Origin of the sequence: Burkholderia sp. B10 (assembly GCF_004368385.1) — a bacterium.
GTDB lineage: Bacteria > Pseudomonadota > Gammaproteobacteria > Burkholderiales > Burkholderiaceae > Burkholderia > Burkholderia vietnamiensis.
Genome location: NZ_PQMX01000015.1, coordinates 55,807 through 105,370, shown reverse-complemented (window position 1 = coordinate 105,370; position 49,564 = coordinate 55,807). Strand labels below are relative to the sequence as shown.

Genomic DNA, 49,564 nt, shown 5'->3' with positions numbered 1-49,564 from the left:
ACTACCTTGCGCCGTCAGAGTTTGCGGCGAAACATCGGGCAACCGCGGATACTCCTGCCGCTTTCCAGGAGTTGGTTTAAAGGGACTTTGCTAGAAGCCCATTGGCCCTATTGATGGGGGCAGGTCAATACATCCGCCTGATCTTGGCCAATATGCCCACCGTGATCACCTCTGTATCCCCTGCTCAAAGATTGAGCAGGGCATTCAATCACGTGGGTCAAAATTCGATGAAAATTACTGCCTTAGGTGGGTCAGTTCTGCGTGGACATCAACAAGGCTGCTTCATTTCCACCACCCGCGACTACGAGACCGCTCGATTTTTTGCCACCAGGGACAACACGTGTGCCGGGGTGATTTATCACATCGACGAGAGCTTGTTCAGCCAGTACCAGGTAGTAGCCAAGGAGTTCCCAGACCCCTTGTACCCAGATGAATGGGAGGTTTCTGTTCGCTCCGCGGACTGCGGGCCGCTTCCCTCGGAAATCATCGTTCGAATCGAGGAGGTGTTCCCAATCTCTCGCGTCTGAGTACGCTCCTTTCGCTCGCCCCCGCACTCACCTCGTAGCCTACCGTTACTGCGGTATCTGGAAAATCGCCACGGTGAATGACGAACCGGGGGTCTTGCTGTTGCAGTGGGGCATCCTTGAGACGGATGATGGAATCACTGCGTCATGCCACCCATGCAGAACGGACGACGTAAATGGTCATGCCGTCTTTGGAGAAATGATAGCTCGCCACCCGGCTGCATACAGGTGTGTCTGGGTCCTTGAGCTTTTCCAGCGCGCGAACGAGACTGGCCCTGAAATTACTTCTGCTGGACGCATATCCGGAGAGTTGATGCAACAAGTCAATTGACAGCGGTTTAGGGTGAGCGTGCCCCGCATAAAAATTTGCGAGCCATCCTCTCAGCCCGTCATATCTCGCAGCTTCATTATTGACAGCTGTCCACGCTCCAGGCCCGAACAGCTCCGCCACGGATGTGGTGACTCGAAGCAACAGTACGTCGCTGCCTTTGGGATTCCCTGCGGATTCACCGTCCCCGAACTCCACCGACAGCAACTTCGGCACCTCGATGTTCATGCGCTCGAGGCGGACGCATACCTGTGCGAAGCTCAAGCGAAGCAGACTCGCCCGAATGGCCCTGTGTGCCTTTACGCTATATTTGTTTCCCATGCGACGCGCGAACTCGTAAAACGTGGTTCGCTCATACCGAGAACTCTCTTCAGGACAAAGAGGTACCTTGCGGTAGTAGTCGAGGCAGGTCGAGTAGACCAGCCTGTCGAACTGACAAAGGCAATACCCACTGAACGTCAGATTCATGTTCTGGAACGTGCCAATTCTCTCATCAGCCACCAGACAGGTCGAGCCGCCCGCGAGCAGGTTTGTGTTGTCGGCCTGAACACTTCGGGCCGCAGCAAACAGAGCTGAACGGAGAAACGCGTTCGGCAGTGCCCGCGCAGCCGCGGACCAGCCCGGCAGATGCACGTCCTCGCCCACGCGAGTAGCCTGTCGCCGCCGCGAATGGTGAATCTCGTCCGCTGTGGCATTCGCTGGAAGTTCGGCGACCGCGAGTTGCTCGAGCGATTTCTTTTTCCGACGTTCGAGTCCGTCTGCGATGTCCTGGAGCTGCTTCGCCGCATCGAGTACAGTCATCTGCCGGTCGGGAGCAGCAGTAAGTGCCGCGTCGGCCGTGAGGTTCGCGAGAGCGCGCAGTTCAGCGACTTTGCCCCCAAGATGCTTTGTCACCTGCAACCTAATCATGCTGCCACTCCGGGGAACCGGACGATGCCTTTCTTCGTTGCCCGGCACGGGGGCAGCAGCGACGCGGGGTTCGTGTAACCCGGAATGCGCACCCGGCGAAACGCTCAGGTGATTCGGACAGCAAGCCGGGGGATGCTGGCCGCGTGAATCTGGTCTGGTCATGGTGAACACATGCAGGTTGGTGATACCTGTGTATATGCGCGCAGGACGGCCAATAAATCACGAAAATGAGTCTCGCATCACACTTTCCGATATACCCTGGAAAAACAGCGTAGATATTCACATCAGGCACAGATTGCGCGACTTGTACTCGGCATCGCTGTGGCTTGCACCGTACATCGCCGGCACTTGTACTCCGCATCGCCTCAGCTTGTACGCTGCATTGCGTTCCGCGTAGCCGATGCGAAGAACAAGCAGGAAGCTCACGGAATTATCGCGGGCCGGCAGCATTGCCTAATATCTATAGACTTGGTAATCGAGATAGCTAGGCAAACGCGGCTCAAGGCTGGCGAACATCTCCGTCAGCTAGCTTCTGGTGCCCCGGGATGGCGTAGAGACCTCCGACCGAGTCGGCCCTGCATTGTTGTGCGCGACAACACTCGATGTCGCCGAAACCGGCCACGCGGCGTATTTTCTGGAGAAAGCAGCTTGAAATCGCCGGCCCTGGTCAGCCAGGCGCGCCTCACACGAATCTACTCTCGTCCTCTCGGGTGACTGCAATCGGGCAGCCAGCGCAAACGCAATTCGCTATCGGCACCGGGATTGAATCCGCAGTCGACATCTGGCTGACCAGGGTCGGCGGTGCTGCGCCGGACGTGCTGAGTCCAGCCGCGTCGGCCAGCCAGTCCCTGGCCCGCCGTTGCGTCTCAATGTGAATCGTCGGCTCGAACCCACGATGTCAATGAGCTGGCTGATGCTTTGGTCAGCGCGCCAGCTCCCGCCGATACTATTCGAGTCGGAGAACCATGTACGCTAGACCGTCCAGCGAGGAGCTGCTCGTCGGTGCCCCTCTTCAGCCATTCAACGTTTCTTTGCCCAGGGTCTCCTGATTCCCGACCGGCACAGATACCGACGGCGGCGACGTTGAACGGCTATGGCCCGAAACGACTTGCGGGCAACTTCAGAATAGTTTGGCCAGCAGCTTGATGAAGTTGCGCTTCGCACGATACGCCGCCCGAATCTCCTCCAGTTCGCGGATGAACTCCGCATGTTCATCCAGCCTCGCCCGCAACATGCCGACGGCCCGAGCAATTTCAAACGCCTCGTCATATCGAGCGTTGCGCGTGCCGCCCTCGACAGCGACCGGCAGCAGCCTGTGATAGACGGCGCTGGCATCGTGCGGATGGGTCTTGGCACGGACAGCCGCAATTTCAGGCCATAGCGGGGTTGCGACCGGACCACCGGTAAACGTTTCCCATGCAGTGTCGTTCTCTTTTCCGGCAAGAAAAATCCTGACCAGTTCGGTCCGCGTCGACCGCTGCCAGACACTGCGCTTCGATTTTGCGGCTGCCTCCTCTTCCCTGACTAGCACTCAGAGGTGCGTAAGCGCGCGCTCCCGTGTCTCGTCATGCCTGCCGGTAGCCGTAGCAATCTTCATCAAGGCGGGAAACGCCTCGGCTGTCGGGTGCATTTCGAAGCGGCGCCACGCGAACGCATCGGCCTTGTCGAATTCACTGCGACGTAGATACACGTCGACGCAGAAGTCGAGCAGGCGCTGGTCGAAGTTCTTGCCGGACTCTTTGATGCCGCGCTCGGCCCACGTGAGACCTTCGTCCTGGCGACCGTGCTTCACACGAAGCTCCGCCACCAGCAGAAGGCGGTACGGACTCGAGAGGTCCTTCGAGCGAATGCGAATCAACGCATCAACGGCTCCGTCGAGTTCGGCCAGCGCCCCATCGCGTGCTCGAGCTGCATGCGCGGCGAGTCGTATGACCGTCGATATTCTTTACCCGGCGCGAGCGGGGGCAGCCTATCGTCCTAACAATGCGCTGGGTCCACAACACTCTCCGTGTCAATCATGCACACATGGCCATCATTCTCTCGAAATGATGCTGGTCAGACCACTTCAGCATATCCAACACATCGCGCAAAACAGATGGTGCTTCCGAAAGCAAAGACTCGCTCTCGTGGTCCCCAGCAACGCCTGGAGCATGAGAATAAGTATCCAGGAAGCGGGAAATTCGCGTCGTTTTCGGCCCATCGTATTTGAGTTCATCCAGGCGCTGAAACATAGATTCACGTCCGGGGACTTTGAATGCCAGAAATGACTCAACTAATCGCCTAGCGAGATTCGGCAGTTCATAATAATCCTGCATTGGCACATTATCCGGTAGAGAACTAGCATCGACTACGCGCCGGAAGAGATAGTGGTATTCCGATTCAAAATTCTTCAGGAGCGGGTCCATCTCGTAAATCGACGAGCTACGCACCCCGTCTCGAATGGTGGCGCGTAGCATGTAAAATCTTGGCGAATCCTTCTTGGGTACGTGCTGCAGCCAGTTCTTGACGAGCCGGAGAAACGTGAAGTTGTGCGTCAGTACGAAGAGCTGACCGACACCGACAAGCTTCCGCTTCATAAACCCGAAGGCGTTGTATATTGCATTGGAATCGAGGCTTGAGATTGGGTCGTCTACAACGACGATACCGTTTGAGAGGTCAAATGACCGGTCATCAAGTGACTTCAGAAAATAGAGGAATGCAATAGCGGTACGTTCCCCTTCGCTCAAGTGCATAGCCGCGTTTCCGTGTCGCACTATGCGGTATCCGGTTTCCTCCACAGAGACCTGTATTTCATCGTGTCCAAGATATGTCACAAGGTCACGGTTGAGTTCCTCTGCCGGCAACCGATGTTCCAAGATGGCGGATTCCAGCCGTTGAACTGCCTCATCTGTCTTCCTCTTCTCGCCGCTGGCCTCTGTAGTTTTCGATTTGGCATTTTCCAACTCGGACTGCTTTTGCTGCCAATCGGCAAAAGCTCCACCGAGTTCATTTTCGAGCAATCGTTCGCGAGCGTTGATAACCTCGTCGGCAAATGAATATGTCTTCTCGTTATGTTTGTCGATAATTCCTTTCAGAGTCTTAAGTGCTGACTTTCCAACGAACTCACCGATAAATGCGGGACCACCCGTGGAAAGTGCATCGAAGAATCGTCGCATTATTGACTTGTTCGTTTCCGGCACGCCATCACCACCAAGAACCACATCCTGAAGGTCAATTTTTTCGAAAACGTGCTCTTGTTTGAAGCGAAGTGCCGAGGCAAGGGCGGTGAGCGTCGTCCCAACGTTACCTAGGTGCAAGTCGAGTTGGCCTAACGCTTGCGCATACTCCGCCTGAAGGTCCGGATACAACTCCGTCGCTTTGGGCAACCCCGACACTGTCAACGATTGAGCCGCACTCTCAACCCGTACCGTCAATGCCTTCAGTAATTCTGTGAAACGATGGAACTCATCGTTGAAATGAGCTTCGAGCTGGCGCAAACGGTTCGGAGCCAATGATTGCTCGCAAAATCGGCAGATGGTCGAATCACCATCATGAGTATGGAGAGCCAGGCCTGCCCGAATCCAGGTCGCCAAGGGTGGATTTGACGCAAGGCTGTCGATGACCTGCGAGGCCACGGTCTGTTGAAGTGCATTCTGTACGTTCGCGTAGAGATTCGTGACATCAGGGAAACTGATGTCTTGAATTCGCACGTTGGGCAGCGGCTTGGCTCCCTTGAGTTCCATGTCCCTTGCGTATTCCGCATCCGAAAGTCGCGGTTTAGGAGCTAGGCCATATGCACCAATGTCTCGACGAAAATCGGCGGAGTTGTAATTGTTGAACTTTCCCCCCGGGGCGACAAGGAGATTCTTAATCGTTCGAGCTGTGGCTGCGGCGAAATCTTCGAGAGACTTTGAAGCGCGTCGTTCTTGCTCGCCTGACTCTTGTACTCGTTCGGCGAGCTCCGGCAATTTAGCCTTCAGCGCGTCGAGTTGCCCCTGTTTTTCCGCGCTGTCCTCGCCGAATACGTAAACGGGCGCCAACTGGGAATTGTCGCCACCAGAACTTTCAAAGACACTGCTGGCGACGGTCGCATGATTAAACACGCGAACCTGAGGCAACGCATTTGATGTGGACAATGCACTTCCGGAAACTCGATTTCCCCCGAAGACGAAGTCTATTTGCCCATCTCGTATATCTGAATGAGCTTGAAACGCCTTGAACAAATTGGACAGCGTGGTCTTACCGCTTCCATTCCAACCGTAAAGGAGGTTGTAGCGCCCAAACCCTTCTAGGTCACGAGGCCACGAAAAGTCTTTAAATATTCTGTAGCCCCGAATCTTGTCAAACCGCTCAAGCCGCATCTCTGTCCCCTTGGCCGCCTCGTGGGTATCGTTACAATCCTGCTCTACGCACACCAGCATGTCGCTCGCGCAGCGCCTCGTATAGCTGCGCCGTTCCGAGCAACACATCCTTGATGCCATCCTGAGCTCGCTGCGACTCAAGTGCATGAGCGCTCATCTGGACGGTCACATTGCAGAACATTTCATACAAAGCGTTCTGGATTTTTGGTTCCATGAACCTACGCTAGCTCATTTCCGCAAACGCACTGAACCGTCCTCCATGGCCACTGTCGCTTGGACTCGTCCATGGGTCAGCGCCCGAGAAATCCGTACGCCGGCCTCGGCAGTTGTCCTAGCCACACCGAGTAGTCGACACACCGCTTTTGCTAGTCCATCTTGCGACGTGCCACCTTGTTGCATCAGGATGTGCACGGCCGCATTACCCAGCTCTTCGAGGCTAATCTCGTCGATACCGCGGCGCGTTTCGGGGTCGCTTCTTGGCACCCGGATACCCTCCCAAGTGCTCGGATTGGCATGCTCAGGCCAATAGAAAGTGACCTCGTTGTCCGTCGTCCGAACCACCTGCCAAGGCACCAATGCACTCAAATGAGCCTCAATGCGGCTACCGACCCGGGACAGTCCCCAGGCCCGCGTTACGCGCTTGAATACCACTGCCTGCGATACTGGCCCTTCCGTCTCAATTACCTGGAGTAGCTGGCTGACCAAAATCGACATCGAGCCGCCCTCGTAGAAAAGGTCTGGATTGCCTTTATCCAGGCTGGTCAGTTCGTATTCGGGAAGCCGCGCGACAGGAGCAACCGGCTCCACGACCGATTGGGCTCCGGCGTACAAGGTATGCGACTCTTCCTCGTGCGCAGCTTCTTCTGGCTGTTCAACCGCCGGTTCGTCCTCGGTGGGCACCGTCGCTACCAACTCTTCCAGTCTGGCCACAAGCTTTCGCATCGGCTCTTCCGGATTCAGCCACCAGTCGGTAGACCAGATGCGGTACAGTTCCCAGCCCAACCCCTCCAGGACATGTTGTCGGAGGCGGTCACGGTCGCGCGCCGTAGCGCCGGAGTGATACATGGCACCATCGCATTCGACACCCAGCAGATAGCGACCCGGCGCACGTGGGTCGACCACGCCAATATCAATCCGGTATCCGGACACGCCGACCTGCGGGTGGACCGTCCAACCTTTCTCACGAAGGGCGGAAATCACTTGCCGCTCGAACGGGCTATCGGGCTCCCGTCCAGTCGGCATACTTTGCTCAACCAAGGCGCGTGGGCCTCGAATGGCGAACTCCAGATAGTTCTTCAGGTCTCGTACGCCGGCGGCTCGGACGCGCGACAGGTCAATCTGCTCGGGAAGCAGCGTGCTGAAAATCATGACGCCGACGCGGGCACGCGATACGGCCACGTTAAGACGCCGATGGCCACCCTCCAGGTTCAACGGCCCAAAGTTGAGACTGACCTTGCCCGATGCATCTGGGCCATAGGTAATGGAGAAGAAGATGATGTCGCGCTCATCACCTTGGACGTTTTCCAAGTTCTTGATGAACAGCGGCTCCTGCGCCGCCTGCGCAATAGCTTGGTCCAGTTGCTGAGATGCCCGGCGGCGCTCATCCAGCATCCGCTCAATCAGGCTTTGCTGCGCTTGGTTGAAGGTCACTACGCCAAGCGTCAGATGCCGCTTCGCCGAGTCCAGATAGTGCCGCTCAATCGCCTTGACGATGGCATCGGCTTCCGCCCGATTGGTGCGTGAGCCGCCGCGGTCGTAGACACCCTGTACGCGCTCAAAGCACACGCTCTGGTCGTTTGTCACTGGCGACGGGAACGTGACCAGTTCGTTGTCGTAGTACGTGACATTGCTGAAGGTAATCAGCCCTTCATGCTTGCTTCGGTAGTGCCAATTCAACCGAAGCTCAGGCAGGCCGATACTGAGACACTCGTCCAAGATGCTCTCCAAGTCCTGGACATCGTCGCTATCCGCTCCATCCTCCGAGTCATCCGACCGGGAGAAGAAACTGGTCGGCGGCAGTTGCTTCGGGTCGCCGACGCAGACCAACTGCTTACCACGAGCAATTGCGCCAACGGCATCCCACACCGGAATCTGCGACGCCTCGTCGAAGATGACCACATCGAACTGGGCGTGCGATGCATCCAGATACTGAGCGACCGACAAGGGTGACATTAACAGGCATGGCTTTAGCCGAGTCATCAAGCTCGGCAGGTTTTGCACCAGTTGCCGAATCGGCATGTGCTTGCGCTGCTTCTGCAGTTCGCGTCGCAATTTCCCCAACTCAGAATCTGCGCCGGGCGCAACCTCTACGCCCGCCGGAATCTGTCCCGCCAGTTTGGCCGCAATATATTGTTGGGTCAGTTTCTGGAAACGCTCGTCGGCCTCCTTGAACTCGGCAATCTTACGGTCATGCTCGGCACTCGCGAAGTTACAGAGTACGGGCTCCCGGTCAATCGCTTTTCGCAGCCACCAGCTCTGGTAGCTGTATTCGAAGAACACCGCCACGCTAGACAACGGTGCCTCGCCAGCCTCCAGTGCGTCCACAATTCCCTGCAATCCGCTGCTAATTGCATTGGCGCGGGACTTCCGCCACAGGCACCACGGCTGCAATTGTCGCGAGGCAGATTGCCATCCCTGAAGCAGGCTCAACAGTCGAGGAGTCACGCCGGCTGCAGTCGGGTCCAAATCAAGTTCGGCCTGGCAGTGTCCGAGCTCAACAACACGGCGGAGCTGAGCCGCGAAATCTCGATAGCAATCGCGGTATGACAATAGACTTGAGCCAAGAGACATGTCTGCCTTCAGCATGCTCCGGTTGTCGGAAACAAATGGCTGCAGCTTCGTGCGAAGCGTTTGAGCCAGTTCGATGTCATTGCCGGCAATCGCCGTTACCGCGTCCGCAAAGGATGTTGCCCACCGCTCGGCGGATTCAACGGCAGTCCAGTCCGTCTTCGACGCGGCGAACGTTTCATGCAGCAGCTGCATCGCGTCGTTCGACATGGCCTCGATGACCTTGTCTTCGGCGTTGACGGCTGTCAGTGCCGTGATGACAGCAGGCACATCTCCACCTTGCGGGCGACGCTGGTCTTGCCGATACAGACGCAGTTTTCCGGTAACCGCGCGCTGGGCAAACAGGCTCTTCGGCCACCAGGTATTGGTTGCTGCCGCCCATTGCAGCTTCAGTTCGGACGCGTTCAGGGTGGCAACGTCATCCACGTAGTGTTTGCTCAGCGGTTCCCACGCTTGATTGCGCGCCACGCCATGCTGCCGCAAGTTGGTCAATCGGTTGCGAGCGGACTCGTCATGCGCCGACCGGGCAACATCGACCGGCACAGTGGGTGCGGCGGAAAGCACGTCGGCCAGTACATCGAACTTGCTCAATCCATGCAGGGAGAACGCAATCCCGGGAAGGCCCAGCTGACTTAGCAGGTTTGACGCGGCCTCGTCCAGCTTCCTGATTTGGGCTTCGCACACCGAAACCGCATCGAGAAACTCCTGTTGCCACGTCGGAGTCCACTCAGTCCTGTGAATGACCGCCAGAGGGTGGTTCTGCAAGCTGGTCAACTGGCTAGCCAATGCTCCCATCTGGCGGCAGGTCTCGCGCAGTGTCTCGAGTTGAGTACGGTCATGTACATCTGCATCGGCCCATGGCATCGCGCCTGGTCGACATTCCGCATACTGCAGGCTGGTTCCGATGGCATCGTAAATGGTCAGGTCGTTCGGATGGATGTGATGCAGCGCACGCGCGACTCCGTTGAGGTCTGCTCGAAGCGTCAGTAGCCGTTCTGACTCTCGCTCCCAGTCCTTCACTGTGCGTGTGCCGGCTGCATCGAGCGCGACGCCGAGCTGTTTCAGAACATCTGCTTTCTTTGCCTTGGACGAATGCAACTCGAGACAAAACGGTCCCAGACCGAGGCTGCTGAGCCGGCGATGCACCACCTCCAGCGCGGCCATTTTCTCCGAGACAAACAGCACGGTCTTCCCGGTAGCCAACAGGTGCGCAATCAGGTTCGAGATGGTCTGACTCTTGCCCGTACCCGGCGGACCTTCAATGACTAGATTCTTGCCTTCGGCGGCGACGCAAACGGCACGCAACTGCGACGAGTCCGACAGCAACGGGGTGAACAGGTCCTGAGGCCGGAATTTCTCATCCAGGGTGCCAGGTTCGAAGCCCGTTGCGCTGTCAGCAAATGCCTTGCCGGGGTTGTTAATCAGATGGGCAACAACGCTGTTTTCCTGGAGCTGCTTCTGACGGTCCTGGAGGTCCTTCCACATCAGGTACTTCGTGAACGAGAAGATACCCAGATGGACCTGTTCCTTGACCTCCCATCCCTTCAACTCAGCTACATGCAGGCGGAAGGTCTGCAGAATTCCGTTGACGTCGATACCATGGTCATCGGCAGGCAAGACGTCAAACGACGGCAGCTTCAGGCTGAAGTCCTGCTGCAGCTTTTGCAGCAACGTCGGGTTCACGAGCGCGTCGTCATCGTGACGGGCTAATCGGAAACCACTTCGGACAGACTGGCGGGTCAGCGTGACGGGGATTAGCAGAATCGGAGCCAGGTGGCTGGATTCGGCATCCTTGCTCTCCTGCCATTCCAGCATCCCGAAAGCCAGAAACAGCGTATTGGCACCGCCTTCCTCCATGCCTGTGCTGGCAGTCCGGAATATTTCGAGAAGCCGGCCTTCCAGCGCCTCTTCCTCGACATCCGTGACGATTTCGTTCCGGCCGAGTGCGTCAGTTGCGAGGTCATCCATTGCGGCCGTGCCGTTCCGACCGGCATACACATTGGCGTCGCGACCGTCCGAACCGGACATCAGCTTCGGCTTCGCACGAACGCGGAATTCATTTCCGTCCGCAAGCCGGTCTTCCAGGGCACTCGGGTCGGGGCAGATGACCCGCAGCGAAGATTTCGTCGGCTTGAAATTCAGAAGCTTGTTGCGGAGCGTCAGGTCGAGCAGCTTGCTCTTCCATTTCGCCAGGCGGCCTTCTGGAGTTTCCGGCATGACATCATCGCGGAGGGGGATGACGACGGGGTCCAGTCGTGGCAATGGCGGTACGTCCTCGATGATGGGCGTGTCGACCTTGGCAATCGGGACATTCTGCACATCTACCTGCGATGACCGGGATGGGAGCGGACGAATCTGAACTTCGCGTGCGCGCCGGACATCGACGGCATACGCGAAGTCGGCTTCGTCATTCAGGTGTTCCTCACCACGGGTGCAGGCCCAGCGAAGGGACGGCTTCTGTCCACCTGCTACGCCAGTGGTTTCGAAGACCATGAGCTCGCCAGATTTCACCCGCTTGCGAACCGCCTGAACATCGTCAACCAATGCAGTCGGGAAACTAGTCTCAATCAGCCAAACACCCACCCAGGCATGGCCTTCCTTGAACAGCACAACAGGGTGCAGTCCAGCCTGCTCCAAGCAAGACGCGAACAGCATGGCAAGGTCCAGGCAGGTCGCAATCTTGCCATCCAGAATGCGTTCCGGCGTCCGGATTTTCTGGCCGTCGTTTCCGAACGATGCTGGCGGGTTGGAGTATTGAATGTCCTCTGCGACTATCGTGCTGTAGATAGCCGACACCTGCTTCCAAACCCTCTCGCGATTCTTGGACTGGTACCCGTCCATGGACAGGTCGGCCGATGTCTGGCGCAGCAACCCCGATGCTCGAGCGAGCAGCTTGTCTACGACCCGCGAGTTCGGCATGCAAAACGCGGCCAGCAGTTCGGGCAACGAGCGCGTACCAGCCCACTGGTCGTAGGCGAGTACATCGATGTTGTGCGTCGCCGTTACGAGCTCCTTTTCCTGAACACGCAACGATGCCGTGACGATGGCCCGCTCAGATTCGTCGAGCTGGCTGAAATACTGGTGGTGAGGACGCAGGTCGACGGGAGCAAGACGGCGGCTCTCGCCAGGCGCCAATGCTTCGAAGCGGAAACGTGCGCTCTCGGCAAAGGCCGGTACACATCTGACGAGCAGTTCGACATCAGAGAGCGTCGCCTCCCCATCGTTCGTGACCAGAATTTCACGAATGACCGGAACGTTATTCTGAATCGCCGCATATCCTATCGTCAGGTCGGCAATAACCTGAACGCTCGGTTGCGTCACATCGATGTCGGTCGTCAAATCCTCAGCGTCGTCTGCTTGTCCTTGCGTCATCACCCCGTTCCTCATTATTTGTACTGGGTTCAACCGAGTCGCCATTACTGTGGGCGACGCCACCCAGGTTGAACCACGATATTGATTGCGCTATTACCTGTGATGCTCCCGCAAGGAGTTTATTCTCTTCTTGCAAATGCGAATTGCGTGGAAACTTTTTTTGGTGCTTTCCCTAAGTTAAGTGGAAATATTACTCTTTTTTGACCGTCATCCCGGGAAACCGGCCAAACCTCTGCATAGCTACGCTGCTTAGCTTGCACCTCGAGCTTCTCAAGACATCCCCCGGCACGTAGGCAATGGTCGGGAGACTTTCACGCTGGATGGCACCTGTGGCTCCCAGGTTGTCTGGTGACATCACCTACGCGTGCGTTCCGTCAAGCAGCAACCGTTCATTGGCGACTTGGTCGGCGAACGACTGCTGCTCACATGTGAGGACGTGTCCGAAGCACATGGGCTGCGTTGTGACCGCGCCCGGAGACGTGGAGTATCCGTCTCGCCCGTGCATATCGCACCGGGTTGATGTCGCCGAGGACGATGTTCGAATCGCGACGGCATCTGTGAAGGTCATCGCCATCAACAGACGGATGTGTATATGTTCCACTCGACGCTCACCCAGCGCTCATCACCAGAAAATCCAGCCACGTCAATGAGTTAGCAAACTCATCAAAAACCTATCCACGGATTTGTCGACAATTTTTGGGGACAAGACGTGTTCGTAGCTGCGATGCGCGGTCATGGCGACGCGCCCGAGGCACATTGCGCGTCAATGAATCTTGAACGTGTCCACCAGATTTGCTAGGTTGAAAGTCGGCGCAACGCCGACCTGAGCATGTCGCACCTAATGTGCTATGGCCCTTTGGACCACGGCATCGTCCCCTTTTTATGAGAGGGTACGTAGTGAGGGTGCCATGCGACGGGCAAATCGGCTCAGGTGGTTAAATCCGCACGGATTCTGGGCAGACGCTCAGAGCGCTCACAGTCAGTCCCTAAATAATCCGAATGGACTTGACTTCCATCGCCGCCAGGCAGGCCAGCAGAAAAGCCGCCGAGAATCGCTTCCGGTTGACCTTCCGATTTATCTGGTTCGGCGATTCATCAATCCCGTACTGTTCCAGTCGCCTCGCCAGTTCCTTGTAGGTCAGGCGCTTCCGGGACATCTCTTCCACTATCAATTCCTTCGCCGTCTCCTCCCACGAGCCGTACGAGTCGGCTTGGGATGCGGTTCTCTTGAGCGGTACCTCATCCATCCTTGCACCTTTACCTTGAATTGGCCGCTAATTTTCGAGGAAGCGCGAATTCTCGCACAGTTTAATCGGTCGTATACGACTGGTCAGATACCCGGGGCACTACACGTCCTTTGTAAGCAATTTCTGTGAGGACGTAATGCTGAACAAGGCGCAACTGACCGACCTGTTAGACCATCTGGGCACGCCACCCGCGGGCCGCAAGCTGGTCCAGGAAGCTCGCATCCACGCGCCCGTGCGCGATGTGGCCTCCCGGGGAGGCAATGTCATTACCTACGTGGCAAGCCGGAAGATGGCGTGCGAAATCGCCACAGAGAGCTACGGCATCGAGTTCGCTGCCGCTATCGGTTTCGAATACGACAAACATGTGCTGGAGTTTTATCCGCAGCCGTGCAAGTTGCAGCTCACCCTGCTCGACGACGCCACTGGTGAAATCCGTGCGATTCATCACACCCCGGACTTTCTCGTCATTTGCCAGGACGGCATTACGCTCGAGGAATGGAAGTCCGAGGCAAAGCTGACCCGGCTGGCCGAGAAGTACCCCTATCGCTACCAGCGACATGCCGATGGGAACTGGTGTTCGCCGCAAATCGAGGAGCAGCTCGCCGAACGTGGTATTCGGTATCGGATTCGCAGCGATGCTGCCATTCCCCGGCGCCGTATCGAAAATCTGCAGCATCTTGCCGACTATTATCTCCCGGCGGCAGAACCGTGTCCTGAGGATGTCCTCGCTCGCCTCGATGCCGGCCTGAAGGAACATGGTGCGCTTCACTTTTATGAATTGCTGGAGCCGCCGTACGCGCTCAGTGCCGACCAGTTGAACAAGGCTATCGCTGACCAGCTCGTTGTGACAGACCTTGACCGCGAGTCGTTGCGCAATCCCCGGCGATTTCGAATCTACCGGGACACAACGCTACGCGAGTTCCTGTATGCGGAGTCGCATCGCGCAACGCCGCCCGGCTACGAGCGCTTCGCGCTTCATGTCGCCGTCGGCACCCGGTTCGAATTCGAAGGTCAGGAACTGACCATCACGCTGGTCGGCGAAAAGAGCGTGGTCTGCAACAGACAGGACCATACGACCATGGAGCTTCAGCGTGACTGGCTCCTTGCTGCTCATGACGAAAATCGCATCCGGGTCCTCGAGGCAGCACCGCCTGCCAACCTCGGTCTGAGCCGATATACGGAAGACGAGTACGCGGAAGCACTTCGGCGCCAGACGCTACTCCAGTCGGAATCGGCAACGGCGACGGTTTCCGCGCGCACATTGCGTCGCTGGAACACCTGTCAGGCCATCGCGCGAGCCAATGGTGACCATGAGATTCTCGCTCTGGTGCCGCACATAAGTGCGCGCGGAAATCACACCGCCCGTCTGAGTGATGAGCAGACTGACCTGATGGACCGCGTCATCGACGAGCACTGGCGGAACAGCAAGGCGATTAACTACAAGACCTGCCATCGACATCTGGTGGTGGTGTGCGCGCAGGAAAACGTGCAGGCGCCTTCGTACCCGACCTTGATTAAGCACATCAAGTCGCAAGCGACCAATCACGACATCCGGATTCGAGAAGGGAAACGCCTGGCATACCAGAAGGATGCGTTCGTGGACGCTCTTCACTATCACACACCGATAAATGGCAGCCGCCCCTTCCAGTTCGTACATATCGACCACACGGAGCTGGACATTGAGCTCCTCTCCAGCCGAACGGGCAAGAATCTCGGCAGGCCATGGTTGTCCCTTGCCGTGGACGCCTATACGCGGCGCATTGTGGGCATGTTCCTGACGTATGACCCGCCGTCTTACCACTCTGTGATGATGGTGATTCGCGACATGGTCCGGCGATTCAATCGACTGCCGGAACTGGTCCTCGTCGACAACGGCAGCGACTTCCGGTCCGACGCATTCAAGTCCTTTCTCAAGGCAATGGGTTGTCATCTACGCTTTCGCCCGTCCGGCAACCCCCGTCACGGCGCGGTACTCGAGCGTATGTTCGGCCGACTGAACGTCGACTACATCCACGGCCTCGCGGGCAACACGAAGGCCACAAAGCACGTCCGGATGGTTTCCGGTTCGCATCTGCCCAAGAATCTCGCCGAGTGGACGCTCGAACCACTCTATTACGGGGTCGAGTATTGGGCTACGGAATACTACGACCAGGAGCAGCATCCCGTTCTGGGCGAGTCCCCGCGCGAAGCATTTCTGCGCGGCTTGCGCGAGAGCGGTTCGCGGGAACACCTGCACATCCAGTTCAACCGCGACTTCCTGATTGCCACATGCCCTCCGGTTGACCGAGAAGGCTTGCGTCGAGTTCATCCGCAGCGCGGCGTAAAAGTGAACGAGAGGCTTTACCACAACCCTGCGTTCCAGTCGTTCCAAGTCGCTGGTCAACGGCTCCCGGTCCGGTACGACCCGTGGGATGCATCGTCCGTCTATGTACGCGTGAAGGACCAATGGGTTCAGGCTGTTTGCCCGAGCCTGAACGGCCTTGGTCAACTTACCGAAAATGAACGGAAAGCTCTGACGCAGGAATACGACCGACGCTACCGCACATCTGTCAGTGACGAGCAGGATGCGCAACGGCTCAAGCAATTCATGCGCACCTTCACGCCGGAGGGCGCGTTGGCCGTTGCCTTCGAGCGCCAGGTTGAAAACAAGTCGCTGTACAACAGTTTGCAGTTCGCGAGCATTGCTCCCGTCACGCCGCTACGCCGATTTAGCCTCACCGAGGAAACATCTAGCGCTGCCGAATCGCCGGCAGAGACAAGGTCATCGACACCAATCAATCCGGTCCAATCGCTGCCTGAGGCAGCAGCGTGGGACGACATTCCCGACCTTGACACGTTTTGAGGTGATTCATGAAACAACACTCCGCACCACTTTCGCCGATTCCGAATTCGGCGAGCATGCTGCTCGGCAAGCGCATCAGACACCCGCGCATCGCGCAAGTCATGTCTGAACTGGAAACCTTGATTTACCCCGGCAGCCAGGACAGCACGCTCCTCGTTTGCGGCCCGACTGGCGCCGGCAAGACCACGCTGGCCAGATACATGGTCGAGGCGGCAGTTGAGCGCGCCTCCGCGGCAATGGAAGCCGACGCCGGAACGATTCCGGCCATCTTCGTCGAGGCACCTGCCTCTGGTGAGAACGAGTTCTCGTGGAGACTTTTCTATCGGCAGATTCTCGCTCAGCTTGGCGACGACCTCGACTCGCCGAAAGCGGCCTATGGTATCGACCAGCAGTCTGGACGCATGGTCCGGCCGCGCGGTGCCAGTGGCAACAGCCTCGCGGCGCTGAGAACGGCCGTCGAACGTGGGCTGCGCGAGCGGCAAGTCCAGTTCCTCGTCATTGACGAAGCCGCTCACATCATTCACCAGACGCGCGGCAGTTCCAAGCTGGAGATTCAGCTTGATACGCTGAAGTCATTGGTGAACCAGTGCGGCACGCAGATGGTGTTGGTCGGCTCCTACGACCTGTACCGGCTCATGTCGTTGTCCGGCCAACTCGCCCGACGCTCGCATGTCCTGCATTTCGAACGCTATCGGCAGGACCGTCCCGAGGATGTTCGAGCGTTCTTCGCCTGCATCCAGGCATTCGAAAAGATGCTTCCTGAACTCTGGGGCGGCGAACTGACACGTTACGCAGGAGCGCTCCACGAGAACACGCTGGGCTGCATCGGCACGTTGAGCAGCGTGCTCACTCGAGCAGCCAGGCTGGCCGAAGCCGACGGGCGTTGGTCAGAGGACGCGCTACGGCGAGCGCTGCTCACCGAAGCACAGCGCGACCGGATATTGACCGAAATCCTCGACGGCGAGGAGGCCATCAATCCCGGCCTCACCCGCATCATGCGTCGGCCGCAGCGTCAGGCATCAGCTGGCAGAAGGAGTGCCGCATGAGTTACACAATTTCAAATCCACGCTCGACACTGCACGCTCTCGAACCCATCGGCCTCGGCACGCCCGAGGTTGAAAGCCTGCTCAGCTACTTCTGCCGGCTGGCCGTGTCGCACAGCGTGTCGGCGGCAGCGCTTTGCCGGCAAGTCGCCAAAACTGTTGGCTGGGAGCTTTCGGCGAAGCATGAATGGCATGTGGGGAACATCGGCGGCGTCGGAGAAGCAGCGAGCAACTGGTCTGCCGCGCTCTCAGCTCTTACGAGCGTCGAACGACTCGACAGACTCACACTGTTGCCATGGCGTGACGTTATTGCTCAAACCAGCCTGGCCGCGACGTGCTCACGTTGGTGTCCGGCATGCTTCGCAGAGGACCGGGGCAGCGGCAAAACGCCCTATTTCCGCCTGGCATGGGACGTGGGTGCAGTGAATGTATGCGCCCAGCACAAGGTCGAGTTGGTGCACATCTGTCCGGATTGCGGACGCGCTGACGCGCGGCACAAGTCGGCCTACGTCGTTCCCGGCTGGTGCGCGCACTGCGGGGCTTTTCTCGGCGATGGAGAGCCGCCTGCGCCTGCTTCTCCGGAGGAGCTCTGGAAGGCGACTCAGGTCGGGGCGATGCTGGAAGCTCAAGCGTCATTCGAAGCGCCGCCTGTCCGGCAGGGGATGCTTGACGCAATACAAACGCTTGTTACCCAGGTCGACAACGGAAAGGGAGCAGTTTTTGCCCGGCGTCTGGGCCTGAGCAAGACTACGGTGCATCACTGGTTGAAGGAAGGCGGCGCTCCTGCGTTACCAGCACATTTGCGCATCGCGTCACAGACCGGATTGCCACTCCCGCGGTTGCTAACGGGCAATTTAGACGGTTGGACTCCCCGCACGGCAGAAGTCCACCAGCTCGCGATGCTGTTCCCCGCTGAGACAAAACGGGCGACCGCCCGCTCAATCGACTGGGAGAAGGTTCGCGACGAATTGCACACGTTCAGCAGACTTCCGTCCATCATCAGCGTAGCGGAGGCATCACGCCGCCTCGACGTCGACACCAGGCTGCTGTACCAGAATGCGAACAAGGAAGCGCGCGTCCTCGCCGAACGCTGGAGGCACTATATGCAGCGCCGGAAAGAACAGAGCGTAGTCAATGCCCGCACCGTCATCGAGGCGGCATGCCGGGACATCATCGCCGACGGCAAGGCCATCAATCTGCGGGAGCTTAATGCTCGAGTGCCCAAGGAAGTCCTGGGCAGCATCCGCGGCGTCATAGACGTGCTCCAGGAGGTCAAGGAGGCGCTTGGCGTGAGCTAGGCGCCCGTCCCCCCTTCACAGCGAAAAAGCCGGCGTGCATGCCGGCTTTTTTACGCCCATTCGCGGCTGCATACCGCGCACAAAGCTTTTCACGCTACCACCGATTCCCGATAAAGCAAAATGCGTCCCATCGGAAAATAAAGCATAACGTGTCCAAGTGGCCACTTTATGCTTAACGGCACAACAACGCAACGCATCGACCGGAAAGGAAATCTGGTGGGCCCCCCGGGAGTCGAACCCGGCACCAACGAATTATGAGTTCGCTGCTCTAACCAAGCATGAGCTAGGGGCCCCGATGTGAAACCAGGCGTGCGGCGCGCAGTTGCGGCGACGACGCCGGGCCGGCATTGTAACAACAAAGCGGCGGGGAGAGGACAAACGCCACCGGCATCGCGTGGATGCCGGCGGCGTTCGCAAGTGAAACGCTGGCGATCAGTTCCCTTCGAGGAACGACTTCAGCTTGTCGGAACGGCTCGGATGACGCAGCTTGCGCAGCGCCTTGGCTTCGATCTGACGGATCCGCTCACGCGTGACGTCGAACTGCTTGCCGACTTCCTCGAGCGTATGGTCGGTGCTCATCTCGATGCCGAAGCGCATCCGCAGCACCTTCGCCTCGCGCGGCGTCAGCGAATCGAGCACGTCCTTCACGACGTCGCGCATGCTGGCATGCAGCGCGGCGTCCGCCGGCGCGACCGTGTTGTTGTCCTCGATGAAGTCGCCGAGATGGGAATCGTCGTCGTCGCCGATCGGCGTTTCCATCGAGATCGGCTCCTTCGCGATCTTCATGATCTTGCGGATCTTGTCTTCCGGCATCTCCATCTTTTCGGCGAGCGTTGCCGGATCCGGCTCGAGACCGGTTTCCTGCAGGATCTGCCGCGAGATGCGGTTCATCTTGTTGATCGTCTCGATCATGTGAACCGGAATACGGATCGTGCGCGCCTGGTCCGCGATCGAGCGCGTGATGGCCTGACGGATCCACCACGTCGCATAGGTCGAGAACTTGTAGCCACGACGGTATTCGAACTTGTCCACCGCCTTCATCAGGCCGATGTTGCCTTCCTGGATCAGATCGAGGAACTGCAGGCCGCGGTTCGTGTACTTCTTCGCGATCGAGATCACGAGACGCAGGTTCGCCTCGGTCATTTCGCGCTTCGCCTGACGCGCCTTCAGTTCGCCGGCCGCCATCTGACGGTTGGTTTCCTTCAGGTCCTTCAGCGGCAGCACGACGCGCGCCTGCAGGTCGAGCAGACGCTGCTGCTGTTCGCGGATCGCCGGGATGTTGCGCGACAGCACCGCGCTGTACGAATGACCTTCGGCCGCGATCTTCTCGGCCCAGTCGAGATCCGTCTCGCTGCCGGGGAAGCGCGCGATGAATTCCGAGCGCGGCATCCCGCACTTGTCGACGACGATGTGCAGGATCTGACGCTCGACCTGACGCACTTCGTCCACTTGCGCACGCAACGTGTCGCACAGACGCTCGACGGTACGCGCGGTGAAGCGGATCGTCATCAGCTCGGTCTGGATCGTTTCCTGCGCCTTCAGGTAGGACTTCGACTTGTAGCCTTCCTTTTCGAACGCACGGCGCATCTTGTCGAACCACTCGCTGATCTGCGAGAACTTCTCGAGCGACGCGCGCTTCAAGGCTTCGAGCTGGGCGGCGTTGGCGGTTGCCTGAGCGGCGCCGTCATCGTCCTCCTCTTCCTCTTCTTCCTCTTCCTCTTCGGCTTCTTCGTCCTCGTTCTCGATCGCTTCCGCTTCCTTCGCGGAGAAACCGTCGGTATCGGCGGCGTCTGCGGCGTTCGGATCGAGCAGGCCGTCGACGAGCTCGTCGACGCGGATCTCTTCGTTCGCGACGCGCTCGGCCATCGCGAGGATGTCGGCGATCGTCGTCGGGCACGCGGAAATCGCCATCACCATGTGGCGCAGGCCGTCCTCGATCCGCTTCGCGATCTCGATTTCGCCTTCACGCGTGAGCAGCTCGACCGTGCCCATCTCGCGCATGTACATCCGGACCGGATCGGTCGTGCGACCGAATTCCGAATCGACCGTCGACAGCGCGACTTCCGCTTCTTCCTCGACTTCGTCGTCCGACGACGCGGCCGGCGCGTTGTCGTTCAGGAGCAGCGTTTCCGCGTCCGGCGCCTGCTCGTAAACCGCCACGCCCATGTCGTTGAACGTGCCGATGATCCCTTCCAGGGCTTCCGTCTCGGTGAAGTTGTCCGGCAGGTGGTCGTTGATTTCGGCATACGTGAGGAAGCCGCGCTCCTTGCCGAGCTTGATCAGCGCGCGCAGCTTCACGCGGCGCTCTTCGAGCTCCTCGGCCGTGCCGGGCGTGCTCGTCGCGAACGCTTCCTTCAGCAGCGCCTTTTCCTTGGCGCGACGGTCGCGCACCTTGGATTTGCCCGGAGCCGCGGCCGCCGCTGCTGCTGCGGGCTGCTGCTCGTCGCTCTGATTTGCGTCGTCATCGACGGATACTTCGTTCAGCTTTTTGGTCATGGAGTTCGCCGTACCGGCTATATCGACTCGCGGCTGCTGGACGACAGCCGGTTGAACCGTGGGTGCATGAGTAGTACGTACTGCCGTTTCGTCCGCGGCGGCAGTCGTGTCCCTTGCGCTTTTCGCACTTGCCCGCTTCGCCGCCGGCTTGGCCGGCCCGGAGTCGGGTCTCGCGGCAGCTCGTGATCCGGCTGCCGGCGCCGGCGCAGCCTGAGCAGTGCCGGCCGCGGTTTTCTTTCCTGCAGGGGCCGACGTGGCCGAAGACGTTGCCCTGGTGGAAGAAGCAGACTTGGCCGCTGTGACCTTTTTGGTCGGCTCCGTCGAGCCCTTGCCCGTTGCTTTCTTTCCGCCTGTCGTCTTTGCCATCGCGATTCTCGCCTCTGCTTGGAAAACAAACCGCTGGAAACCTTATATTATAGCACGCTGGGTAGCCCTCTCCTGACGCCCCGGCCGCCTACAGCCCGAGCCGACGTTTCATGTCGGTTCGCTGCTGGTTCAATTCCGTCAACTCGGTCAGCTCCTCGGGCGTGAACGTCGATTGCCGCGCCAGCCGGTCGAGCCGGTCGCAGCAGGCGTCGTAGCGCATCTTCAGCACGGCCGCCTGCAATTCCTCCCCGGCGATCCGCTCCTGTTCGCGCTGTCGCTCGAACACCGTCTCGTCCTCCGGATTCTGTAACAGCAGATCGCGGACGTTTTCATCATAGTCCAGAATTTCGCGGAAGATTTCGTCGTAAGTCGCGCTGTTCGACGAGGCTCGCAGCACATCGGACAGCAGCCGGAACTCCGCGCCGTCGCCCAGCGCGCGCGCGTGCTCGGCCACTTCGGCGAACAGCTCGCCGATCCGCGGCAGCGTCCGCAGGGTCGCAAGCTGCTCGTCGTCGAGCGCGGTCGCGATCCGCGGGTACATCACCAGCGTACGCAACGCACGCTTTTCGCTGTCGGTCACGCGCCGCCGCTCGCTGCGCGCGGGCGCCTGGCGCGGCGCCGCCGCGATGCGCGCGTCGACCTCCGACAGCGCCGCGACTTCCTCGAACGGGATGTGCAGGCGGTCAGCGAACATGTGCATGATCTGCGCGCGCAACGCGTTGGCCGGCAGCGCCTGCAGCAACGGCTTTGCGTCGAACAGCGCCTTCGCGCGGCCTTCCGGCTGGTCGAGCGCCTTGCCGGCGATCGCTTCGTTCAACAGAAATTGCGACAGCGGCATCGCACGCTCGACCTGCTCCGAGAATGCATCGGCGCCGAATTCGCGCACATAGCTGTCCGGATCGTGCTCGGGCGGCAGGAACAGGAAGCGGATCGTCCGGTTGTCGGCCGCATGCGGCAGGCACGCTTCGAGCGCGCGGCGCGCGGCGCGCCGGCCGGCCGAATCGCCGTCGAAGCTGAAGATCACCGTATCGGTCTGGCGCAGCAGCTTCTGCACGTGGATCGGCGTGCAGGCCGTGCCGAGCGTCGCGACCGCGTTCGGAAAACCGAGCTGCGCGAGCGCGACGACGTCCATGTAGCCTTCGACGACGAGCACGTACTTGCGCTCGCGGATCGCGAGGCGCGCCTCGAACAGCCCGTACAGTTCGCTGCCCTTGTTGAACAGCGGCGTTTCGGGCGAGTTCAGGTACTTCGGCTCGCCGCTGCCGAGCACGCGCCCGCCGAAGCCGATCACCTGCCCCTTCACGTTGCGGATCGGGAACATGATGCGCTCGCGGAACCGGTCGTAGCGTCGCGCGGCGCCTTGCGCGTCGGTCTTTTCGCTGACGATCACGAGCCCCGATTCGACGAGCGAGTCGTCGCGGTAGTCGGGGAACGCGCTTTCGAGGTTCTGCCAGCCGTCCGGCGCATAGCCGAGGCCGAAGCGGGCGGCGATCTCGCCGGTCAGGCCCCGGTTCTTCAGATACTGGATCGCGACGGTCGCACCGCGCAACTGCTTGCGGTAGTAGTCGCACGCGACGGACATCACGTCGGACAGCGCGGTCGCGACCGATTTCGACACCGGCGCCGGATAGTCGCCACCGCCGCCGCCCGCACCGCCGCGCATCGACGGCTCGTGCGGCACGGTCAGCCCGACCGACTGCGCGAGCTCCTGCACGGCTTCCGGGAAGGTCAGCCCCGCGTGCTCCATCAGAAAGCCGATCGCGGTGCCGTGCGCGCCGCAGCCGAAGCAGTGATAGAACTGCTTGGTCGGGCTGACGGTGAACGACGGGCTCTTCTCGTTGTGGAACGGGCACAAGCCCATGAAGTTCGCGCCGCCCTTCTTGAGCTGCACGTAACGCCCCACCACGTCGACGATATCGACGCGGTTCAGCAAGTCCTGCAGGAACGAATGCGGAATCACCGTGGGATCGAGCGAGAAAGGGCCATACGACGCCCGGCGCGCGCGTGGCGACGCGCGCGCCGGGATGTGGGTGTCAGCTGGACAGCGCCGCCTTGACCAGGGCGGAAACGGCCGTCATGTCGGCGCGGCCGGCGAGCTTGCCCTTCAGCACGCCCATCACCTTGCCCATATCCTGCGGGCCGGCTGCGCCCGTGGCGGCGACGGCGGCCTGCACTTCGGCGGCCACCTCGGCGTCCGACAGCTGCGCGGGCATGTACGCGCCCAGCACGTCGAGCTCGGCTTGTTCCTTCGCGACGAGATCGTCGCGGCCGGCGGCCTGGAACTGGCTGATCGAGTCCTTGCGCTGCTTGATCATCTTGTCGATCACCGCGGTGATGCCCGCGTCGTCGAGCGTCACCCGATCGTCGACTTCGCGCTGCTTGATCGCGGCCATCAGCAGGCGAATCGTCGCGAGACGCTCGCTGTCCTTGGCGCGCATCGCGGTCTTCATGTCTTCGCTGATCTGCTCTTTCAAACTCATCTTGCACCCGGGATGAAAACGTGACTTCGACGCCCGCAACCGGGCGTCAACACAAAAACCCGCTTGGGAACATGTCTCAAGCGGGTTGCTCGAATCCTGCATCGGCGACTCGCGACCCCGGACCGGGGCCGAGCGTGCGAAGCTCGCCGGTGCGCCGCTCAGCGAACCGCGCGGCGCTCAATCGTTCAGTACAGCTTCTTCGGCAGCGTCTGGCTGCGGATGCGCTTGTAGTGGCGCTTCACCGCTGCAGCCTTCTTACGCTTGCGCTCCGCCGTCGGCTTTTCGTAAAACTCCCGCGCACGAAGCTCGGTCAGCAGACCGTTCTTCTCGATCGTGCGCTTGAAGCGGCGCATGGCGACTTCGAACGGCTCGTTTTCTTTAACGCGAATGATCGTCATGATCCGACACGAATAAAGGTTTGCAGGGAAGATTCACGAGTATAGCAGAGCGACCTCGCGAGGGATAAGGGCCGGGCCCCGCCGCGCGCGGCGCTGCGCCGCACGTCACGCGGCGCGGCTGAACTCCGCCGCGGCTTCTCCCGCGGCCGTCCCCGACGCCCATGCCCACTGAAAGTTGTAGCCGCCGAGCCAGCCCGTCACGTCGACGACCTCGCCGATGAAGAACAGCCCGGGCACCCGCGCGCTCATCATCGTCGCCGACGACAGCTCGCGCGTATCGACGCCGCCCTTCGTCACCTCCGCCTTCTTGTAGCCTTCGGTGCCGTTGGGCGTCAGCGTCCAGCCGGCCAGCGCGTCGCCGATCTGGCGCAGCGTCCGGTCGGGCAAGTCGGCGAGCCGCGCATCGGCCGCCACGCGATGCGTGTCGAGCCACACGTGCGCAAGGCGCGACGGCACCCAGTCGGCGAGCAGCGAGCCGATCTGACGCTTCGACGTGCGCTTCGCGTCGAGCAGCTCCGCGACGGCGTCGCGCTGCGGAAGCAGGTCGATGCGGATCGGATCGCCGGGCTGCCAGTAGCTCGAGATCTGCAGGATACCGGGGCCGGACAGGCCGCGATGCGTCAGCAGCAGGTCTTCGACGAATTCGCCGCCGCGCTTCTTGTCGCCGGTCGACACGCGCACCTCGAGCGACACACCGGACAGCGCCGCGAACGGCTCCCAATCCTGCGATGCGAACGTCATCGGCACGAGGGCCGGCCGCGTGTCGATCAGCTTGTGGCCGAACTGCTTCGCGAGCCGGTAGCCGAAATCGGTCGCGCCGATCTTCGGGATCGACAGGCCGCCGGTCGCGACGATCAACGCCCTGGCGCGGATCGCCCCCGCCTGCTGCGTGTCGAGCGTGAAACCGTCGTCCGGCGCGTGGCGCACGGCGTCGACGACCACCGGGCGGCGCCACGCGATGCCGCCGGCGTCGCATTCGTGCTTGAGCACGTCGATGATTGCGTCGCTGCCGTGATCGCAGAACAGCTGCCCTTTGTGCTTCTCGTGCCAGCTCACTTGATGGCGCTTGAGCAGGCCGACGAAGTCGCGCGGCGTGTAGCGCGCCAGCGCCGAGCGCGCGAAATGCGGATTCGACGACAGGTAGTTGTCGGGCCCCGCGTAGAGATTCGTGAAGTTGCAGCGGCCGCCGCCCGAGATGCGGATTTTCTCGGCGAGACGCGGCGCGTGATCGACCAGCACGACGCGGCGGCCGAGCTGCCCGGCCACCGCGGCGCTCATCATCCCGGCGGCGCCCGCGCCGATCACGGCGATATCGTAAGTTTCCATGGCGCGGATTGTACCTGTCCGACCTCGCACCCGGGCCGCGGAGCCGGCGCGCAGCCTTCGCCTGCTATAATTTCGGGTTACGTTTACCTCCCGCTGCGCGCCGCTACGGCACGCGCCTTCCCGACCCATGCTCGTTCTCGGCATCGAAAGCTCCTGCGACGAAACCGGCCTCGCGCTCTACGACACGCAGCGCGGCCTGCTCGCACACGCGCTCCATTCGCAGATCGCGATGCACCGCGAATACGGCGGCGTCGTGCCCGAGCTCGCATCGCGCGACCACATTCGCCGCGCGCTGCCGCTGCTCGACGAAGTCATGACCCAGAGCGGCACGCATCGCGACGACATCGACGCGATCGCATTCACGCAAGGGCCGGGCCTCGCCGGCGCGCTGCTGGTGGGCGCAAGCATCGCGAACGCGCTCGCGCTCGCATGGAACAAGCCGACGATCGGCATCCATCATCTCGAAGGCCATCTGCTGTCGCCGCTGCTCGTCGACGCACCGCCGCCGTTCCCGTTCATCGCGCTGCTGGTGTCGGGCGGCCACACGCAACTGATGCGCGTGACCGACGTCGGCGTGTATGAAACGCTCGGCGAGACGCTCGACGACGCGGCCGGCGAAGCGTTCGACAAGACGGCGAAGCTGATCGGCCTCGGCTATCCGGGCGGCCCGGAAGTATCGCGGCTCGCGGAAACCGGCACGCCCGGCGCGGTCGTGCTGCCGCGCCCGATGCTGCATTCGGGCGACCTCGATTTCAGCTTCAGCGGCCTGAAGACGGCCGTGCTCACACAGATGAAGAAATTCGAAGCAGCGAAGCTGGAAGGCGACGCGCTCGAACGCGCGAAGGCTGACCTCGCACGCGGCTTCGTCGACGCGGCGGTCGACGTGCTCGTCGCAAAGTCGCTCGCCGCGCTGAAGCAGACGAAGCTCAAGCGACTGGTGGTGGCCGGCGGCGTCGGGGCGAACCGCCAGTTGCGCGCGGCGCTGTCGGCTGCGGCCGCGAAGCGCGGCTTCGACGTGCACTACCCCGACCTCGCGCTGTGCACCGACAACGGCGCGATGATCGCGCTGGCCGGCGCGCTGCGGCTCGGCCGCTGGCCGGAGCAGGCGAACACCGACTATGCGTTCACGGTGAAACCGCGCTGGGATCTCGCATCGCTCGCACGCTGACGCGCGCACCGCGCCGATAGACGCCGCAAAACAAACAGGCTGCCCGATCGCGAGCAGCCTGTTTTCATTTCAGCGCCGATACGAACCGGCGAACCGATACCGACAACCCGGCGTTACGCCGCGAGCCGCTTGTCGCGCTCGATCAGCGCATATGCGCTGTGATTGTGGATCGATTCGAAGTTCTCGGCTTCGAGCACGTAGGCGATCACGCGCTCGTCCGCATCGAGACGCTGCGCAACGTCGCGCACCAGATCCTCGACGAACTTCGGATTCTCGTATGCGCGCTCCGTGACGAACTTCTCGTCCGGACGCTTCAGCAAACCCCACAGCTCGCACGACGCCTCTTCCTCCGCGATGCGGATCAGCGCCTCGACCGGCAGGTCGCCCGCGAGTTCGGCATCGATCGTCACGTGCGAGCGCTGGTTGTGCGCACCGTACTGCGAGATCTTCTTCGAGCACGGGCACAGGCTCGTCACCGGCACCAGCACCTTCAGAAACACGCGCGTGTGGCCGTCGCGGCTTTCGCCCGCGAGCGTGACTTCATAGTCGAGCAGGCTCTGCACGCCCGACACCGGCGCCGTCTTGTTCACGAAGTACGGAAACGTCACTTCGATGCGGCCGGCCTGCGCCTCCAGCTTCTCCAGCATCGACGCGAGCATCGCGCGAAAACGCTCGACCGTCAGCGGCGCACGGTTCTCTTCGAGCAGCGCGACGAAGCGCGACATGTGCGTACCCTTCTGATCGGCCGGCAGGCGAACGTCGAGGTTCCAGACACCGACGCTCGGCTGCACGTCGCCGCTCTCGGTGCAGACCGTCAACGGATGCCGGACCGCCTTCACGCCCACGCGCTGAATCGGAATCTGACGGGTATCGACCGTGCTTTGCACGTCGGGCATCACGAAGGCGGGGTTCATCTGGTTCATCTTGTTCAATCCTTGTTGTCCGCGCGTCCGACGACGCGCACGCCGCGTCATGCGGCAGCACAAAAGCAACATGGGCCCGCAGGCCCATGTTTGTCGCATCAGTGAAGACCGGTTGCGCCAGTTTATGCGACGCGCTTCGCCTCGCCGGCGAGATCGGCTACCGGGCTGAGGAAGCGTTCGCGAATCGACTTCGCGATGCCCGCGCTGTCGAGGCCGCATTGCGACAGCAGCTTCGCGGGGTCGCCGTGATCGATGAACTGGTCAGGGAGGCCCAATTGTAGTACGGGTCGGATAACCCCACTCTCCATCAGGGCTTCGACGCACGCGGAACCTGCGCCACCCATCAGGCAGCCTTCCTCGACCGTGACGAGATAGTCGTGCGTCTCGGCGAGCTCACGCACGAGCGCCGCGTCGATCGGCTTCACGAAGCGCATGTTCGCGACCGTTGCGTCGAGCTCGTCGGCCGCCGCGAGCGACGGCGCGACCATCGTGCCGAACGCGAGGATCGCGACGCGCTTGCCTTCCGGCTGCGACGAACGGCGGCGCACTTCGCCCTTGCCGATCGGAAGCGCGGTGAACTCCTTGACCGTCGCCACGCCGGTGCCCGAGCCGCGCGGATAGCGCACGGCGGTCGGGTTCGGCTGCTGAAGCGCCGTGTGCAGCATCTGCCGGCATTCGTTCTCGTCGGACGCGGCCATGATCGTCATGTTCGGGATGCAGCGCATGAACGCGAGATCGTATGCACCCGCGTGCGTCGCACCGTCGGCGCCGACGAGGCCCGCGCGGTCGATCGCGAACACGACCGGCAGGTTCTGCAGCGCGACGTCGTGGATCAGCTGGTCGTACGCACGCTGCAGGAACGTCGAGTAGATCGCGACGACCGGCTTGAGCCCTTCGGTCGCGAGCCCGCCAGCGAACGTCACCGCGTGCTGCTCGGCGATGCCGACGTCGTAGTAGCGATCCTTGAAGCGCTTCTCGAACTCGACCATGCCGGAGCCTTCGCGCATGGCCGGCGTGATGCCGACGACGCGTGAATCGCGCTCGGCTTCGTCGCACAGCCATTCGCCGAACACCTGCGTGTAGGTCTTCTTCGCCGGCGTGGCGGACGGCTTGATGCCTTCGGCCGGATTGAACTTGCCGGGGCCGTGGTAGAGCACCGGATCGGCTTCGGCGAGCTTGTAGCCCTGGCCTTTCTTCGTGACCACGTGCAGGAACTGCGGACCGCGCAGCTCGCGGATGTTCTGCAGCGTCGGGATCAGCGAATCGAGATCGTGACCGTCGATCGGGCCGATGTAGTTGAAGCCGAATTCCTCGAACAACGTGGCCGGCACGACCATGCCCTTCGCGTGCTCCTCGAGCTTGCGCGCAAGCTCGAGCACCGGCGGCGCCACGCTCAGCACGCGCTCGACGCCCGCGCGCGCGGCCGCGTAGAAGCGGCCCGACATCAGGCGTGCGAGATGGCGGTTCAGCGCGCCGACCGGCGGCGAAATCGACATGTCGTTGTCGTTGAGGATCACGAGCAGCTTCGCATCCTCCGACACGCCCGCGTTGTTCATCGCCTCGAACGCCATGCCGGCCGTCATCGCGCCGTCGCCGATCACCGCGATCGAGAAGCGGTCGTCGCCGTTCAGCTGGCTGCCGATCGCCATCCCGAGCGCCGCCGAGATCGACGTGCTCGAATGCGCGGTGCCGAACGTGTCGTACTCGGACTCGCTGCGGCGCGGGAAGCCCGAGATGCCGTCGTACTGGCGCAGCGTGTGCATCTGGTCGCGGCGGCCGGTCAGGATCTTGTGCGGGTAGGTCTGATGACCCACGTCCCAGACGATCCGGTCGTTCGGCGTGTTGAACACGTAGTGCAACGCGATCGTCAGCTCGACCGTCCCGAGGTTGGACGACAGATGGCCGCCCGTCTTCGACACGCTGTCGAGCACGAACGCGCGCAGTTCATCCGCGAGCGGTTGCAGTTGGCGACGATCGAGGCGGCGCAGATCCGCCGGGTCGTCGATGGTTTTCAGCAAGTCGTACATCGTCGTTCCATTGTAGGAAATCAAACGCGCCCGCATTCTATTGCACGCACCGTAGCGTGTGCGCAGCGGCGGGCTTCGCGTCAGCTGACCCGGTTCACTACCAGGTCGGCAAGTTCGGCGAGACGCTGTGCGCGCGCGCCGAACGGTTTCAGCGCATCGTGCGCTTCAGCGCGCAGCTGCGCTGCGAGCTCACGCGATGCGTCGAGGCCGAGGATCGATACGTAGGTCGGCTTGTCGTTCGCTGCATCCTTGCCAGCCGTCTTGCCGAGCGTCGCCGAATCGGTCGTGACGTCGAGAATGTCGTCGACGACCTGGAACGCCAGGCCCACGGCCCCCGCGTACACATCGAGTGCGGCCATCGCATCCGCCGACGGCGTCTCGCCTGCCAGCGCGCCCATCCGCACAGCGGCGCGCAACAGCGCGCCGGTCTTCATCCGGTGCATCGTCTCGAGCTGCTCGCGCGTCAGCTTCAGGCCGACGCTCGCCAGATCGATCGCCTGCCCGCCGGCCATGCCGATCGAGCCGCTCGCGAGCGCCAGCTCGCGCACCAGCGCGGCCTGCTGCACGGGCGACAGCGCGTCGGCATCCGTCAGCGCGACGAATGCCTGCGACTGCAGCGCATCGCCGACCAGCAGCGCCGTCGGCTCGTCGTACTGCACGTGCACGGTCGGCTTGCCGCGACGCAGCGCGTCGTCGTCCATGCACGGCATGTCGTCGTGCACCAGCGAGTAGACGTGGATCATCTCCAGCGCCGCCGCCGCCGCGTTGCGCGCCGCTTCGGTCGCGCCCGTCAGCTCACCCGCTGCATGGCACAGCAGCGGGCGAACGCGTTTGCCCCCACCGAGGACCGCGTAGCGCATCGCCTCGTGGAGTTGCGTGGGCACCACGTTGTCGGCCGGCAAATAGTGGCCGAGTGCGTCCTCGACACGGTCAAGTACGGACCGCATCCATTGTTCGAATGTCATAGATCGTCGTCGTCGCCGTCCGTGGCGGCCGTTCCGGAGGAAAGCGGCTTCAGCGTCGCGCCGTCGAGCACGCGGACCTGTTGCTCCACTTTCTCGAGCTGCTGTTGGCAAAACGCAACGAGGGCCGCGCCGCGGCGATACGCGGCAAGCGAATCCTCGAGGCTCAACGCGCCGCCTTCCATCCGGGCAACCAGCGATTCGAGTTCCGCCAGCGCCGTTTCGTACTTGTCCGGCAACGGTTCGGTGCCGTTACCGGCCGCGGTGTCGCCGGGGGATGCGGTTTTCGCCATGGACGAGGGTGTCAAATTGCAAAACAAGTCGGACATTCTACGGCAAAAGAGAAATTTCCGACCTGCCGACGTGGGTACCCGGCCCCACATGCGACCCCGTATCGGGCGCCGACCATGCGCGGGCCCATCGACGCCCGACAAAAAATTGACACAAATCAGGCACTTAATCCTGGCCTTACGAGGGGATCCGGGTATAATTCTCCGTTTCCCTAAATCGATTTTTCGATGGTTGGGTTGTTCACTGCTTTCACGCTATCACCGGGAGTGGGAATGTCCAATCTGAGCGATGCGCTTCAGTTGAAGTCGGCTCATAGCCAGCTTCCAGTCACTGCTTACTTCGATGAGGCGCTGCTTGAGCGCGAGATCGAAACCCTCTTCAAGAAAGGACCTCGTTACATCGGGCACGAGTTGATGGTGCCCGAAGCGGGGGATTATTTTGCGCTGCCGTCCGAACAGGAAGGCCGCGTGCTGGTACGCAATCAGGCGAACCAGGTCGAGTTGCTGTCGAACGTCTGCCGTCACCGTCAGGCGATCATGCTCAATGGGCGCGGCCGCACCCAGAACATCGTATGCCCGCTGCACCGCTGGACTTACGACCTGGACGGCCGGCTGCTCGGCGCGCCGCACTTCCCCGACAAGCCGTGCCTGAACCTCGGCAAGAGCCCGCTGCAGAACTGGCAGGGGCTACTGTTCGAGGCCGAAGGCCGCAACGTCGCGCGCGATCTCGCGAATCTCGGCACGAAACATCATTTCGACTTCGCCGAATATCAGTTCGATCACGTCGAAGTGCACGAGTGCGATTACAACTGGAAGACGTTCATCGAGGTCTACCTCGAGGACTACCACGTCGTCCCGTTCCACCCGGGCCTCGGCAGCTTCGTGTCGTGCGACGATCTCAAATGGGAGTTCGGCGAATGGTACAGCGTGCAGACGGTCGGCGTGCACAACGCGCTCGCGAAGCCGGGCAGCGCGACTTACCAGAAGTGGCACGAGCAGGTGCTCAAGTTCCGCAACGGCGTACCGCCTGAGTTCGGGGCGATCTGGATGGTCTATTACCCGGGCCTGATGATCGAGTGGTATCCGCACGTGCTCGTGGTGTCGTGGCTGATTCCGCGCGGCCCGCAGAAGACGACCAACATCGTCGAGTTCTATTACCCCGAGGAAATCGCACTGTTCGAGCGCGAATTCGTCGAGGCGGAGCGCGCCGCATATATGGAGACGGCCGTCGAGGACGATGAAATCGCCATGCGGATGGACGCAGGCCGTCGTGCGCTGATGGCGCGCGGCGAATCGCAGGTCGGCCCGTATCAGAGCCCGATGGAAGACGGCATGCAGCACTTCCACGAGTTCCTGCGCCGCCATCTCGGCGATCTCTGATCGCCCACGCGACGGCCGGCCGCGTAACGCATCCGGCATCATGAAAAGACGGGCTTCGGCCCGTCTTTTTTGTTTAGACTTCGGGTATCGGGCCGTTCGCACTCCAGGGAGCCGTCATGCCACACACTCACTACACCACGCTCATCTCCGCCGCCAATCTCGCCGAGCGGCTGGCCGCGGCACCGGGCAGCGTCGCCGTGTTCGACTGCCGCTTCGATCTCGCCGATCCGGCAGCGGGCGAAGCCGCTTACGCAGCCGGCCATATTCCCGGCGCACAGTATCTGCACCTCGATCGCGACCTGTCCGGGCGCAAGACCGGCACCAACGGCCGCCATCCGCTGCCAAGCCGCGACGCACTGGCCTCGCTGATGGCCAGCCGCGGCGTCAAGCAGGGCCAGCAGGTGGTTGCGTATGATGCGCACGGCGGCGCGTATGCCGCGCGCCTGTGGTGGTTGCTGCGCTGGCTCGGGCACGACTCCGTGGCGGTGCTCGACGGCGGTCTGCAGGCATGGGAGGCATCCGGCCAGCCGCTGACGACGGACGTGCAGCATCCGGCTGCCGGCGACTTCCGCGCGGCCGCGCCGCTCGAGTCGACCATCGATGCTGCGGCCGTGCTCGCGAACATCGCGTCGGGCGCGCGGATCGTGATCGACGCTCGGGCACCGGACCGCTATCGCGGCGAAAACGAAACGATCGATCGTGTCGGCGGCCATATTCCCGGCGCGCGCAACCGCTTCTTCAAGGACAATCTCTCGACCGACGGCCGCTTCAAGACGGGCCACGAGCTGCGCGAGACGTTCACAGCACTGCTGGCCGGCGTCCAGCCGAACAGCGTGATCCTGCAATGCGGGTCGGGCGTGACCGCATGCCACAACGCGCTCGCGCTCGAAATCGCGGGGCTGCACGGCGCGTCGCTGTATCCGGGCTCGTGGAGCGAATGGAGCGCCGATCCGGCGCGGCCGATCGCGACCGGCCCCACGCCGTAAGCGCCGACACGGCGCGACGAACGGGCGGCTCCCGACGCCGCCCGTTCGCTTACATCACGCCGTACTTCTGGAACCACTCGATCGCGCGTTTCCACCCGTCTTCGGCGTCGGCCTTCACGTAGCTCGGCCGGTAATCGGCGAAGAACGCGTGGCCGGCATCCGGATACACGACGATCTCCGACTGGCGCGCGCGCTTCGAATCGCTCGTCTGGATCGCATTACGCATGTCGGCGAGCGACGCCTGCGTGATGTTGGCGTCCTTCTCGCCATAGAGGCCGAGCACCGGCACCTTCAGCAACGACGCATGATCGACCGGATTGAACGGCGTCATCTCGTCGGTCTTGCCCTCGACGAAGCCGTACCACGCCACCGCCGCGAGCACGTGCGGGTTGTGCTCCGCATAGAGCCACGCCTGGCGGCCGCCCCAGCAGAACCCCGTCACGCCGAGCCGCGCCGGATCGCCGCCGTTCCTGCCGGCCCACGCGACGGTCGCATCGAGATCCTCGGTCACCTGCCGGTCGGGCACCTTGCTGATGATGTGCTCGTAGAGATCCTTCATCGTCGGATACTTCGCCGCATTGCCCTGCCGCGCGAACAGGTCGGGCGCGATCGCGAGATAGCCGAGCTTCGCAAAGCGCCGGCACACATCGGCGATATGCGCATGCACGCCGAAGATCTCGTGGATCACGATGACGATCGGCAGATTCGTCTTGTCGACCGGCTGCGCGCGATACGCGGGGATGCTGGCATCGCCGGAACGGATCTCGATCGTGTCGACGTCGAGCCCCGCGCTGTCGGTCGTGATCGTCTGCGCCGACACGGGCAGCACGGCCGCCGCGAAGGCGCTGCCGAGCGCGGCCTGCATGAACTTGCGGCGCGAGAACGGAACGTGGGGGACCAAGCTGTCGACTTCGGGTTTCAACATGAATGCACTCCTCGATTGGGCGCCGCCGTCATGGCCGCGAACGGAACCGGACGGAGCGTCGCGCCGTCGAACGACGCGGATGTCGCGGCGGCTGGCACACCGCCGCAACCGGAAACCCGCACAAGATGCCCAATAATCCGTTGTCGCGTCAACTGTCGGAGATGTAAGACTCGATTACCGACGTGGCTGTCCCGCTCGTCGGCGGGCGCGCGACCCACCGCGTCGCGCGAATGAAACGGCGTGTCGTCATGCGTGCGCGGCTGGTCGGAGGCGGACCTCGCAGCGCGGCAATCGCACGTGCCGCGGGCATCGACGCAGCCGGTCACGCGCTGCCCGCTCGATGCCCGCATCCACCGCGCGCGACTAGTGCAGCTTCACACGCGGCAGCGTCGTCCGCCGCAGCCAGTGCGCGACCGTATCGAGCACCATGCGCGGATAGCCGTGCAGCGCCGCGACGTGCAGCCGGTACAACGACATGTACATGAACCGCGCGAACAACCCTTCGATCAGCATGTTGCCGCCGATCAACCCGCCCATCAGGTTGCCGACCGCGCTGAAGTGGCCGAGCGACACGAGCGAACCGAAATCGCGATACGTGAACTCGGGCAGCGGCCGGCCGTCGAGCCGGCATCCGATCGCCTTCAGCAGGAAGCTCGCCTGCTGATGCGCGGCCTGCGCGCGCGGCGGCACGTTGCGTTCGTGGCCGGGCCATGCGCATGCCGCGCAGTCGCCGAGTGCGAACACGTTGTCGTCGATGACGGTCTGCAGCGTACGGCGCACGTCGAGCTGGCCGAGCTTGTTGACCTGCAGGCCGTCCAGCTGCCCGAGCACGGCCGGCGCCTTGATGCCGGCCGCCCACACCGTGAGGTCGGCGCGCACGGCCTTGCCGCTCGCGGTATGCACGAATCCCGGCGCGACTTCGGTCACGCGCTCGGCCAGCATCAGGCGAACGCCGAGCTTCTCGAGCAGTTCGGCCGTCGCCGACGACACGCGCTCCTGCAGCGCGGGGAGAATGCGCGGGCCCGATTCGATCAGCACGATGCCGACGTCATGCCGCGGATCGAGCTTGTGCAGCCCATACACGGACAGCACCTGCGCGGTGTTGCGCAGTTCGGCCGACAATTCGACGCCCGTCGCCCCGCCGCCGACGATCACGACCTGGATGCGCGGCTCGGCGGCCGCGCCCGGTGCGGGCTCAGCCGGTGCCTGGTGCTCGGCGCGCATGCACGCAGCGATCAGGCGCTTGCGGAAGCGCTCGGCTTCGCCGACCGTATCGAGCGCGATCGCGTTTTCCGCCGCGCCCTGCACGCCGAAGAAGTGCGTCGTGCTGCCGATCGCGATCACCAGCGTGTCGTATTCCAGATCGCGCGCGGGCAGCAGCTCCGCGCCGTCGCTGTCGTTGACCGGCGCCAGCGCGATGCGCTTCGCGGTGCGATCGAGCGCGGTCAGCTCGCCCTGCTGAAACTCGAAGCCATGCCAGCGCGCCTGCGCCGCATATTCGAGCTCCTGCGTGAACGGGTCCATGCTGCCGGCCGCGACCTCGTGCAGCAACGGCTTCCAGATGTGAGTCGGATTGCGGTCGACGAGCGTGACGAGCGCACGCGCGGGACGATTGCCGCTCGCACCGTAACGATCGCCGAGCCGGGTCGCCAGTTCGAGGCCGCCCGCGCCTCCGCCTACGATGATAATCCGATGCATCCGATTCCCCCTTTGCGATTCGACACTGCTGCCGCCGGACGAGGCAGACGCGATGCCTTCGCGCCGCCCGCTGGATTAACCGGTTCGGACACCATCGATGTGCAGTTCGAAACACACTCCGATGCGTCCAAGCCAGGGAACGCGGGGCGCGCAGCCCCGAAACAATCAATTGCCGATCTGCATTGTCCGGAGCTTGCGCGTCGATCACAAGCAAACCATCTCGATATTCAGCATCCCCGCAACAATATGCCGAAGGGAGCGGGAATCGCGCGATACGTCAGTGGGCCTCTTCCCAGTTCGCGCCGGCGCCGACTTCGGCGACCAGCGGCACCTTCAGCTTCGCGACGCCGCACATCATTTCGGGCAGCTTCTCGCGCACCAGCGACAGCTCGTCGTCAGGCACCTCGAGCACCAGTTCATCGTGCACCTGCATGATCATGCGCGATGCAAGCCGGTCGCGCGTGAGCCAGTCGTCGACCGCGATCATCGACAGCTTGATCAGATCGGCAGCCGTGCCCTGCATCGGTGCATTGATTGCGGCACGCTCGGCCGCCTGCCGGCGCGGGCCGTTGCCGCCGTTGATTTCCGGCAGCCACAGGCGACGGCCGAACACCGTTTCGACATAGCCCTGGTCCTTCGCCGCCGCACGGGTGTCTTCCATGTACTGCGCGACCCCCGGGTAGCGCGCGAAATAGCGGTCGATGTACAGCTTCGCCGCATCGCGCGTGATGCCGAGATTCGATGCGAGTCCGAACGCGCTCATCCCGTAGATCAACCCGAAGTTGATCACCTTCGCGATGCGGCGCTGATCCGAATTCACCTCGAGCGGCGTCACGCCGAACACTTCGGCCGCGGTCGCGCGGTGGATGTCCTCGCCGTGCGCGAACGCGCGCAGCAACGACGCATCGCCGGAGATGTGCGCCATGATCCGCAATTCGATCTGCGAATAGTCGGCCGACACGATCCGATGGCCCGGCGACGCGATGAACGCTTCGCGAATGCGCCGGCCTTCGGCCGTGCGCACGGGGATGTTCTGCAGGTTCGGCTCGTTCGACGCGAGCCGGCCGGTGACCGCCACGGCCTGCGCATAGTTCGTGTGTACGCGGCCTGTGGCGGGGTTCACCATGCGCGGCAGCTTGTCGGTGTAGGTCGACTTCAGCTTCGACAGCCCGCGATGCTCGAGCAGCAGCTTCGGCAGCGGGTAATCCTCGGCGAGCTTCTGCAGCACTTCTTCGTCGGTGGACGGCGCGCCGCTCGGCGTCTTCTTCACGACCGGCAACTGCAGCTTCTCGAAGAAGATCTGGCCGATCTGCTTCGGCGAGCCGAGATTGAATTCGCCGCCGGCCAGCTCGTACGCCTGCCCTTCGAGCTCGATGAGCCGCGTCGCGATCTCGTTGCTTTGCGCGTGCAACAGCGCGTCGTCGATCAGCACGCCGGTGCGCTCCATCTTGCGCAGCACCAGCGACACCGGCATCTCGATCTCGCGATACACGCGCTCGAGGCCCGCTTCGCGTGCGATCTGCGGATAGAGCACGTGATGCAGCTGCAGCGTGATGTCGGCGTCTTCGGCCGCGTACGCGGCGGCCTGGTCGAGCGCCACCTCGTCGAAGCCGATCTGCTTCGCGCCCTTGCCTGCGACGTCTTCGTACTTGATCGTTTTGACGCCCAGATGGCGCAGCGCGAGGCTGTCCATGTCGTGCGTGCGGTGCGATTCGAGCACGTACGACTCGAGCAGCGTGTCGTGCTCGATGCCGTTCAGCGCGATGTCGTAGTTCGCGAGCACCTGCGCGTCGTACTTCAGATGCTGGCCGACCTTCTTGCGGTCGGCCGCTTCGAGCCACGGCTTCAGGCGCGCGAGCACGTCGTCGAGCGGCAGTTGCTCGGGCAGATCGGGCCCGCGATGCGCGACCGGCAGATACGCGGCCTTGCCCGGCTCGACCGAAAACGACAGCCCGACGAGTCGTGCGGTCATCGGATCGAGCGACGTGGTTTCGGTGTCGAACGCCGTCAGTGCGGCTGCATCGATCTTCGCGAACCACGCGTCGAATTGCGCCCAGGTCTGGATCGTCTCGTACTCGCGCACGATGTCGGTTGAGACCACCGGCGCCGGCTCGCCGTCGCGCGCGTCGGCGCCGCCGCCTTCCGGCGGTGCGCTGTCGACCTCGCGCAGCCATGTCTTGAAGCCGTAACGCGCGAAGATGTCGCGCAGCAGGTCGCGTGCTTCGCCGTCGGTCTTCAGCGACGCCTCGATCGATTCGAGATGCGGTGCGAGATCGCAGGCCGTGTCGACGGTCACGAGCTTGCGGCCGAGCGGCAGGAAGTCGAGCGCGCGGCGCAGGTTGTCGCCGACCACGCCCTTGATCTCGCCTGCGTGCTCGATCACGCCGTCGAGGCTGTCGTATTGCGACAGCCACTTCACGGCCGTCTTCGGCCCGCACTTCTCGACGCCCGGCACGTTGTCGACGGTGTCGCCGATCAGCGCGAGGTAATCGATGATGCGCTCGGGCGGCACGCCGAACTTCGCGATCACGCCGTCGCGATCGAGCGTCTCGTTCGTCATCGTGTTGACGAGCGTGACGCGCTCGGTCACGAGCTGTGCGAGATCCTTGTCGCCGGTCGACACGATCACGTTCATCCCGCGCTGCTCGGCCTCGCGCGCGAGCGTGCCGATCACGTCGTCGGCCTCGACGCCCTCGACCATCAGCAGCGGCCAGCCGAGCGCGCGCACCGCGCCGTGAATCGGCTCGACCTGCAAGGCGAGATCGGGCGGCATCGACGGACGGTTTGCCTTATAGTCGGCATAAAGGTCGTCGCGGAACGTCTTGCCCTTTGCATCGAACACGCAAGCGCTATACTCTGCACTGACTTCCTTGCGCATACGGCGCAGCATGTTGATGATTCCGTAGAGCGCTCCGGTCGGCTCCCCGCCAGGGCCACGCAGATCAGGCATCGCATGGTAAGCCCGATACAGATAGCTCGAACCGTCAACCAATAGCAGGGTCTTACCTTCCAGATTTCGTTCTTCAGGCATTATGAACAAGAGAAAAGTGATTCCGAGTCTGCGTTCGCTCGCAGATCAAGAACGCGCGACGGCCAAGAAGGCGCGCGCATCGTGGCAGATGTTCACGATTATGGCAGAGTTTATCGAGGCAACCGAGTACCTGTCGGAGATCCGTCCGGCCGTCAGCATCTACGGTTCTGCCCGCCTCAAGCCCGACACGCCGCACTACAAGCTCGCCGCGCAAATCGCCCGCAAACTGTCCGACGCCGGCTTCGCGGTGATCTCCGGCGGCGGCCCCGGCATCATGGAAGCGGCGAACAAGGGCGCGCACGCCGGCAAGGCGCCGTCGGTCGGCCTGAACATCGAATTGCCGCATGAGCAGGCCGGCAACCATTACCAGGACATCTCGCTGCGCTTTCGCCACTTCTTCACGCGCAAGGTCACGTTCGTCAAGAACTCCGACGCGGTGATCGTGATGCCGGGCGGCTTCGGCACGCTCGACGAACTGTCCGAAGTGCTCACGCTGATCCAGACGAAGAAGTCGCGGCTCGTGCCGATCATCCTCGTCGGCAGCGAGTTCTGGAAGGGGCTGCTGCAGTGGTTCCGCGACCAGCTGATTCCGATGGGCCTGATCAATCCCGAAGACATGGACCTGATGCAGGTGATCGACGATCCCGACCAGGTGCTCGACGCCGTGCTCGCCTTCTACGAGGACAGCGGCGAAGAAGAAGGCCCGGAAGGCGACGACGAACCGCCGCGCCCCGAAGAAGACCGCATGTTCTATCTGTAACCGGGACGATGCCGCTGCCGGCGCATTGCCGGCAGCGCGCGGTCCACACGCGGCAGGCGGCGCGATTGCGCTGCCTGCCGCGTGTCATTTTGTAACCTCGCATTAATCGGCGCCGCGCGGCCGCGTGCGGTCGAATGTCAAATTCGCGCGCAACGTCGCACGACGTTGCTTGGCCGTGAACCCTCATTGTCAAATCGCGCCGAACGTGGTGGCCGACACGGCCGCGCCCGGCGCCAATCAGCCGTTACAAACGCGGCTCGCATTTTTCGTCGCGCGCCAGCACACTGCATCTCGTCGGCGCGGCGTCCCCCCGGTGGAAACGATTCCCCCTCGCGTCCATCGCGTCGCACCGGCATCTGATCACGACATCACGGAAAACAACATGAAACCCACGCTGCTCGCCCTTTCTCTCGCCGGCCTCGGTCTCACGGTGTCCGGCCTCGCCCACGCCGTCAACGTCGACGTGAACATCGGCACCGCGGCGCCGGTGATCGTCGCCCCCGCGCCTGCGGTGATCGTCGGCTGGCACGGCGACCGCTATTGGGACGGCCGTCGCTACTGGGAGCGCCGTGAATGGGAAGACCACGAACGCGGCTACCGGCACGAACCGCGCGGCGGCTATCACTGCCCGCCGGGACACGCGAAGAAGGGCGAGTGCTGAGCATCCGCGCGGCGCGCTGATCGCGCCGTGTAACGCACCAACAAGAAGGCCGCATGCGAACCACGGTTCGCATGCGGCCTTCGTCGTTGCACGCGCAACTGCGCTGCGACGTGAGGTTACTGGAACGCCACCTCGGCAAAGCTCCGCAGCTTGCGACTGTGCAGCTTGTCGAGTCCGTTGGTGCGGAGGATTTCCATCGCCTTCACGCCGATCTGCAGATGCTGATCGACCTGACCGCGATAGAACGTATCGGCCATGCCCGGCAGCTTCAGCTCGCCGTGCAACGGCTTGTCCGACACGCACAGCAACGTGCCGTACGGCACGCGGAACCGGAACCCGTTCGCGGCGATCGTCGCGCTTTCCATGTCGAGCGCGATCGCGCGGCTCTGCGACAGCCGCTGCACGGGCTCGCGATGATCGCGCAATTCCCAGTTGCGGTTGTCGACGCTCGCGACCGTACCCGTGCGCATCACGCGCTTGAGCTCGGTGCCTTCGAGCTGCGTGACCTCGGCCACCGCGCGCTCCAGCGCGAGTTGCACTTCGGCGAGCGCGGGGATCGGCACCCACAGCGGCAGGTCGGCGTCGAGCACGTGGTCCTCGCGCACGTAGCCGTGCGCGAGCACGTAGTCGCCGAGGCGCTGCGTGTTGCGCAGGCCCGCGCAATGACCGAGCATCACCCACGCGTGCGGACGCAGCACCGCGATGTGATCGGTGATCGTCTTCGCGTTCGACGGGCCGACGCCGATGTTGACCATCGTGATGCCGCTGCCGTCCGCGCGCTTCAGGTGGTACGCGGGCATCTGCGGCAGACGCGGCGGCGCGGCGCCCTCGACCGGCTCGCTGCCGAGGTTCGCGTTGTACGTGACCACATCGCCCGGCTCCACGAACGAACTGTATTGACTGCGGTACGCACGCACGTCGGGATCGCTGCTTTCCGTCATCAGCGTGCGGCCGAGCTTCACGAACTCGTCGATGTAGAACTGGTAGTTCGTATACAGCACGTAATTCTGGAAGTGCGTCGGAGACGTGGCCGTGTAATGGCGCAGCCGGTGCAGCGAGAAGTCGACGCGCGCCGCGGTGAACAGCGCGAGCGGATGCGGCTCGCCGGGCGCCGGCTCGAACGTGCCGTTGACGATGCGATCGTCGAGATACGACAGATCGGGCGTGTCGAAGATGTCGCGCATCGCGAGCAGGCGGTCGCGGTCGAGCTCGCCTTCGAGGTGGATGCCCTCGGGAAACGCGAAGTGCACGGGAATCGGCTGCGACGAGACGCCGATCTCGATCTTCACGTGATGGTTTTTCGACAACAGGCGAAGTTGCTCGCGATAGTAGTTCGCGAACAGGTCGGGGCGCGTGACGGTCGTCTCGAACACGCCGGGGCCGGCGACGAAGCCGTACGAGCGGCGCGAATCGACGTGCGTGTTGACGTCGGTGCGAATCCGCACGAACGGATAGCACGCGCGCACGTGCTCGGTGATCGGTTCGTGGCGCCGGTAGCGCGCGAACGCATCGCGCAGGAAACCCGTGTTGGTGTCGTAGATGGCCGACAGTCGCGCGACGGCGGCGATGGAATCGTCGAAGGCTTCGACGGGTGGGCTTTCGGGCGTCAGCACGCGGTGCCGGCGGCTCAAATCGTTCTTCATTTTCGTCACCTCATCTGATCGGACCACATTACCACGGAACCCGGTCACGCTCATGGCTCCGCGCAGCCACGGCGGTCGCACGCGACGGGCGGGCTGCACGCAGTAATTTGCTAAAATCGGCGGGTTCACTGGAGACTCATCATGAAGCCGCTCATTCTCGTCGTCGCCGCCGCGCTTGCTGGCACGTTTGCCGCCGCCGGAGCCGCGTACGCGGCCGGCAGCACGTCGGACGCCGACGCGCAGGCGCGCGCCGAGGCCAACGAAGCCGCCGGCCTGCCCGATCTCCGCAAGATCAACCGGCCGGGCGCCGAAGTCACGTCCAAGGTCGACTTCGCCGACATCCGCCGCACGCCGAGCTTTCACGAAAAAAGCAAGAACGGCACCGAAGTCACCGAGTATCGCGATCGCGGCAAGCCGGTCGAGATCGACGTGAAGTCGAATTTCGGCACGCGCTATCAGATGAGCTCGTCGATCGACACGTCGCCGAAGCCGCACGACGCCGGCGTGCCGATCACGCGCCTGCCGTCGGTGAACCTGCACTATTGATTTGCGCGACGCCGCGCCGGTTTCGGCGCGGCGCGCCGCGCTCCCTCCATTCCCGTCGCGCCGCACGCCGCGCGCGTCGACAACTGACCAGACGCATCTCGCATGGCCGTTTTCACCGCTGTTTCCGACTCCGATCTCGCGCAATGGATGCGCCACTACGAACTGGGCGACGTGCTAGCGTTCCGCGGCATTCCGTCCGGCATCGAAAACAGCAACTTCTTCCTGACGACGACGCGCGGCGAATACGTGCTGACGATCTTCGAGAAGCTGACGGCCGAACAGCTGCCGTTCTATCTGGACCTGATGCGCCACCTGGCAAGCCATCGCGTGCCGGTGCCGGACCCGGTGCCGCGCGACGACGGCGCCCTGTTCGGCCTGCTGCACGGCAAGCCGGCCGCGATCGTGACCAAGCTCGACGGCGCCGCGGAGCTCGCGCCCGGCGTCGAACACTGCATCGAAGTCGGCCAGATGCTGGCGCGCATGCACCTGGCGGGGCGCGACTACGCGCGCCAGCAGCCGAACCTGCGCAGCCTGCCGTGGTGGCAGGAAAACGTGCCGGCGATCGTGCCGTTCATTTCCGACGCGCAGCGCGCGCTGCTCGAAAGCGAACTCGCGCACCAGGCCGCGTTCTTCGCATCGGACGACTACGCGGCGCTGCCGAGCGGCCCGTGCCACTGCGATCTGTTCCGCGACAACGTGCTGTTCGCGCACGCGGCGCCCGGCACCGGCCACGACGTACGGCTCGGCGGCTTCTTCGACTTCTATTTCGCCGGCTGCGACAAATGGCTGTTCGACGTCGCGGTGACCGTCAACGACTGGTGCGTCGACCTCGCGACCGGCGTGCTCGACACCGCGCGCGCCGACGCGCTGCTGCGCGCATACCAGACCGTGCGGCCGTTCACCGCCGAGGAGCGCCGCCACTGGAGCGACATGCTGCGCGCCGGCGCGTACCGGTTCTGGGTGTCCCGCCTGTACGACTTCTACCTGCCGCGCGCGGCCGAAATGCTGAAGCCGCACGATCCCGGTCATTTCGAACGCATTCTCCGTGAGCGTATCGCCCACACGCCCGCGCTTCCCGAGACCCACACCGCATGCAACTGATCGAAGTACCCGCGAAAGCGGGCTATGTCTGGTTCCGTCAAGGCATCTGGCTGTTCCGCCGGAACCCGCTCGCGTTCATCACGCTGTTCTTCACGTACCTGCTGGCGATCACGCTGGTGTCGATGGTGCCGGTGGTCGGCGCGGCGCTGCCGCTGGTGTTCATCCCCGGCATCGCGGTCGGCTTCATGGCCGCGTGCCGCGACACCGTGGCCGGCAAGCCGGTGATGCCGACGATCCTCGTCGACGGCTTCCGGTCGTACGGAAAGACCGCGACGCAGCGGCTGCTGGTGCTCGGCGTCGTCTACGTCGCGCTGATGGTGCTGGTGTTCGCCGCGTCGTCGCTGGTCGACGGCGGCGGCCTGCTCCACATGATGCTCGGCACGACCGGCGACACGAATCCGACGCCGGAGTCGCTCGCCGCGCAGCGCACGCTCGGTGCGCTGCTCCTCGCCACGCTGCTCTACACGCCGGTCGCGATGCTGTTCTGGTTCGCGCCGGTGCTCACCGCGTGGCACGACATCCCGCCGGCGAAGGCGCTGTTCTTCAGCATCGTCAGCTGCTGGCGCAATCGCGGCGCGTTCCTGGTGTACGGGCTGCTGTGGTTCGGCATCGCGCTCGGCACGTCGTTCGGCCTGTCGCTGCTGTTGCAGGCGCTCGGCGCCGGCGCCTACGTGCTGACGATCATGATGCCGGTGACGATCGTGATCGTCACGATGATGTACTGCTCGTTCTACGCGACCTATCGCGGCTGCTTCGGCGTGCAGGAGCCGGGCACGGCGACGCCGATGTCGGGTCGCTGAAACGGCGGTCGGCCGGCTTGCTCGGCCGGCCCTATCCCGTCCTTGGCGGTCGCCCGACCGCCTCATCCAGCCCCGCTGCCCGCGCGCTGTTCAAGCAAGCCGTTTGCGCGCAAAATAATTTGCGTGCAAATCGTCAGCGCCGTTTCGCGCCCCATCGGATCATGGACCGCACGCCTTCCCTGCCTCAGACCCTCGACGAGCAACTCTGCTTCGCGCTCTATTCGACTTCGCATGCGATGACGAAGGCGTACAAGCCGTTGCTCGACAAGCTGTCGCTGACCTATCCCCAATATCTGGCGATGCTCGTGCTGTGGGAGCGCGACGACATCGCGGTGAAGGACATCGCGGCGCGTCTCGACCTCGACCCGGCCACCGTCACGCCGCTGCTGAAGCGGCTGGAGGCGCTCGGCTACGTCGAACGCGCGCGCAGCACCACCGACGAGCGTGTCGTGAACGTGCGGGTGACGCCGGAAGGCCGCGCGCTGAAGGACCAGGCGCGCTCGGTCCCCGCCGATCTTTTTTGTGCAATGCAGCAGACGCCCGAATTCCTCATGAGGCTGCGCGCGGATCTGCAGCAGCTGCACGATGCACTGGCGGCCGCCAACGGCGATTGACGAAGCGACCGCACGATGTTCGTGCTCAGCCCGACCGTGTCGCCGAAATTAATTTGCGCACTAATCATTTGTGTTCTATATTGATCGGGTGGCCGGCGGCAGCATGTCGCCGGTCCGCTCTCCTCACTTCTACCGACAGGAGTTGCACGATGAACGTTCTATACAAGACGAGCGCAACGAGCACCGGCGGCCGCGACGGCCGCGCCGTTTCGGCCGACAACAAGCTGGACGTGAAGCTGGCCGCACCGCGCGAGCTGGGCGGCACGGGCGCGGAAGGCACGAACCCGGAACAGTTGTTCGCGGCAGGCTACTCCGCATGTTTCCTGAGCGCGATGAAGTTCGTCGCCGGCCAGAACAAGCAGACGCTGCCGGCCGACACGCAAGTGACCGCCGAAGTGGGCATCGGCCCGAACGACGCGGGCGGCTTCGGCCTCGACATCGAACTGCGCGTGTCGCTGCCGGGCCTCGACAAGGCCGACGCGCAAGCGCTCGTCGACAAGGCGCACCACGTGTGCCCGTATTCGAACGCAACCCGCAACAACGTGCCGGTGCGTCTCACGGTCATCTGACGCAACGCGCCGCAGCGGATGCAAAAAGGGCGTGTGCGGCCCAGTAGCCGCACACGCCCTTCTCTGCGTGGTTCTCCATGCCGGCGACGACGCCGGCACGCGTCGCGCCGCTTAGCGGGCGCCGATCGAGAACGGACGGTTCATCGCCGCTTCGCGATCGATCTTGCGCATACGGAATTCGAGGTCGTAAATGTCGGTCGCTTCGGCCAGGTATGCGTCGGCGCGCTCTTTCGCGGCCCGGTCGGCGTTCTTGGTCAGCATCAGGAAGAGGTGGCTCAGCAGGTACATGTTCGATCTCGCTATCGGAAAGGTCTTTGACTAGGGTTTTCCCGTATTATAGGGAAAACCCTAGTTCCTTGCCAGCGTCGATCACACCACCCGTCGTTCCGTCGCCACAGTGCGGCGATTGCTTTCGAAAAACGACCAGATCATCGCACTCGCGTCGGGACCGACGGCCGCGTGAAACGGCACGGCTTCGTCGCCGCCGGCCCATGCATGATCGAGCCCTTTCACGTGACACAGGCGCACGACCGGCACGCCTTCCCGTCGCACCTCGGTGATTTGCGCGCCGGCCGACCGCGTTTCCACGCGCTCGCCGCCGCGCAGCGCGCCGCGGCTGTCCGCCAGCCCGTTCAGACGCATGAACTGGACGGCCAGCTGATCGGCATTCTTCGGCGCGACGACGTGATCTCCATCGCCCTGAACGATCAGCGCCGGCATGCCCGGATACGCGCCGGCATCGACGAGCGCATCGACCGCCGCGGCCGGGTTCTGCCGCAGGCCGCGGCGCATCACGTCCATTGCGCTGATCCCGGAATTGGCTTCGCCGAGCGCCGGCCCGGAGTGCAGCGCGACCGCCGCGAAGCGCTCCGGATGGTGCAGCGCCAGCAACGTCGCGAGGCCGGCACCGGCCGACAGGCCGGCCACGTATACGCGCGAGGCGTTGAAGCCGTGCTCGTCGACGACGGCGTCGACCAGCGACGCGACGGCATCGGCTTCGCCGCGGCCCGCCCGGTCGGTATCCTCATACCAGTGCCAGCAACCGTGCGCATGCGCGCGCATCGACTGCTCCGGATACAGCACGGCGAACCCGTGCTGATCGGCCAGCAGATTCATCCGCGTGCCTTGCGCGAACTCGTCGGCCGATTGCTGGCAGCCGTGCAGCATCACGACGAGCGGCATCGGACCGCGTCGGCGGCCCTGCGGCACGTACAGCGCGTACGCAAGCTGCTGGACCAGCCGGCCGAGCGCGGGCGCCATCGGATGCTCGCCGCGCGTCCATTCGCCGGTTGCCCATGCCGCCGCGCGCGGACGCACGCGCGACTCGCGCACCGGCGACAGCTCGGCCGCAATGGGCGCCGCGGCGGCCTCCAGCGTTTCACGTGCGATCCGCTGCGCATCGCGCGCAGCGCGCTGCGCAGCCGGAGACAGCATGCGTTTCATGCCGCCCAGCCATACCTTCGTCAGACTTTTGGTCATCGATCGAGCTCGCATTCAGAAAAAAGGGCACGACGCAGGAGCGCATCGTTCAAGTTTGTGCAATGCACCATAACACTGTTCATGAGATTTTTCCTGCGCCGCGGTAGTTCCATCGACCGGCGAAAAACGGGCCTCGATCAGGCGCGGCGCTATACTGGGGTTTGGCCGCACGTATCCGTTGTAGTCGTTCTGCCCGGCTCGCGCGTTGATTCAAGCATTCGTCCCGCCTCAGCTCGTTCCCTTCCCGATGTTCGACCTGCCCGCTCACTTGTGGATCACGATCACCGCGTTCGGTGGCGCCGGCCTGACGTTGCCGCTCGCGATCACGATCGCCGTATGGCTCGCGCTCGGCTACTCGTGGCAGCGCTCGGCCGCGTGGCTCGGCGTGCTCGCGGGCGCGATCGGCGTCGTCGCGCTGACCAAGATCGCATTCCTCGGCTGGGGTATCGGCATCCGCGCGTGGGATTTCACCGGGTTCAGCGGCCATGCAATGCTGTCGACGTCGGTCTATCCGGTCGCAATGTTCCTCGCGCTGATCCGCATGCGCACCGCCGTGCGGATCGCCGGCGTCGCGCTCGGCCTCGCGGCCGGCATTGCGGTCGGCGTGTCGCGCGTCGCGCTCGCCGCGCATTCGCCGTCCGAAGCCATCACGGGCTGCATCGTCGGCGCGCTCGCCGCGCTGGCGTTCATCGCGGGCTCGTGGCACGCCGTGCCGCATCGCTGGTCGGTGCCGGCCGTGGTCGCCAGCCTCGCGCTCGTGACCGTTGCGCTGCACGGCATCACGGTGCCGTCGCACCGCTGGGTCACGCGCGTCGCGCTCGAGCTGTCGGGGCACGAGCGGCCGTTCGTGCGCGCACGCTGGAAGGCCAATCCGAACTATCGGCCGGCGTCGCAGCCGTCCACGCTGCACCGCACCGCCGCGTCGGCGCCGCTGCACGCCTGAGTCCGCACGCAGCCGTCGTTCCAGCGCCTTTTTCCACGTTCCGTCCCATCATGAGCAGCGCCGCATCTGCAGTATGCCGAGCGTTATAACCGGCGCTATATTACGATTACGGTTTTCGACCGTTCAGACGACCCGACCATGCGCCCGACCGCCCGCCCGCTTCGCCGTACCCTGCTCCGCCTGCTGCCGTGCGCCGCGCTCGGCGTCGCCATCGCGTTCAGCGCGCCGGCCCGCGCCGCCGACGAGCTCGTCGTGTCGGCCGCGGCCAGCCTGACGAACGCGTTCAAGGCGGTCGGCGACGCCTACCAGAAGCAGCACCCCGAAACCAGAGTGCTGTTCAACTTCGGCGCGTCGGACGTGCTGATGCAGCAGATCGCCAAGGGCGCGCCGGCCGACGTGTTCGCGTCGGCCGATCAGAAGGCGATGGATCGCGCGGTCGGCGAAAAGGTCATCGTGCCCGGCACGCGCCGCGATTTCGCCGCGAACTCGCTCGTGCTGATCGTGCCGGCCGACAGCCGCACGCCGGCACCGACCACGCTCAAAGATCTGAGTGGGCCCGGCGTGAAGCGCATCGCGTACGGCGACCCGGCGTCGGTGCCGGTCGGCCGCTACACCGAAGGCGCGCTGCGTGCGGCGGGCGTATGGGACGCCGTCAGCGCGAAGGGCGTACTGGCCGCCAACGTGCGCCAGAGTCTCGACTACGTCGCGCGCGGTGAAGTCGATGCCGGCTTCGTGTTCGGCACCGACGCGGCGATCATGCCCGGTCGCGTGAAGGTCGCGCTGACCGTGCCGACGCAGACGCCCATCACCTATCCGATCGCGGTCGTCAAGGACAGCCGCCATACCGCGCAGGCGCAGTCGTTCATCGATTTCGTCGTGTCGCCGCAGGGGCAGGCCGTGCTGTCGACGTTCGGCTTCAAGCCCGCGGGCAAGTGAGCGCCGCATGATGCAGGACGCGTGGGTGCCGCTGCTGTTGTCGCTGAAAGTGGCCGGCTGGGCGACGGCGCTCGACATCGTCCTCGGCGTCGCGGCTGCCTTCATGCTCGCCCGCTGGCGCTCGCCGCTGCGGGATCTGCTCGATTCGCTGCTGACGCTGCCGCTGGTGCTGCCGCCGACGGTGCTCGGCTATTACCTGCTCGTGCTGCTCGGCCGGCGCGGCTGGCTCGGCGCCTGGCTCGACCGGCTCGGCATCGAGCTGGTGTTCACGTGGCAGGGCGCGGTGATCGCGTCGATGGTCGTGGCCTTTCCGCTCATTCTGAAATCGGCGCGCGCCGCGTTCGAGGGTGTCGATCCGCATCTCGA

Annotated in this window: 40 protein-coding genes and 1 tRNA gene (1 of these 41 cut by a window edge); 17 read left to right on the top strand and 24 right to left on the bottom strand. The window is 63.1% G+C overall.

Annotation, left to right across the window (positions count from 1 at the left end; all coding sequences use genetic code 11):
* Positions 1-113 precede the first annotated feature (113 nt).
* A complete protein-coding gene (locus tag C3Y15_RS10770) occupies positions 114-527 on the top strand; it encodes a hypothetical protein (RefSeq protein WP_124260011.1) in 414 nt (137 codons plus the stop codon).
* Positions 528-669: 142 nt separating this feature from the next.
* Here the strand turns inward: C3Y15_RS10770 and C3Y15_RS10765 are convergent, their stop codons facing one another.
* From C3Y15_RS10765 to C3Y15_RS10745, 8 genes are all read right to left on the bottom strand, one after another.
* On the bottom strand, positions 670-1,761 hold the full coding sequence (locus C3Y15_RS10765; protein ID WP_081071047.1) for a hypothetical protein: 1,092 nt from the start codon (positions 1,759-1,761) through the stop codon (positions 670-672).
* A gap of 279 nt (positions 1,762-2,040) precedes the next feature.
* On the bottom strand, positions 2,041-2,187 hold the full coding sequence (locus C3Y15_RS31705) for a hypothetical protein (RefSeq protein ID WP_155632578.1): 147 nt from the start codon (positions 2,185-2,187) through the stop codon (positions 2,041-2,043).
* A 694-nt stretch (positions 2,188-2,881) separates the two neighbouring features.
* Positions 2,882-3,292: a hypothetical protein gene (locus C3Y15_RS32230; RefSeq protein ID WP_224019311.1), complete on the bottom strand. Its 411-nt coding sequence runs from the start codon at positions 3,290-3,292 to the stop codon at positions 2,882-2,884.
* Positions 3,293-3,619: a hypothetical protein gene (locus C3Y15_RS32225; RefSeq protein WP_224019312.1), complete on the bottom strand. Its 327-nt coding sequence runs from the start codon at positions 3,617-3,619 to the stop codon at positions 3,293-3,295.
* A gap of 157 nt (positions 3,620-3,776) precedes the next feature.
* On the bottom strand, positions 3,777-6,161 hold the full coding sequence (locus C3Y15_RS10755; RefSeq protein ID WP_166677049.1) for an AAA family ATPase: 2,385 nt from the start codon (positions 6,159-6,161) through the stop codon (positions 3,777-3,779).
* Positions 6,133-6,315, bottom strand: a complete 183-nt coding sequence (locus tag C3Y15_RS31700; RefSeq protein WP_166677048.1) for a hypothetical protein — start codon at positions 6,313-6,315, stop codon at positions 6,133-6,135. Before C3Y15_RS31700 ends, C3Y15_RS10755 begins: the two co-directional genes overlap by 29 nt.
* A gap of 14 nt (positions 6,316-6,329) precedes the next feature.
* Positions 6,330-12,260, bottom strand: coding sequence for a DUF3320 domain-containing protein (locus C3Y15_RS10750; protein WP_230943693.1), 5,931 nt, complete (start codon positions 12,258-12,260; stop codon positions 6,330-6,332).
* A 986-nt stretch (positions 12,261-13,246) separates the two neighbouring features.
* The gene (locus tag C3Y15_RS10745; protein ID WP_038742734.1) at positions 13,247-13,507 is read right to left on the bottom strand and encodes a DUF6471 domain-containing protein; all 261 of its coding nucleotides are present in this window, start codon (positions 13,505-13,507) and stop codon (positions 13,247-13,249) included.
* A gap of 136 nt (positions 13,508-13,643) precedes the next feature.
* On the opposite strand from C3Y15_RS10745, the gene C3Y15_RS10740 reads away from it, so the two are divergent.
* Genes C3Y15_RS10740 through C3Y15_RS10730 form a run of 3 tightly spaced genes read left to right on the top strand, consistent with a single transcriptional unit; the run spans position 13,644 to position 18,690 of the window.
* Positions 13,644-16,349 (top strand): DDE-type integrase/transposase/recombinase, encoded by a 2,706-nt coding sequence (locus C3Y15_RS10740; RefSeq protein ID WP_060091827.1) that lies wholly within the window; start codon positions 13,644-13,646, stop codon positions 16,347-16,349.
* Positions 16,350-16,357: 8 nt separating this feature from the next.
* Positions 16,358-17,395 (top strand): AAA family ATPase, encoded by a 1,038-nt coding sequence (locus C3Y15_RS10735; RefSeq protein WP_060091825.1) that lies wholly within the window; start codon positions 16,358-16,360, stop codon positions 17,393-17,395.
* Positions 17,392-18,690: a TniQ family protein gene (locus tag C3Y15_RS10730; protein WP_060091823.1), complete on the top strand. Its 1,299-nt coding sequence runs from the start codon at positions 17,392-17,394 to the stop codon at positions 18,688-18,690. The genes C3Y15_RS10735 and C3Y15_RS10730 overlap by 4 nt, the downstream gene beginning before the upstream one ends.
* Before the next feature lie 214 nt (positions 18,691-18,904).
* Here C3Y15_RS10730 and C3Y15_RS10725 read toward each other — a convergent pair.
* From C3Y15_RS10725 to C3Y15_RS10700, 6 genes are all read right to left on the bottom strand, one after another.
* A tRNA-Ile gene (locus C3Y15_RS10725) sits at positions 18,905-18,983 on the bottom strand.
* A gap of 139 nt (positions 18,984-19,122) precedes the next feature.
* Positions 19,123-21,552 carry an RNA polymerase sigma factor RpoD gene (gene rpoD / locus C3Y15_RS10720; protein WP_072465298.1) on the bottom strand — a complete coding sequence of 810 codons (2,430 nt, stop codon included), beginning with the start codon at positions 21,550-21,552 and terminating at the stop codon, positions 19,123-19,125.
* Between the two features lie 88 nt (positions 21,553-21,640).
* Positions 21,641-23,512 (bottom strand): DNA primase, encoded by a 1,872-nt coding sequence (dnaG, locus tag C3Y15_RS10715; RefSeq protein ID WP_014724700.1) that lies wholly within the window; start codon positions 23,510-23,512, stop codon positions 21,641-21,643.
* Positions 23,513-23,585: 73 nt separating this feature from the next.
* The gene (locus tag C3Y15_RS10710) at positions 23,586-24,032 is read right to left on the bottom strand and encodes a GatB/YqeY domain-containing protein (RefSeq protein WP_011881593.1); all 447 of its coding nucleotides are present in this window, start codon (positions 24,030-24,032) and stop codon (positions 23,586-23,588) included.
* 185 nt (positions 24,033-24,217) lie between these two features.
* Positions 24,218-24,430 (bottom strand): 30S ribosomal protein S21, encoded by a 213-nt coding sequence (gene rpsU, locus C3Y15_RS10705; RefSeq protein ID WP_006479415.1) that lies wholly within the window; start codon positions 24,428-24,430, stop codon positions 24,218-24,220.
* A gap of 105 nt (positions 24,431-24,535) precedes the next feature.
* Entirely contained in the window at positions 24,536-25,885 is a 1,350-nt protein-coding gene (locus tag C3Y15_RS10700) for an NAD(P)/FAD-dependent oxidoreductase (protein ID WP_257786158.1), read from the bottom strand.
* On the opposite strand from C3Y15_RS10700, the gene tsaD reads away from it, so the two are divergent.
* Complete coding sequence (gene tsaD / locus C3Y15_RS10695; RefSeq protein WP_034194992.1) at positions 25,884-26,924, top strand: tRNA (adenosine(37)-N6)-threonylcarbamoyltransferase complex transferase subunit TsaD; 1,041 nt, start codon at positions 25,884-25,886, stop codon at positions 26,922-26,924. The two genes, C3Y15_RS10700 and tsaD, sit on opposite strands and share 2 nt — an antisense overlap.
* A 113-nt stretch (positions 26,925-27,037) precedes the next feature.
* Here the strand turns inward: tsaD and folE2 are convergent, their stop codons facing one another.
* The 4 genes from folE2 to C3Y15_RS10675 form a co-directional block, all read right to left on the bottom strand.
* Positions 27,038-27,847: a GTP cyclohydrolase FolE2 gene (gene folE2 / locus C3Y15_RS10690; RefSeq protein ID WP_011881590.1), complete on the bottom strand. Its 810-nt coding sequence runs from the start codon at positions 27,845-27,847 to the stop codon at positions 27,038-27,040.
* Positions 27,848-27,969: 122 nt separating this feature from the next.
* Positions 27,970-29,874, bottom strand: a complete 1,905-nt coding sequence (gene dxs, locus C3Y15_RS10685) for a 1-deoxy-D-xylulose-5-phosphate synthase (protein ID WP_014724697.1) — start codon at positions 29,872-29,874, stop codon at positions 27,970-27,972.
* A gap of 80 nt (positions 29,875-29,954) precedes the next feature.
* Positions 29,955-30,839 (bottom strand): polyprenyl synthetase family protein, encoded by an 885-nt coding sequence (locus C3Y15_RS10680; protein WP_011881588.1) that lies wholly within the window; start codon positions 30,837-30,839, stop codon positions 29,955-29,957.
* Positions 30,836-31,129 (bottom strand): exodeoxyribonuclease VII small subunit, encoded by a 294-nt coding sequence (locus C3Y15_RS10675; RefSeq protein WP_011881587.1) that lies wholly within the window; start codon positions 31,127-31,129, stop codon positions 30,836-30,838. Before C3Y15_RS10675 ends, C3Y15_RS10680 begins: the two co-directional genes overlap by 4 nt.
* Positions 31,130-31,399: 270 nt before the next feature.
* Between C3Y15_RS10675 and C3Y15_RS10670 the strand changes: the two genes are divergently transcribed.
* Entirely contained in the window at positions 31,400-32,506 is a 1,107-nt protein-coding gene (locus tag C3Y15_RS10670) for an aromatic ring-hydroxylating dioxygenase subunit alpha (RefSeq protein WP_014724695.1), read from the top strand.
* Positions 32,507-32,622: 116 nt separating this feature from the next.
* Entirely contained in the window at positions 32,623-33,492 is an 870-nt protein-coding gene (locus C3Y15_RS10665; protein ID WP_059475539.1) for a sulfurtransferase, read from the top strand.
* Positions 33,493-33,541: 49 nt separating this feature from the next.
* On the opposite strand, the gene C3Y15_RS10660 is transcribed toward C3Y15_RS10665, so the two are convergent.
* The 3 genes from C3Y15_RS10660 to polA form a co-directional block, all read right to left on the bottom strand.
* Positions 33,542-34,417 (bottom strand): dienelactone hydrolase family protein, encoded by an 876-nt coding sequence (locus C3Y15_RS10660; protein WP_014724693.1) that lies wholly within the window; start codon positions 34,415-34,417, stop codon positions 33,542-33,544.
* Positions 34,418-34,780: 363 nt separating this feature from the next.
* Positions 34,781-36,115, bottom strand: coding sequence for an NAD(P)/FAD-dependent oxidoreductase (locus C3Y15_RS10655; protein WP_046424659.1), 1,335 nt, complete (start codon positions 36,113-36,115; stop codon positions 34,781-34,783).
* A 277-nt stretch (positions 36,116-36,392) separates the two neighbouring features.
* Positions 36,393-39,146, bottom strand: a complete 2,754-nt coding sequence (polA, locus tag C3Y15_RS10650) for a DNA polymerase I (RefSeq protein WP_034194991.1) — start codon at positions 39,144-39,146, stop codon at positions 36,393-36,395.
* Position 39,147: 1 nt separating this feature from the next.
* On the opposite strand from polA, the gene C3Y15_RS10645 reads away from it, so the two are divergent.
* Both C3Y15_RS10645 and C3Y15_RS10640 read left to right on the top strand, forming a co-directional pair.
* On the top strand, positions 39,148-39,906 hold the full coding sequence (locus C3Y15_RS10645) for a TIGR00730 family Rossman fold protein (RefSeq protein ID WP_011881579.1): 759 nt from the start codon (positions 39,148-39,150) through the stop codon (positions 39,904-39,906).
* Positions 39,907-40,288: 382 nt separating this feature from the next.
* Complete coding sequence (locus tag C3Y15_RS10640; RefSeq protein WP_011881578.1) at positions 40,289-40,567, top strand: hypothetical protein; 279 nt, start codon at positions 40,289-40,291, stop codon at positions 40,565-40,567.
* A gap of 116 nt (positions 40,568-40,683) precedes the next feature.
* On the opposite strand, the gene C3Y15_RS10635 is transcribed toward C3Y15_RS10640, so the two are convergent.
* The gene (locus C3Y15_RS10635; protein ID WP_014724651.1) at positions 40,684-42,210 is read right to left on the bottom strand and encodes an AMP nucleosidase; all 1,527 of its coding nucleotides are present in this window, start codon (positions 42,208-42,210) and stop codon (positions 40,684-40,686) included.
* Between the two features lie 141 nt (positions 42,211-42,351).
* Here C3Y15_RS10635 and C3Y15_RS10630 point away from each other — a divergent pair, with 141 nt between their 5' ends.
* The 5 genes from C3Y15_RS10630 (at position 42,352) to C3Y15_RS10610 (ending at position 45,840) form a co-directional block, all read left to right on the top strand.
* Positions 42,352-42,756, top strand: a complete 405-nt coding sequence (locus tag C3Y15_RS10630) for a hypothetical protein (protein ID WP_011881576.1) — start codon at positions 42,352-42,354, stop codon at positions 42,754-42,756.
* A 102-nt stretch (positions 42,757-42,858) separates the two neighbouring features.
* Positions 42,859-43,857, top strand: coding sequence for a homoserine kinase (locus tag C3Y15_RS10625; protein WP_011881575.1), 999 nt, complete (start codon positions 42,859-42,861; stop codon positions 43,855-43,857).
* On the top strand, positions 43,848-44,657 hold the full coding sequence (locus C3Y15_RS10620) for a BPSS1780 family membrane protein (RefSeq protein WP_011881574.1): 810 nt from the start codon (positions 43,848-43,850) through the stop codon (positions 44,655-44,657). Before C3Y15_RS10625 ends, C3Y15_RS10620 begins: the two co-directional genes overlap by 10 nt.
* Positions 44,658-44,818: 161 nt before the next feature.
* Positions 44,819-45,271, top strand: a complete 453-nt coding sequence (locus C3Y15_RS10615; RefSeq protein WP_014724649.1) for a MarR family transcriptional regulator — start codon at positions 44,819-44,821, stop codon at positions 45,269-45,271.
* A gap of 149 nt (positions 45,272-45,420) precedes the next feature.
* Positions 45,421-45,840: an organic hydroperoxide resistance protein gene (locus C3Y15_RS10610; protein WP_014724648.1), complete on the top strand. Its 420-nt coding sequence runs from the start codon at positions 45,421-45,423 to the stop codon at positions 45,838-45,840.
* A 111-nt stretch (positions 45,841-45,951) separates the two neighbouring features.
* Here the strand turns inward: C3Y15_RS10610 and C3Y15_RS10605 are convergent, their stop codons facing one another.
* A complete protein-coding gene (locus tag C3Y15_RS10605) occupies positions 45,952-46,128 on the bottom strand; it encodes a DUF3563 family protein (protein WP_011881571.1) in 177 nt (58 codons plus the stop codon).
* An 81-nt stretch (positions 46,129-46,209) separates the two neighbouring features.
* On the bottom strand, positions 46,210-47,319 hold the full coding sequence (locus C3Y15_RS10600; protein ID WP_034194987.1) for a PHB depolymerase family esterase: 1,110 nt from the start codon (positions 47,317-47,319) through the stop codon (positions 46,210-46,212).
* A 247-nt stretch (positions 47,320-47,566) separates the two neighbouring features.
* On the opposite strand from C3Y15_RS10600, the gene C3Y15_RS10595 reads away from it, so the two are divergent.
* The 3 genes from C3Y15_RS10595 to modB all read left to right on the top strand — a co-directional run.
* The gene (locus tag C3Y15_RS10595) at positions 47,567-48,262 is read left to right on the top strand and encodes a phosphatase PAP2 family protein (RefSeq protein WP_014724646.1); all 696 of its coding nucleotides are present in this window, start codon (positions 47,567-47,569) and stop codon (positions 48,260-48,262) included.
* A gap of 138 nt (positions 48,263-48,400) precedes the next feature.
* Complete coding sequence (modA, locus tag C3Y15_RS10590) at positions 48,401-49,198, top strand: molybdate ABC transporter substrate-binding protein (protein WP_014724645.1); 798 nt, start codon at positions 48,401-48,403, stop codon at positions 49,196-49,198.
* Between the two features lie 10 nt (positions 49,199-49,208).
* A protein-coding gene (gene modB / locus C3Y15_RS10585) for a molybdate ABC transporter permease subunit (protein WP_041494272.1) crosses the window boundary here: on the top strand, positions 49,209-49,564 show its 5' portion. 322 nt of this gene lie beyond the right edge of the window; the window shows 356 of its 678 coding nt (coding positions 1-356); its start codon is at positions 49,209-49,211; its stop codon lies off the right edge, out of view.

What these genes read in the sequence shown, in the direction of transcription:
- C3Y15_RS10625 (WP_011881575.1), top strand. Translation starts at nt 42,859, where the DNA reads ATGGCCGTTTTCACCGCTGTTTCCGACTCCGATCTCGCGCAATGGATG.
- C3Y15_RS10710 (WP_011881593.1), bottom strand. Translation starts at nt 24,032, where the DNA reads ATGAGTTTGAAAGAGCAGATCAGCGAAGACATGAAGACCGCGATGCGC.
- tsaD (WP_034194992.1), top strand. Translation starts at nt 25,884, where the DNA reads ATGCTCGTTCTCGGCATCGAAAGCTCCTGCGACGAAACCGGCCTCGCG.
- C3Y15_RS10745 (WP_038742734.1), bottom strand. Translation starts at nt 13,507, where the DNA reads ATGGATGAGGTACCGCTCAAGAGAACCGCATCCCAAGCCGACTCGTAC.
- C3Y15_RS10670 (WP_014724695.1), top strand. Translation starts at nt 31,400, where the DNA reads ATGTCCAATCTGAGCGATGCGCTTCAGTTGAAGTCGGCTCATAGCCAG.
- C3Y15_RS10595 (WP_014724646.1), top strand. Translation starts at nt 47,567, where the DNA reads ATGTTCGACCTGCCCGCTCACTTGTGGATCACGATCACCGCGTTCGGT.
- C3Y15_RS10680 (WP_011881588.1), bottom strand. Translation starts at nt 30,839, where the DNA reads ATGACATTCGAACAATGGATGCGGTCCGTACTTGACCGTGTCGAGGAC.
- C3Y15_RS10700 (WP_257786158.1), bottom strand. Translation starts at nt 25,885, where the DNA reads ATGGGTCGGGAAGGCGCGTGCCGTAGCGGCGCGCAGCGGGAGGTAAAC.
- rpoD (WP_072465298.1), bottom strand. Translation starts at nt 21,552, where the DNA reads ATGGCAAAGACGACAGGCGGAAAGAAAGCAACGGGCAAGGGCTCGACG.
- C3Y15_RS10735 (WP_060091825.1), top strand. Translation starts at nt 16,358, where the DNA reads ATGAAACAACACTCCGCACCACTTTCGCCGATTCCGAATTCGGCGAGC.
- rpsU (WP_006479415.1), bottom strand. Translation starts at nt 24,430, where the DNA reads ATGACGATCATTCGCGTTAAAGAAAACGAGCCGTTCGAAGTCGCCATG.
- C3Y15_RS10630 (WP_011881576.1), top strand. Translation starts at nt 42,352, where the DNA reads ATGAAGCCGCTCATTCTCGTCGTCGCCGCCGCGCTTGCTGGCACGTTT.
- modA (WP_014724645.1), top strand. Translation starts at nt 48,401, where the DNA reads ATGCGCCCGACCGCCCGCCCGCTTCGCCGTACCCTGCTCCGCCTGCTG.
- C3Y15_RS10730 (WP_060091823.1), top strand. Translation starts at nt 17,392, where the DNA reads ATGAGTTACACAATTTCAAATCCACGCTCGACACTGCACGCTCTCGAA.
- C3Y15_RS10615 (WP_014724649.1), top strand. Translation starts at nt 44,819, where the DNA reads ATGGACCGCACGCCTTCCCTGCCTCAGACCCTCGACGAGCAACTCTGC.
- C3Y15_RS10660 (WP_014724693.1), bottom strand. Translation starts at nt 34,417, where the DNA reads ATGTTGAAACCCGAAGTCGACAGCTTGGTCCCCCACGTTCCGTTCTCG.
- C3Y15_RS10770 (WP_124260011.1), top strand. Translation starts at nt 114, where the DNA reads ATGGGGGCAGGTCAATACATCCGCCTGATCTTGGCCAATATGCCCACC.
- C3Y15_RS10620 (WP_011881574.1), top strand. Translation starts at nt 43,848, where the DNA reads ATGCAACTGATCGAAGTACCCGCGAAAGCGGGCTATGTCTGGTTCCGT.
- C3Y15_RS10740 (WP_060091827.1), top strand. Translation starts at nt 13,644, where the DNA reads ATGCTGAACAAGGCGCAACTGACCGACCTGTTAGACCATCTGGGCACG.
- C3Y15_RS10750 (WP_230943693.1), bottom strand. Translation starts at nt 12,260, where the DNA reads ATGACGCAAGGACAAGCAGACGACGCTGAGGATTTGACGACCGACATC.
- folE2 (WP_011881590.1), bottom strand. Translation starts at nt 27,847, where the DNA reads ATGAACCAGATGAACCCCGCCTTCGTGATGCCCGACGTGCAAAGCACG.
- C3Y15_RS10675 (WP_011881587.1), bottom strand. Translation starts at nt 31,129, where the DNA reads ATGGCGAAAACCGCATCCCCCGGCGACACCGCGGCCGGTAACGGCACC.
- dxs (WP_014724697.1), bottom strand. Translation starts at nt 29,874, where the DNA reads ATGTACGACTTGCTGAAAACCATCGACGACCCGGCGGATCTGCGCCGC.
- C3Y15_RS10605 (WP_011881571.1), bottom strand. Translation starts at nt 46,128, where the DNA reads ATGTACCTGCTGAGCCACCTCTTCCTGATGCTGACCAAGAACGCCGAC.
- C3Y15_RS31700 (WP_166677048.1), bottom strand. Translation starts at nt 6,315, where the DNA reads ATGGAACCAAAAATCCAGAACGCTTTGTATGAAATGTTCTGCAATGTG.
- C3Y15_RS10655 (WP_046424659.1), bottom strand. Translation starts at nt 36,115, where the DNA reads ATGCATCGGATTATCATCGTAGGCGGAGGCGCGGGCGGCCTCGAACTG.
- C3Y15_RS10665 (WP_059475539.1), top strand. Translation starts at nt 32,623, where the DNA reads ATGCCACACACTCACTACACCACGCTCATCTCCGCCGCCAATCTCGCC.
- C3Y15_RS10610 (WP_014724648.1), top strand. Translation starts at nt 45,421, where the DNA reads ATGAACGTTCTATACAAGACGAGCGCAACGAGCACCGGCGGCCGCGAC.
- C3Y15_RS10755 (WP_166677049.1), bottom strand. Translation starts at nt 6,161, where the DNA reads ATGCTGGTGTGCGTAGAGCAGGATTGTAACGATACCCACGAGGCGGCC.
- C3Y15_RS10635 (WP_014724651.1), bottom strand. Translation starts at nt 42,210, where the DNA reads ATGAAGAACGATTTGAGCCGCCGGCACCGCGTGCTGACGCCCGAAAGC.
- C3Y15_RS10645 (WP_011881579.1), top strand. Translation starts at nt 39,148, where the DNA reads ATGAACAAGAGAAAAGTGATTCCGAGTCTGCGTTCGCTCGCAGATCAA.
- polA (WP_034194991.1), bottom strand. Translation starts at nt 39,146, where the DNA reads ATGCCTGAAGAACGAAATCTGGAAGGTAAGACCCTGCTATTGGTTGAC.
- C3Y15_RS10600 (WP_034194987.1), bottom strand. Translation starts at nt 47,319, where the DNA reads ATGACCAAAAGTCTGACGAAGGTATGGCTGGGCGGCATGAAACGCATG.
- C3Y15_RS10765 (WP_081071047.1), bottom strand. Translation starts at nt 1,761, where the DNA reads ATGATTAGGTTGCAGGTGACAAAGCATCTTGGGGGCAAAGTCGCTGAA.
- C3Y15_RS10640 (WP_011881578.1), top strand. Translation starts at nt 40,289, where the DNA reads ATGAAACCCACGCTGCTCGCCCTTTCTCTCGCCGGCCTCGGTCTCACG.